The organism is Lascolabacillus massiliensis (assembly GCF_001282625.1).
GTDB lineage: Bacteria > Bacteroidota > Bacteroidia > Bacteroidales > Dysgonomonadaceae > Proteiniphilum > Proteiniphilum massiliensis.
This window is the reverse complement of record NZ_CTEJ01000001.1, coordinates 1-57671: the sequence shown is the minus strand read 5'-3', so window position 1 is coordinate 57671 and position 57671 is coordinate 1. Positions and strand designations below refer to the sequence as shown.

Below are 57671 nucleotides of genomic sequence, written 5' to 3'. Positions count from 1 at the left end.
TATGCTTCCATACATGGTAGTTGCATTAATCTGCTCAGGAATATCCTATCTGGTTACAAATGGTATACAAAGCAGTGTACTTTACATTATCACAAATGCCATAATTACAGGGGGGTTATATATACTTTTATGTAGAATAATAAAGCTCGAAATGTCAGAGGAGGTTGAAAACTGGTTCTCTAACCTAAAAAAGAAAAGAAAATGAAGGACTCATTACTATTCATACGCTTTGCTGCTCAATTTGCGATCGAAAACAGAACATTATCTCATATCAAACAGTACAGGAGATGGCATAGAGATAAGAAATCGGGTGAAAGCACTTTAAGTCTGGGTTTACCATGGATTACCTATGATGCTATAAAGTTCCTTGAAAAGATATGCAATAAAAGTATGAGAGTTTTTGAATGGGGTTCAGGAGGATCAACAATATTTTTTGCTATCAGATGCAAAGAGGTGATATCAGTTGAGCACGATATATACTGGTTGAATTCACTTCAAAAGAAGATTAAGGAGCTCAAGCTTAATAATGCTTCACTAATAGGAATTGAGGGTAAACCGGTTGATTATTTCAATAAGTTAGATCCGGAAAATCCTGATGATTTTGCTTCAAAAGAAAAAAATTCATCAGGACTTTCATATGAGGATTATGTCAGGTCAATAGATAGTTACGAAAAAGGATATTTCGATATAATTGTTGTTGATGGGCGAGCAAGAAATTCATGCATAAAAAGAGCCATTCCCCACATTAAAGCAGGAGGTTATCTGATAGTTGACAACAGCGACCGTAAATATTACCTGTCACCATTTCCCAACCTCAATAACCCTGCTGAGTGGGAAAAGAAAGAGTTCACCGGACCAGTATTTTTCCAACACGCTTTTGGAAAGACCACTATTTTTAAAAAACTGATCAATTCGCAAAGATAAAGTCCAGTTGCCTGCGTTCTAGATTTGCTTTTGCAACTTTGATTGTAACAGGTTGCCCGAGTCTGTATTCTCTTCTGGTACGACGCCCTACCAGCCTGTAATTCTTTTCATCCAGTTCATAGAAATCATCGTCCAGCTCCCTGATCGGAATCATTCCCTCACATTTATTTTCGTTGATCTCAACATATATCCCCCACTCCGTAACTCCTGATACTACTCCATCATAAACCTTACCGAGCTTGTCGGACATAAACTCTACCTGCTTATATTTTATTGAATCACGTTCAGCATTTGCTGCAACCTGTTCCATATCAGAACAATGTTTACTTTGAGCCTCAAGTGTATTCTGATCTGCACTCTTACCACCATTTAGGTATCTCTCAAGTAATCTATGAACAAGCATATCAGGATACCTTCGTATAGGAGAAGTGAAATGTGTGTAATAGTCAAATGCCAGACCATAATGTCCTACATTCTTTGTAGAGTAGATAGCCTTTGACATTGTTCGAATTGCAATAGTTTCCACAAGATTCTCTTCAGGGCGTCCCTGCACTTTATCAAGTACGGAGTTCAGACTTTTTGCAACTTCTGTTTTTGTTCCTGATGTTTTCATCTTATGACCAAAGCGTAGAATAAAAGCATTAAACGTATCCAGCTTCTCAGGGTCAGGAACATCATGTACCCTGTAAACAAATGCCTTGGCTTTTTTATCTTTAGGTACCTTGCCTATAACTTCTGCAACAGTTTTGTTTGCAAGAAGCATCAGCTCCTCAATCAGGTGATTTGCCTCTTTAGACTCCTTGAAGAATACTCCAAGAGGTTTACCCTTTTCATCAAGATTAAATTTAACCTCATATCTCTCGAAATTTATTGCCCCATTGGCAAATCTTCTATCACGCAACTGCTTTGCGAGATCATTAAGCTTGAGTATTTCTGTTGCAAAAGCACCTTTACCTGTTTCAATAACTGTTTGTGCTTCCTCATATGTAAGTCGGCTATCTGATTTTATTACAGTTCTTGCTATTCTTGACTTTTTAACCTCAGCCTTATCGTTCATATTGAATATGACAGAGAAACATAATTTCTCCTCATTTGGTCTGAGAGAACACAAACCGTTGCTTAACCTCTCTGGCAGCATTGGAATTGTACGATCAACAAGATAGACTGAGGTTGCTCTTTTCTCAGCTTCTACATCAACAAGATCGCCCGGTTTTACATAATGAGTTACATCAGCAATATGCACCCCAACCTCCCAGAGATTTGGAGCCAACTGCCTGAAGGAGATAGCATCATCAAAATCCTTTGCATCTTTAGGGTCGATAGTTATAGTAAACACATCCCTGAAGTCTTCTCTTCTGGATATCTCATTCCTATCAATTTTATCCGAAATTGTGTCAGCATATTTTTCAATATTTTCAGGATACTTATATGGAAGATCATATTGAGCTAAAATAGCATGCATCTCTGTATCATTCTGCCCAGGTACACCCAAAATATCTATGACCTTACCAACAGGATTATTAGCTTTCTCCGGCCATTCAACAATTTCTACTACCACCTTATCCCCATTCTTTGCACCTCTGAGCTCTTCTTTAGGGATAAATATATCGTTAGAGAGATACTTGCTATCCATTACAAGAAAAGCAAAATGTCTCTGCACCTCCAGAACACCTACAAATCTGCTCTGAGCACGTTCAAGAATCTCAATCACTGCACCTTCGGTATCGGCACGTTTTCTTTTTGCAAGAAGCTGTATACGAACCCGGTCACCATTCATCGCATGCTTGCTGTTTCGCTCAGGGATATATATAATATTACCATCGTCGTCCGGAACAAAGAAATTCTTTCCGTTGCTTCTCCTTTCAAACCGTCCATCAAGGATCAATCCTCTGTTATTTATTCTATACCTACCTCTTGATGATTCAAGAATAATATCATCATCACGCAGTTTATCAAGCACCTTAATAAGTACTCTCCTACCATCCTCTCCTTTAACATTTAAAGCTGCAGCAATTTGCTTATAGTTAAATTGTTTATCTTTATTCTCTGTCAGGAAGTCAGTAATTAATACGGTTAAATCTTTTTTTCTCGGTTTTGATAAAGGTTCCTGCGAGGCTGCTTTTTTACTCATAATTCTTTTTGATTTAGATTCCAATTGATACTAAAACAATCCAAACACTGTTTTAGTTATGCAAAGTAATAAAAAATTCGCAATAACACTACTTTTAAATCATTAGGTAATTGCTATTTTTGCAATAGTTAAGATGAAACAGATGATCAAAAAAAAGGTACTTATAACCGGAGCCAGCGGTTTTATCGGAAGCACGGCAGTTGACAAAGCAATTGAACTGGGATATGATACCTGGGCAGGCATTAGAAGCAGCAGTAGTCGAAAGTATTTGACAGACAGTCGCATTCAGTTTGCCTTCCTTGATTGCTCAAATAAAAACAGTCTCATGAATCAGTTAACAGATCTGGCTGAAAAGCATGGAAAGTTCGATTATATTATTCACATTGCAGGTTTAACAAAAGCTATCCGTAAATCAGATTTCGATAATGTCAACTACATACAGACACGCAATTTAGCAGAATCCCTGATAGAAATTGATGCTGTTCCGGAGGCCTTTGTATTGATGAGTTCTTTGAGTGTAATGGGTTCAGGAGATGAGTTTGGCTACACCCCTTTAAAAAACGATCATATACCAAACCCTACCACAGCATATGGAAAAAGTAAACTGAAAGCAGAAAACTTTCTAAAGGGACTCAAAGACTTTCCCTATCTGATTATCAGGCCAACAGGTGTATACGGACCTAGAGACAAAGACTATTATATTCTTATGAAGGCTGTTAAAAGCGGTCTGGATATTGGTGCTGGATTTAAAAAACAGATACTAACATTTATCTACAGTGAAGACTTGGTTGATGTGATCTTCAAACTATTGGAAAAAGGTATTGTCAGAAAAGAATATATTGTAGCTGATGGCGATATATATACTGATACAGAGTTTAATAAAATTGTGCAGGATGCTCTGAATAAGAAGTATGTTATACGATTTAAAATCCCTCTTTTTCTTGTAAAACCGGCTGCAGTGATAAGTGAAAAAGCAGCTTCACTTTTAGGAAAGGCATCCACTTTCAACAGTGACAAATATCGTATAATGAAGCAACGCAACTGGGCATGTGACATAACCCCTCTGAAAGAGGATATCAATTTCAAACCCAAATACAGGTTGAAACAGGGTGTTGAAAAAACCGTGCAATGGTATAAAGAGCAAGGTTGGCTCTAATTTTCTTCAATTTTATACATTAATAGTGTAAGTCGGCCAATTTTTGTATTTTTGCTACTCAAAAGTATTGAAACAAATGAAAATAGCACTTATAGGATATGGTAAGATGGGGCGTGAAATTGAGAAAATAGCCCTGCAAAGAGGACATGAGGTAGTTTGTACAATAGATATAAATGAAGAGGATAAATTTCAAACCGATTCATTCAGGAGTGCTGATGTTGCAATTGAATTTACTTCACCAAAAAGTGCACTTAGCAACTATAGAAATGCATTTGCAGCAGATGTTCCGGTAGTTTCAGGAACAACAGGCTGGCTTGAGCATTTAGATGAGATAATAAAAGAGTGTGAGGTAAACGGAAAAACCTTTTTCTACGCTTCAAATTTTAGTCTCGGTGTAAACCTCTTTTTTGCGCTTAACAACTACCTGGCTAAGCTGATGAACAGGTTTACCGACTATGATGTAAGCATGGAAGAGACACATCATATACATAAACTGGATGCTCCCAGTGGGACTGCAATAACTCTTGCTGAAGACATTATTTCAAATATTGACAGGAAAAGCGGTTGGATATTAGATGATAACAACACAACCGACTCCACCGGCCACGACCTGAAAATCAAATCATTCCGTGAAGGTGAGGTACCTGGTATTCACACCGTGATCTATGAATCAGAAGCAGATATCATTAAAATAACACATGATGCTAAAAGTCGCAAGGGATTTGCCCTTGGGGCAGTTCTTGCCGCTGAATTCACAAAAGGTAAGAAAGGATTTCTTGGCATGAAAGACATGCTTGGTAATCTTTAATCATAAGACAAATAATATAGAATATGACTCTAAAAGAACGTTTTGGACAAGCCTCGGGCAGACAATGGCTATGGTTTGTAGTATGGACAATACTCACCATTTTATTCTCATTTTGGTCGCAATCACCATGGGTATTACTGTTTATACTGCTTTTTCTTGATATATATATTTCCAAATTCATTCCCTGGGGATTCTGGAAGAAATCAAAAAATGATCTTTTCCGTAAAACTATGGAATGGGTTGACGCAATTGTTTTTGCATTAATAGCTGTATATTTTATTAATACATTCTTTTTCCAGAATTATCAAATACCGACATCCTCTCTTGAGAAGTCACTCTTGGTTGGGGACTTTCTGGCTGTAAGCAAACTGAGTTACGGTCCCCGTGCCCCAATTACACCTCTTTCATTTCCGCTTGCACAGCACACAATGCCTGTAACCGGCGGTAAGTCATACATCGAGAAGCCACAGTGGAAATACAACAGACTTAAAGGATTTGGTAAAGTTAAAAGAAATGACATAGTTGTATTCAATTTCCCCGTGGGAGATACAGTTGCATTGAATCAGCAGGGAATTGATTTCTACCTGTTATCAAAACTCCATCCAAATGGCAGTGAAGGTGTTCGTGCAGATAAACGTACTTATGGAGATATAGTCTATCGTCCTGTCGACAGAAGAGAAAACTATGTAAAAAGATGTATTGGGCTACCGGGTGAAACAATAGAATTAAAAAATGACTCTGTCTTCATCGATGGCAATTACATTCCAAACCCCAGACTGTCACAGCATAACTATATGATACATACAGATGGAACTATAATATCTTCTGATGTATTTAGTAAACTGGGAATAAATATTGCCGACTACAACACTCAAAACAGTTACGGACAGATTGTATCCCGTTCTCAAGACCTTGCTGATGTTGACAGCCTTAGTATGTCAATATTCAATCTGAAACCTCGAAATGGTAACAATGGCAGAGTCTATTTCGGTATACCACTAACAAACGATATGATAGAGGAGTTAGAGTCGAAGCCTTTTGTATGGGAAATAATAAAAGAGAGGGAACTGCCGGGAACAAGCTACTATTTCCCACTCGACTATAATACACAGTGGACAAGAGATAATTACGGTCCTCTCTGGATACCCAAAAAAGGTGAAACAATCACTTTCGACAGTAATTTGGATTATAAGGTTGCAACATACGAAAGATGTATAAAGAATTATGAGGGCAACGACTTTGCTTATCGTGATGGTAAGGTTTTCATCAATGGTGAGGAGTCAGACTCCTATACTTTTAAATATGACTACTATTTCATGATGGGTGACAACAGACATAATTCTGCCGACTCACGCTCATGGGGATTTGTACCAGAGGATCATATTGTAGGTCAGCCCCAGCTAATCTGGCTGTCTCTTGAAAAAGACAGAGCATGGTTTAAAGGTAAAATACGCTGGAACAGGCTGTTCCGCAGTGCTAAAGTTTCAGCATGACATCTTCGGATTCCTCTTCTGTAACCCTGTTATCGTCTCTTTATCTTGCGCCAATAGAGTATTACTATGCTCTTAACAGGTGCAACAAGGCTATTATTGAGATTAACGACAACTATCAGAAACAGTCATATCGCAACAGATGTATTATTGCAGGGGCAAATGGTCCACTTCCTCTTAGTATTCCAATAGAGAAGCCCAAGAGCACCAAATCATTGATGAAGGATATTCGAATTGCCGAGCATGGCAACTGGCGTCACCTCCATTGGAATGCCATTACTTCGGCTTACAACTCGACTCCTTTTTTTCAATATTATGAGGATGACTTTAGACCGTTTTATGAAAAAAAGATTACTTTTCTTCATGACTTTAACGAACAGCTGCGAACATTGATCTGCAGGCTGACAGGGATAGAGACAGAGATAACCTACACAGAAACCTATATAACTGAAATATCAGAAAGTTTAGTTGATCTGCGTGAGACTATTCACCCTAAACGCCCTTCTGAATTTATAACCAGGCCATATTACCAGGTCTTCTCAGACAAGCTTGGATTTCAGAACAATTTGAGCATATTAGATCTTCTTTTCAACATGGGAAATGAGTCCACATTCTATCTGTGACAATATTTTGATATTGAGAATTTATCTATTTTGCATATCTTTGCACATTCAACGACATCCATAATAATGAATCAAAAAGTAAGAGTAAGGTTTGCACCCAGTCCAACAGGACCGCTGCATATTGGTGGTGTTCGCACTGCATTATATAATTATCTTTATACAAAACAAAAAGGTGGTGATTTTATTCTTCGTATCGAGGATACCGACTCAGCAAGGTTTGTACCCGGTGCAGAAGAGTATATACAGGAGACTTTCGACTGGCTGGGACTGACTTTTGATGAGAGTCCTTCCAAAGGCGGCGAATATGGTCCATACAGACAATCTGAACGCAAAGAGATTTATAAGAAATATGTAAATCAGCTTCTTGACAAAGGTGCAGCGTATATTGCATTTGATACTCCGGAGGAGCTGGACTCAAAAAGATCTGAAATATCTAACTTCCAATATGATGCATCTACCAGAAATTTAATGAGAAATTCTCTGACACTTTCTGAAGAAGAAACAGATGCCCTTATATCAGCCGGAACACAGTATGTTGTAAGAATAAAGATTGAACCGGGAATAGATATAACCGTAAATGATATGATAAGAGGAAAAGTTGTTATAAACTCCTCTGTGCTTGATGATAAGGTGATTTATAAATCTGCAGATGAACTTCCTACCTATCACCTTGCTAATGTGGTTGATGATCACCTTATGAAAATCACTCATGTAATAAGGGGTGAAGAGTGGTTACCATCAGCACCTTTGCATGTTTGGCTCTATCAAAGCTTAGAATGGGAAGATACTATGCCCTCTTTTGCTCATCTGCCTCTGCTTCTAAAACCTGACGGCAAAGGAAAACTAAGCAAGAGAGATGGTGACAGATTAGGGTTCCCTGTATTCCCACTTGAGTGGAAAGATCCGCAGACTTCGGAAATCTCATCAGGTTATCGCGAAAAAGGTTATCTACATGAAGCAATCATAAACTTTCTTGCATTCCTTGGTTGGAACCCCGGTACAGAGCAGGAGATATTCTCACTTGAAGAGCTGGTTGAAGCATTTTCTTTTGAGAGATGCAGTAAGAGTGGTGCAAAATTTGATATTGAGAAGGCAAAGTGGTATAATCACCAATATATAGCAAGAATGCCGGATGAAGAGCTGGCCAAACTCTTTGTACCGTTACTGACTGAGAAAGGTATATCCTCTACAACGGAAAAAATATCAAAAGTGGTTTCACTTGTAAAGGACAGAGCAACCTTTGTTAGTGACCTGTGGGAACAATCCTCTTTCTTCTTCCTTGCTCCCGAAACATACGATGAAAAAACCGTTCGTAAACGCTGGAAAAAGGAAACACCCGAACATATGCAGCAGTTGATAGACCTCAACATGCAGATGGTAGACTTCAGTGCACATAATCAGGAAAAAGTCGTTATGGAGTGGATTAAAACCAATGAACTTCACACAGGTAATATTATGAATGCATACCGACTAGCTATCGTAGGTGAAGGAAAAGGTCCACATATGTTCGACATTACCGAATTAATTGGAAAAGAAGAGACAAACAAGAGACTCCTAACTGCTATAAAAAGAATAGAGATTCAGGAAAATGTATAACCTGGGAATTTACTTCATGTCGCTATTTATACGCCTTGTTTCTCCGTTCAAGAGGAAAGCAAGGCTGATGATAGATGGACATAAGAGTGTATTTAATCTGCTTGAGAAAGAGATTGACAAAAAAGCAAAATATATATGGTTTCATGTTGCTTCACTAGGCGAGTTCGAACAGGCCCGCCCTATTATTGAAGAGATAAAAAACAGCAAACCGGAATATAAAATACTACTTACATTTTTCTCTCCTTCGGGATATGAAGTAAGGTATAACTACCCTCTTGCCGACATAGTAACATATCTCCCATTTGATACAAAAAAGAATGCCAGAAGGTTTCTTGAGCTTACAAATCCTCATATGGTAATCTTCATAAAATATGAGTTCTGGTACAACTATATTAATGAAATTTATCAAAGGAGAATCCCTGTATATCTGGTATCCGCTATTTTTCGAAAAAATCAATCCTTTTTCAAAAAATTGCGATCACCATACAGAAATATGCTCTCTTTATACACGCACTTTTTTGTACAGGATGATGAATCACACAAATTACTCCAAAAACATGGGATAAAAAATGTAACTGTAGCGGGCGATACAAGGATAGACAGGGTAATTGAGATTCAGAAACAGACAGTAAACCTGCCTATAGTAGAGAAATTTATTGATAAAGGCTCAATTATTTTTATAGCAGGAAGCTCATGGCCTGCTGATGAAGATATTTTTATAAATTACTTTAACAGTCACCCAAACCTAAAACTCATCATTGCACCACACGAAATAGATGAGTCACATCTTACTGAAATAGAAAAGAAGCTTAGTCGCCCCTCACAAAGATACTCCGGTTTAACTGACACTGATACAGTGAATGCCGATTGTATGATCATTGACTGCTTTGGCCTGCTTGCTTCAGTATACCGTTACGCAGATATAGGATACATAGGCGGAGGATTTGGTGATGGCATACACAATCTTCCTGAAGCTGCTGTTTATGGTATTCCTGTAATTTTCGGGCCCAATTTTATAAAATTCAGAGAAGCTCACGACCTGATCGCAACCGGAGGTGGATTTACAATAAAAAACAGAGCTGAATTTAACAAATTGATGGAGTCGTTTATCAACGAGCCCGAATTGAGAGAAAAAGCCGGTAAAGAGGCTAAAAATTATATCTTTAGCAATTCAGGTGCAACAAATACTATTTTAAATCATATCTTTTGATATATTTGTTATTTTTATATTCTATACCGATCAATTATAATTAAGTTGTGGAATTGCATAAGATGTATAACTGCTTATAAACAGTTATTATAAGCAAAATAAATAATAAAACAATTTCATTATAAAGTTGTTCTATTAACAAATCAGGAGGTTAACATAGTGAATATGAACTCTACACCCCAGAAGACATCTAAAAAGAAAGTCAGAATAAAAACCAGAGTATTCGTACCATTGGTTTTTGTAATTGCTATACTCATAATAACATATATATTCCCTCGTCAGGGAAGCTTCAACTATACATTTACTGAGGGCAGGCCATGGCAGTATGGCTTACTGACTGCACCTTTCGATTTTCCGATATATAAACCAGCTGATCAGTTAAAGATTGAGCAAGACAGCATACTGCAATTTTACGAACCCTATTTTGTAATCAACGAGAGCGTAAAAGTTAATGCACTTGCCAATTTTGATGCTGACGTGAATTTAGACAAACGCCTTTCAGAGCTTCCTCCCGAATATAAAATATATATTCGCAAAAGACTGAACGAGATCTACGATAATGGAATTATGCGCTCTGAGGATTACGACCGTATTACAGCATCCAGAACTGGAGCCCTGAGATTAAAAAAAGGAAATGTAGCTGAGTCGAGGAGCGCCAGTACTTTTTTCACAATACGCTCTGCCTATGAGAGTGTGCTTAATGAAACACCCGAGGGTATTTATGACAACATACTGAAAGCGGCCAATATAAATGAATATATTCAGGAGAATATAATCTACGATGCAGAAACATCCGAAAAAGCCAGAGAGGAGTTTGTTCAGCAGGTTGACATCAGCAGAGGTATGGTACAGCAGGGACAGAGGATTATTGATCAGGGGGAAATTGTAGACTCACGTACATTTAATATTCTCTCTTCATTAAGGCAGGTTTCAGAAGAAAGAAGCGGAGGTGCCGCCAAGGGCACATGGAGAGTAATAGGTCAGTTTATTCTTGTACTTTTCATGTTTCTATCTTTCTATATGTATCTGCTCTACTTCAGACCATCTGAGTACAGAAACAGGAAACATGTTGTTTTTATGCTATTGCTGATATTTATATTTGTAGCACTAACAGCATTGACTGTACGATTTGATCTTTTCAGTGTATATATTATACCATATACAATATTAACTATACTTATACGCACATTCATTGATTCCCGAACTGCACTTTTTGCAAGTTTAGTTACTATCATACTTAGTGCATTGATGGTACCCTACTCTTTTGAATTTGTTGTTCTTGAGATATCGGCTACAATGGTTTCTATATTTATGCTGAAGGAGCTGTCTGAGCGTTCTCAGCTAATAAGAAGCTCATTCTTCATACTATTTACGTACAGTGCTGTATATGTAGGACTAATCATGTACAACGAGGGTAATGTTACCGATCTGGAATGGGTTATGTTTATCTATTTCCTGATTAATTTCATATTTATAATGTTCTCCTATTCGTTGGTTTACCTGGTAGAAAAATCCTTCGGTTTTATTTCAGGAGTAACTCTCGTGGAGCTCTCAAATATAAACAAACCACTACTCAAAGAGCTTTCAGAAAAAGCACCCGGAACTTTCCAGCACTCGTTGCAGGTTTCAAACCTTGGTATGGCTGCAGCTGCAAAACTGGGTGCCAATGCATCTTTAATCAGAACAGGAGCATTGTATCATGATATTGGAAAGATGGTCAATCCTGCTTTCTTCACAGAAAACCAGACACCAGGTATGAATCCGCATGCAGGATTACCATTTGAAGAAAGTGCACGTATTATCATTAATCATGTAAAAGATGGTGTGAAGATTGCACAGAAATATAATATGCCTCAGCAGATTATTGATTTTATCGAGACGCACCATGGTACCAGCATGCCAAAATATTTTTACATATCCTGGAAAAATGCAAACCCGGGCAAAGAGGTTAATGAAGCATCATTCCGCTATCCCGGTCCAAATCCATTTACAAAAGAAACAGCTATTATGATGATGGCTGATGCAGTTGAAGCCTCATCAAGAAGTCTGCCTGAATATACCGAAAAGACTTTACGCGAGCTGGTAGATAAAATTATAGACTCACAGGTAAATGAGGGATATCTCAAGTTAGCTCCTATCACTTTCAGAGATATTCAGACAGTTAAGAATGTGTTTGTTGACAAGTTAATGACTATCTATCACTCAAGGATTGCATACCCTGAGCTTAAAGTTCCTGAGAACTAATCAACTTACTCCCATTCTATTGTTGCAGGTGGTTTTGAAGAGATATCAAAAACTACTCTGTTAACCCCTTGCACCTTATTAATTATTTCATTGGATACTTTTGCAAGAAACTCGTAAGGCAGTCGTGACCAGTCGGCAGTCATAGCATCAGTAGAAGTAACCGAACGCAGAGCAATAGTATTCTCATAAGTGCGCTCGTCACCCATAACACCTACTGACTGCACCGGCAGTAAAATAGCACCTGCCTGCCACACTTTATCGTATAACCCATATTCACGAAGTCCGGAGATAAAGATATCATCAGCCTCCTGAGCAATTCTAACCTTTTCTGGTGTAATTGCACCAAGTATTCTGATACCCAATCCAGGTCCCGGGAACGGGTGACGATGAATAAGTCCTGGTCGCATACCCAACTCCAAACCAATCTTACGTACCTCATCCTTAAACAGCAACTTAAGTGGTTCACAAAGTTTCAGATTCATCTTTTCCGGGAGACCACCAACGTTGTGGTGACTTTTAATTGTAACCCCTGTTATTGAAAGAGATTCGATAATATCAGGATAAATTGTTCCCTGTGCAAGCCATTTTATATCTTTAAGCTTATGCGCTTCCCTTTCGAAAACATCAATAAACCCTTTCCCTATGATCTTCCTCTTCTCTTCCGGATCAGTAACACCTTCCAGCTTTTTATAGAAATGCTGTTTAGCATCAACACCAATAACGTTTAATCCAAGATGCTCATAATCATCAAGAACAGTCTCAAATTCATTTTTGCGTAAAAGGCCATGGTCAACAAAAACGCAGGTAAGGTTTTTACCAATAGCTCTGTTCAATAATACTGCAGTGACAGAAGAGTCAACACCACCAGAAAGTGCAAGTATTACCTTATCGTCACCAAGCTCCTCTTTCAGCTCCCTTACAGTTGATTCAATAAAAGAAGCCGGAGTCCAGTCCCTATTCATACCGCAAATATCAAGGAAATTACTTAGTAAAGCAGTTCCCTGTTCAGTATGATACACTTCAGGATGAAACTGCACACCCCATGTTTTTTCTCCGTTAATCTTGTAAGCTGCCCACTTTACATCTTCAGTTGATGCAGTAAGAGTGAAGTTTTCAGGAGCATTTACGATTGTATCACCGTGAGACATCCATACTTCACTGTTTTGTGATAGGTTCGCGAATAGAGGATCATTACTTTCGAAAATATTCAGGTGTGCACGACCATATTCACGACTATCGGGCTGAGAAACCTCACCTCCTGATTCACTAACCATTAACTGCGCTCCGTAGCAGATTCCCAGTACTGGATATTTACCTCTGATATCTTTAAGATCTATCTTAAAAGCATCGTGATCATTAACTGAGAATGGACTGCCGGAAAGGATTACACCCTTTACGGTTTCATCTTCAAAAGGGAATTTATTATATGGTACAATCTCGCAATATGTACTTAAATCTCTCACTCTTCTTCCAATAAGCTGTGTAGTCTGTGATCCGAAATCAAGGATTATTATTTTCTCGTGCATAATTATAGTTTGGAGGTTTGAAAGTGCAAAGATACGAAAAGTATGAAACTGATTGATTTGAAATAAAAAGAATCTGCTTTATAAGATAATTAATTGCCCTTAAAGCAGTCTCACATTGCATTATAATTCTTCATATCATTATATTACAAGTTCCTTTTGTAAAAGAAGATCATAAGAGGTAGGTAAGAGCAATATAAGAGCAATAAAAGAATTAACCCACTCTGTGATACTCTAACATATGAAATGCAGAATCATTATAAACAGTAATTTTATTATTGCTTAGAGTTTTTTCTTATCTTTGAATTCATATAATGAGCAACATGAAATTGAAATATACAGTTTTTACAATCTTATTGGTCATTTTGTTCCAATCACTGCATTCTCAAACAATTGATGATGCCAAAAGCTGGTATCTCGATGGCCGTTATGCAGATGCACTGCCTCTGTTAAGATCCGAGTATAATGAAAATCCAAAGGACGCTCCACTAAATCAGTGGCTGGGTGTCAGTCTGTATAAAACCGGTCGCCTTGTTGAAGCTGAACAATACCTTAAATATGCATCAGAAAAAAAGATACCCGAAGCATATCTGGCACTTGGTGAATTGTATTCAAAATTGTATCGCTTTGATGAAGCAGAAAAGGAGTTCGACAAATATCAGCGTGCAAACCGCAGAAATAACGAAGCGCTTAAAAAACTTGAGCAGGCTCGTGAAGATGCCGACAGGCTTAAGAGGTATGTAAGCCGCACTGAAGATGTACAGATAATTGACAGTATAGTTGTTCCCAAGGCTGAGTTTTTATCTGCTTACAATCTAAGCAGCTCATCGGGATCTTTGCTGATGGCCGACGATTTCTTCGAAGGACAGCAAAATGGAGGAAAGACACTCTATATGAATGAGAGAAAGGAAAAGATTTACTACTCAAAAGGAGGAAATGGATCTAATTCCAATCTTTATACAATGGAGAAACTACTCGACTCATTTGGCAATGAAAAGTCGTTGCCGGAATCGATTAATGATTCAGGCAATCAGGATTATCCTTTTGTGATGAGTGATGGACTTACGATTTATTTTGCTTCTACAGGTCATAACTCTTATGGTGGTTATGATATCTATGCTACAAGATATAATCTCAATACAGACACATACCTGACGCCTAATCAGCTCAATATGCCTTTTAACTCTCCTTTCAATGATTACCTGCTTGTAATTGATGAAGAGAAGGGTGTGGGATGGTTTGCTTCGGACAGATATCAGTCAGAAGACTCTGTATGTATATATACCTATATTCCAAATGAGAGGGTTACTCTTTTGGAAAACGATGATATCTCTTATATGGCAAAACGTGCAATAATATCATCAATAGCCGACAGCTGGAGAGAAGGAATAGATTACAGTTCTGTAATTGCACTGGCAAAAGAGGTTTCTGTATCAGATGAGGGAGTGAAGGGGGACTTTGAATTTGTAATTAATGACAGGATTACATATTATACTCTCTCTGATTTTAAAAGCAGTAATGCCCGATCTATATTTTCTCAGGCACTTGGATTAAGTAAACAGCTTGAAGAATTAAAAGCTGATTTGAGCAGTAAACGCGATCAGTTTGCCAACAGCAGCTCTACAGATAGTAACCTGAGAGCAGCAATATTAAATCTTGAAAAGCAGGCTGATGATCTCTATAAAGAGATAGAGAGACTAAAAATTCAGGCAAGGAACGATGAAATACGTAATAATTTTAACTAAATAAACCTGACATGACACTTCACATCATTGTTGTTATCTCTGTGATTGTACTGGGGATACTTTTCATGCTAATTGAAATATTCCTTCTGCCTGGCATAAGTATTGCCGGAATTGCAGGTGTTATTTTTATTATAGGAGGCATATTTTACTCTTATATGTTTATAGGAAGTACTGCCGGTAATATTACGCTTGCCAGTTCGGCTATTGCTCTTGGAGCTTCTTTTGCATGGCTGTTAAAATCCAAATCACTGCGTAGGATATCTCTGGAAACCAATATTGAAGATACTGTTGACAACAGTAACCTGCTTAAAATTTCGGTAGGAGACACCGGTGCTGCAATTTCCAGATTAAATCCAATCGGAAAGGTTTTGGTTAACGATGTTGAGATTGAAGGAAAATCTTTCGACGGTGAGTATATCGAAGAAGATACAGAAATAGAGGTTGTAAAAGTAGAGACTTACAACGTTCTGGTAAAAAGGAAACAATAATATTCACTCCAAAATTTATATCATTATGGAATTTTCTATACCAATAATCATTACCATAGCGGTAATTATCATCTTTTTGATGATATTCTTTCACTATGTGCCTTTCTTCCTATGGATAAACGCACTTTCTGCAGGAGTACGCATATCTCTTGTACAATTGTTCCTGATGCGTCTTCGCCGGGTTCCGCCTCATACGATAGTATATGCGATGATTGAGGCTCATAAGGCAGGATTAAAAAGTGTCACTCGTGACAATTTAGAAGCTCACTACCTTGCCGGGGGGCATGTCGAGAAAGTTGTGCATGCATTAGTTTCAGCATCCAAGGCAAATATCGATCTTACATTTCAGATGGCCACAGCCATAGACCTTGCAGGGCGTGATGTACTAGAAGCGGTAAGGATGTCTGTAAATCCAAAAGTTATTGATACACCTCCAGTATCGGCTGTTGCTATTGACGGTATTCAGCTGATAGCCAAAGCACGTGTTACTGTTCGCGCCAATATTAAACAGCTTGTTGGTGGTGCTGGTGAGGAGACTATTCTTGCCCGTGTTGGTGAAGGTATCGTTTCATCAATCGGTTCAGCAGTTTCACATAAATCGGTATTAGAGAACCCCGACTCAATATCCAAGCTGGTTCTGAAGAAAGGTCTCGATGCCGGTACAGCTTTTGAAATTCTTTCAATTGATATTGCTGATATTGATATAGGCAAAAATATAGGTGCTGTTCTGCAAATGGATCAGGCCCAGGCTGACAAAAATATTGCACAGGCACGTGCTGAAGAACGTCGTGCAATGGCAATAGCTCTTGAACAGGAGATGAAAGCAAAAGCACAGGAGGCACGTGCAAAAGTTATTGAAGCAGAAGCAGAGGTTCCTATTGCAATGGCTGAGGCATTCCGAAATGGTAATCTTGGCATTATGGATTATTACCGGATGGAAAACATTCAGGCAGATACAGAGATGAGGGATTCTATTGCGAAGCCTCAAAGTGGAAGTGGGAATAAAAAATAATAGAGATATGAGAATAATACCTGAATCGGAGTTAATTATAAACTCCGATGGAAGTGCTTTTCACCTGCACATTACACCAGATCAGCTATCTGACAAGATCGTAATGATGGGAGACCCTGATCGTGTTACTATGACAGCATCATTTTTTGACACGATTGAATGCGACGTGCAGAGTCGCGAATTTCACACTGTTACCGGTACTTATAAAGGAAAGCGTATTACTGCTCTTTCACATGGTATTGGAACAGATAACATTGATATAGTGGTTACCGAACTGGATGCTCTTGCAAATATTGATTTCAAGACAAGAACAGTTAAGGATGAGTTCAAACAACTTACCATGGTTCGTATTGGAACTTCCGGAGGCATGCAGCCACATTGCCCGGTAGGCTCTTACGTTGTTTCAGAAAAATCAATCGGGTTTGATGGGTTAATTCACTTCTATGATAACTCTAAAAATATAAGGGAACAGGAGTTTGAAGAGGCTTTCCAGAAACATGTAAAATGGTCGCCTTTCCATTGCCTCCCCTATGTTGTGAGTGCTGATGAAGAGCTCGTTGACAGAATAGGATTTGATATGATCCGCGGTGTTACAATCTCTGCCACAGGGTTTTATGGCCCTCAGGGAAGATATGTAAGGCTGCCATTAGCAGATCCTGATTTAAATTCAAAAATTGAATCATTCCGTTTTAATGATTACTCAATAACCAACTATGAGATGGAAAGTTCGGCAATAGCAGGACTCTCCAAACTAATGGGTCATAAAGCTATGACTGTTTGCACAATTATCGCTAATCGTGTAGCCCTGGACTCTAATACTGACTATAAAGGTTCAATGGAGGATCTTATACGTACGGTCTTGGATAGGATTTAAATTACAATAAAAAATAGTACCGATAAAAATTTATAAAATCGAAGTATGAAAAAATTTTTAACACTGTTGCTTTTAGTTACCTCAATGGTCACTTTAGCACAACAAAACCCCACTCTGCCTGTAGATCCAAACGTACGTACAGGTAAGCTGGAAAACGGATTGACCTATTATGTCCGTCACAACGGACAGCCTGAGAACAGAGCAGACTTCTATATTGCTCAGAAAGTAGGATCTATGCAGGAGGAAGATAATCAGGCAGGATTAGCTCATTTTCTTGAGCATATGGCATTTAACGGAACTGAAAACTTTCCCGGCAAATCGATGCTTAACTACCTGCAGGACAATGGAATCAAATTTGGCACCAATATCAATGCATACACCTCATTTGATGAGACGGTCTACTTTTTAACTGACATACCAACCACAAACAGGAATCTTATGGATTCTGCATTACTGGTATTGCATGACTGGGCAAATGCCATCGCACTTGAGGAGGAAGAGCTGGAAAGTGAGCGTGGTGTAATTCGTGAAGAGTGGCGTACACGTGGCGGTGCGCAGCAGCGTTTATGGGATCAGCTGCTTCCTGAAATGTTCCCGGGCAGTAAGTATGCTAAAAGAATGCCTATAGGCAGTATTGATGTTATTAATAATTTCAAGCCTGAAGAGATCAGAGCTTACTATCACAAATGGTACAGACCAGACCTTCAGGGTATAATTGTTGTAGGTGACTTCGATGTTGATGAGATGGAAAAGAAGATAATTGATCTGTTCTCACCTATAAAACTTGATGAAGAGGTTGCTGAAAGAGAATATTATCCTGTTCCTGATAATAAGGAACCTATTTTTGCACTGGCTACAGACAATGAGGCTCGCAATACAAGTATCATGATGTTCTATAAGCATGATCCGATGCCGGATGAACTAAAAAATACCCAGGCAGGATATCTTACTCAGTACATTATGAATGCTGCTGCATCTATGATGAATCAGCGTTTCTCTGAGATCTTACAAAAACCGGATGCACCATTTACTTCTGCTTATGCATATGATGGAGATTTCTTTGTAGCAAAAACAAAAGATGCATGGACTGTTGTTGCTGGCAGCTCGGAAGACAAGATAAAAGAGGCATTAGCTGCAATGATTCGTGAAACAGAAAGAGCAAGGCAGCATGGATTTACAGCTGCTGAGTATGACATTGCAAGAACTAACATACTTAAAAGCGTTGAGGATTCTTACAATAACAGGGACAAACAAAGAAATTCAAGATACTCGGAAGAGTATGTAATGGCTTTTGTTGACGGAGAACCAATACCTGGTATTGAGTTTGAATACCAGTTTTTACAGGCTGTAGCTCCAAATATTCCTGTTGAAGCTATCAACATGACAATAAAGCAGCTTATTAGTGATGATAATATTGTAGTTGCAATTACAGGACCAAAGAAAGAGGGACTAGTATATCCAACCAAGGAGGAACTTAACAGTGTATTGACTTCAGTTAAGGCTGAGACAATAGAAGCATATGTTGGAGATGTTATTGATGAACCTCTTGTATCAAATATTCCTGAGCCAGGCAAAATAGTCTCAACTGAAAAAGATGAAGAGCTGGGTGCAACTGTTTGGACACTGGAAAATGGTATAAAGGTTATCCTGAAAAATACAGATTTCAAGAATGACGAAATACTGCTAACTGGAACCAGTGCTGGTGGATATTCTCACTTTGCCGAAAAAGATCCTGTAAACAGTAAAGTACTGAGTGCTGTTTCAACACTTGGAGGCGTGGGCAATTTTAGTGCTACCGACTTGCCAAAAGTTCTTGCCGGTAAAACAGCTTCTGCACGTCCATCTGTTAGTCTAACCACTCAGGATTTCAACGGATCTTCTTCTATTAAGGATTTTGAGACGATGATCCAGTTGGTATATCTATATTTTACCAGTCCACGCAAAGATCAGGATGCATATCAGTCATACATCCAGCGCATGGAAACACAGTTGAGAAATCAGGAAGCGGAACCAATGGTTGCATTCAGTGACTCAATTAACGCTGCTATATATGGTAATAACCCACTTGTACAAAGAATTAAGACAGAGGATCTTCAGAAACTGGACTATGATCGTATGATGGAAATGTACAAACAGTTGTTCAGTAATCCGGGTAGTTTTACATTTACACTTGTTGGAAATATTAATGAGGATGAGGTAAGACCTGTTATTGAACGTTATCTGGCCTCATTACCTGCCAAATCAGAAAAAGCTGATTTTGTTAAAGTACCTATGAATTTCGTAGAGGGTAATTCTGAGAATATTTTCCGTCGTGAAATGCTTAACCCGAAAGCTTCTGTTTTTAATAGTATTACAGGTAACTTAAAAAGAGACATGCAGAATCAGATCCTGATGAGTATGTTTGATCAGATCCTGGATATTGTATATACTGAGAAAATCAGAGAAGAAGAGGGTGGCACATATGGTGTTTATTCTGGAGGCTCTATATCAAGATATCCTGAAGGCCAATCAATGCTCCAAATCACATTTGACACAGACCCTGATACTGATAGAATGAGACATCTGAATAAGATAGTTCTGGATGAACTGGAGAATATTGCAACAAACGGTCCACGTGAATCAGATTTCTCAAAGGTTAAAGAGTATATGAACAAGAGTTACAACGAAAACCTGAAGGAAAACAGATACTGGCTGAATATTCTAGACAACAAATATTTCTACGGAGAAGATATGCATACCAAGTATCTGGATACACTTAACAGTATTACCAGAACTGATATTCAGAACTTTGTAGCTAATTTCCTTAAACAGGGGAATGTAAAGACAATAGTAATGCTGCCTAACTCAGATCTGTAATTCTGAGTATAGTAACATAAAACAAAAAACCGGGGTGTAATCAATTGATTGCACTCCGGTTTTTTATTCTAACAATAATAAAGAATAGATATCTTTAATCTTCTGTGGAAGCAGGTTTATGTTTATATTTAAATAGAATACCAAATAGTATTGTTACAACAAGAGCATATAATGCAAAGATTAACCATACACTTTGCCAGTTGCCTATCATCAATGATTTTGTTTGTCCGTTTACCACTACATCCTGCCATGAAGTAAACTGATTTACCACCCACTGAGCACCCAATGTTCCTATTGTGGCACCTATACCATTTGTCATAAGCATAAACATACCTTGAGCACTTGCACGAATATTGTGAGGTGTCTCCTTATCTACAAATAGTGAACCTGATACATTAAAGAAGTCAAATGCCACACCATATACCAGCATAGATAGAATCAGCAGCCACAATCCACTACCAGGGTTTCCTAAGCCAAACAGACCAAAGCGAAGCACCCAGGCAAACATAGCAATAAGGATAACTTTCTTTATTCCGAATCTGCTTAGAAAGAAGGGTATCAGCAGAATGCATATTGCTTCAGATATTTGTGACAGTGAAATAAGAATATTTGAGTGCTGAACACCAAATGTATCGGAATAGATCGGGTTAGCCTCAAAACTGGCTATAAAAGGATTTGCAAACCCATTTGTAATCTGAAGTGAGACTCCAAGCAGCATCGAGAAAATAAAGAAGAGTGCCATTCTTCTCTGTTTAAACAGCTTGAAAGCATCCAGTCCCAGTCGCTGAGCCAATGTTTTATCCTGAGTATCGGTAGTAACAGGACAGTTAGGAAGAGTGAAGGCGTAGAGACCTAAAACGATTCCTAGTACTGCACTTACAATAAATTGCATCGAAGATGTCTGATACCCTAATATATCCACTAACCACATACTGCAGATAAAACCTACAGTCCCGAATACTCTTATTGGTGGAAATGCTTTTACAGTATCAAAACCGGCTCTTTCCAGGATAGTATAGGCAACTGAATTGGATAAAGCTAAGGTTGGCATATAAAATGCCACACTAAGTGTGTAGAGAGTAAAGAAGTAGCCAAATTCCACACCGGTTCCGCTGTTTAAACCATAAAGACCTGCAGAAATCATGAAGATAGCAGCCAGGATATGACAAATACCCAGTAATTTCTGAGCAGGAACCCACCTGTCGGCAATTATACCAATAAGTGCAGGCATAAATATAGATACTATCCCCTGAACCGAATAAAATATTCCAATGTGAGACCCCATTCCCGCCGGGCCCAGATAACGAGACATAGAAGTCAGATACGCTCCCCAGACAGCAAACTGGAGAAAATTCATTACAATTAGTCGTGTTTTCAGTGACATACAATAAATTTAATGATTAAAGAAATTGCTAACCCCTGTTTAGCCAGGGTGCAGGGTTTATTTTAGTTGTTTTTTGCCATAATTGGAAATGCATTCTTGATACACCGGTATCAGGATCTGTAAAAATTCGTCCTAATGATTGTCCGGCTTTCACTTTATCACCTTGTTTCACATAAAGATCATATATGTTAGCATAAAAAGTATAATAATCACCATGACGCACAATCACACATGTGTTTGAACCTGGGAAAGAGAACACCTTTGATACCTCTCCATCAAAAACAGCTCTAATATCAGCACCTCTCTCAGCCTGAATATCAACACCATTACTATTTGTTGTGACATTCCATTCACTATGACGTTTTGTGCCAAAATTACCTACAATTGTAGATGCTCCGGTAACCGGCATAGGTAGTTTACCCTTATTTGCAGCGAAATCTTTTGAAAGGTTGAAAGTCTCAGCTGACACTCTGCTTGCATTGGGATCGATTCGAGGAGAGGTGCCTGTTCCGGGAGATGCAGTTTCAGTTTTGGCAGATGACTCAGAACTTTTAGGAGTTTTTGTATCTGCTGCAGGCTTGGCTGCCTGTTTTTTTGCTTCTGCTAATCGCCTTGCCTCCTCTTCACGCTCCTGACGGGCTACTTCTTCAGCTATCAATTTCTCAATTTGAGAGTTCAACTGATCAGCTTGTCGCTGTTTTTGCTGAAGTGCTTGTCTCAACTCTCTCTCCTTTCCTCTGGCTTGAGTAATTTCTGACTGTCTAATTTTCTCCTCACTCTCCAGTTTTTTACTCTCCTCCTGCAATGCAAGCAGCGATTTCTCCTTTTCTGCTTTTGCTTTTATCAATGCATCCTTTTTTTGTGCAATCTGAGCATTTTGTTTCTTAATCTCTTCTGCTTGTGATCTTTGCCATTTGGAGTATTCTCTTAGATATTGTAATCTTCTTAATGATTCCCCAATTGACTTACCTGAAAGTACAAAAAGTAGTTTATTTTGTTTGTGCTTATGATTAAGCATTCCTTTTATAGCAGTGGTATAATCCTCCTGTTTCTTTTTCAGTTCTCTGTTTAGTCTCTCTATTTCAGATTCGAGACGTTGTTCTTCCTTTTGTAAAGCCTCTATCTCACTTCTTTGTACATTTATCAGCTCTCTGCGAGATGCAATCTGTTTATTTATAAGATTAATACGATCCAGTATGGTTGTAGTTTGCTTCTTAACATCCAGATATAGTTTATTGGTGTTTTTAATTTCCTCCTGGATAGCCTTCTGCTGTCTTTGAAGGTTTTCTATCTGTTGTGTCTGAGAAAACAGTAATAGTGTAAACGAATAAAATAGTGAAATTAGTAGTAACTTTTTCATTATTCCGACGCTATGATTTTAAGAATTTCATCCAAAGAGGTTTTGCTGTAACTTTCAGGTACCTGAGATGTAATTTGAACCGGTACATTTGTCACAATCTCAGAAAAAAGAAATTCAGCATCAATCTTCCTTGATTTAGAGGTAATAACTGCATTCATCTTGTGTGGAAATGAATTATTCCCCAATATAGCAAAATTATCGTATGCCCACTGCAGAGATTGCTGTTTTTTATATTGCATTAGATGTGTAAATGTTATTCTGTCATTCCCATTTACTGTAAAGGAATATTCAATATCAGATTCAGGATCTTTAGAGGTTAAATAATAGTTTAGATCTGAAGTTTGAGTTATGTTAAACTTACGATAATCTGAATCCTCAACACTGCTTTTACCTGAAACAAATGGTGAGTTGGTAAGTATTGACTGCAAAGTATAGAAATCAAAGCCTACTGGATATTTTTCTTTTAATGAGATGAGAGACTCTTTAACATAACGTTTGTTCATCCTGTCAAGGATAAGAATATTATTGGGATCGATATACAAACGCACTACCTCAACACCGAATAATGGTTGAACTGATATCAGTATTGCACTATCTTTAATCATCCTGAGATTAGCCCTGGAGCTTACAGATCTTGTGCCACTGGTTAAGCTCATATTCAATCTTGAAGAAAAGGTATTGAAGTCGAATGTATTAGTATTTATATCACTAAATAACTGGTTATTCTCTTTATCCTCAACCGGCTTAGTTGAATATATAATTCTCTGTTTTGGCTTACAGGCTGTTACAGCAATCATTACCAGAAAAGAGAAAATAATTATATTTTTATAATTGACCCATTTCATTGTTCTACAAATTAAAAAAGAAATTTACAATTTTCCTCTTCTTATTTTTCTTTTTAGTGTTTTTGAATCCCCTCCAAGTTCTCTTGCTTTTTTCCATTGAACTACAGCCTTTTCTTGTTCACCGTTCATAAACAAGACATCGCCGTAATGCTCATAAACTTCGGCAGATGGCTCATCGCTATATTCAATAGCTTTTTCGATATATATCTTCGCCATTATGTATGAGCCCTGTTCAAATAATATCCAGCCATATGTATCAAGATAAGTTGGATTGAGTGGCTCTAACTTGACAGTAATACCGCTCATCTGCTCTGCCTTATCGAGATCTCTCTTTTCCAGAGACAAATAATAACTGTAATTGTTTAATACCGGAAGATTCTGAGGGTTCAGTTTTAAGGCTTTTTCATAACTGTCAAAAGCAACCTGTTTATTTTTCAGGAAGTAGTTAAGATCTCCTATCTGTCCATAAAAGTCGGACTCAAGCACAGGGTTATTAAAGTTGGCACTATCTAAACCTGTCTCAAATACTCTTAATGCTTCTTTGTAATTTCCTTGTTGAAAGTTTACAGCACCCAGATAGTAATAGAACTGAGGTTCACCCGGCAGATATTTTAAAGCTTTTATTGTCACCTCTTTTACTTTATCGAAATCCTCCTCTGGTAGTGCTGCACGTATAACCTGCTCATATCCTGCAGGGTTTTCAGGGTTTTGATTTATAAAGATCTCGAATTGCTCAATTGCACTTTTTTTATCACCCTGCAGATATAAAACATTCCCATAAATCAAGTTTATCTGAGTATTATTGGGATGTTGTTCAAAAAGGGATTCAAATAGAGGATTTGCCTCTTTTATATCCTGTTTGTTCTGTTGTAGTATGCTTAAATATCTTGTTAGAAGCTGGATTTTTGTATCCGCCTCCATAGATGAACTTGTTATAGCCTTTTGTATCTCAGATTGTGCAGCATCTCTGTCGTTTGTCTTTTCATAATAATTTACGAAGGATAATATCAAAGCCGGGTAATCAGGATCTATTAATTTTGCCTGATCATAATAATTCAAAGCATTGTCTACCTGGTTATCATCCATGTACAGATCTCCCATCAATATAAGATATCTTATATCATCAGGATTTTTGTTTATTATCTGCTCTATCTCCTGAAAAGCCTTTTCCTTGTTATCCAGCATTGAATAAAGGCGAAATTTGTTTAGTGCCAGAGACTCTGAAACACCTACACTTTTCTCCAGTTCATCCAACTGACTTATTGCTTTTTCGAGTTCTCCATTATCTGCATATGCATTGGCCATTTCGAAAAGAAGTTCAGGTTTATCAGGATACAGTTTAATAAGACCTTCATAGATATCTACAACCTCCTGTTTAAGTCCAAGTTCCTTGCTCAGACCGGCAAGCATCATGTTATAATAGTAGTTTGTCTTATCATAACTTACTGCTTTTTTATAGAATTCGAGGGCTTTATCTTTCTCTTGAAGTACATTGTAAAATGTGCCTAACTCAATTAAAACATTTGCGTTGGTAGAATCTAGAGAATAACAGTGATGAAAAAGGTCTATTGCCTCATCATACTTACCCTGAGCTTTTGAATTCAATGCTTCGTAGAAATAATAATCAAACTTTCTCTTATCATCATTGAATGGTAAATCATCATTACTTTGCTGAGCAAGGGAATCAAGAGAAAATAGCAGTGCCCCTATGAAGTTTATTGAGAAGAAGAGATATAATTTAATTTGAGAATTTATATAAGTCATACTTAGTTATTTATTTTTTCCCCGTATGTCCAAAACCTCCGTCACCTCTCTCGGTCTCATCAAGCTCATCAACTTCAACCCACTCAACTCGTTCATGTTTGGCAACTATCATTTGGCATATCCTCTCGCCATCGTTTATTGTAAAATCCTCATTTGAAAGATTAGCCAAAATGACTTTAATCTCTCCTCGGTAATCTGCATCTATTGTGCCCGGGGCATTTACAATGCTTATACCATGCTTAATTGCAAGTCCACTTCGTGGCCGTATCTGTGCTTCATATCCATTTGGCAGCTGAATATAAATACCTGTTGGTATAAGTGATCTTTCTAAAGGTTTCAATACAACAGGATTTTCCAGGTTTGCTCTCAAATCCATACCGGCAGAGTGAATTGTTGCATAATCGGGTAAAGAGTGTCGAGACCTGTTTACTATTTTAATTTCCATTTTGTTATTTCTATTGTTCATGTATTATTGCGTGACTACTGTTATGCACGTTTTAAAAGTGAAGTCGATATATTATTAACCTGCGAATTTATAAAATTCTGAGGAATTAGCTTGCAAATTGATAAACTTTAAGCCATTGCTATTCAAAAGAAATGATAAATAATATATCTTTGTACCTATGAGTAGACATGATGATCTTTTGGCTAGATTACGCCAAACGCTGGACGAACAGGGAATTGATTCGTTTCATATATTAGAGGATCTTGTGCCTATTGAGGAACAGATGGAGTATTTCCGCTACTTTGATAAGCTGCGGAGAGAAAATAATACATTTAACAGAGATGAAGAGGTCTCTATTCTTTTCTCTCCAGACGAGAGTTTAGAACGTAAAAAAAAGAGTCTTACACTTCTTGCATCGATTCCTGATGTTGGTGCATACCGTTCAATTGAAACATATCACAGCAGTCCGTTAGACCCTGACTTATCTCACTGGTCATCCATGGCTTTAGTCAGCAGCAGAATTATTTTAAGTTCGGATCTATCCGGACAACAGCAAGTTTACATCTCATCGGGACTTGGAGGACAGGATAAGCGACTACGTTTCTTCTCTCTTTTCACCACCCACAACAGAGAAAATTTAACTGACTTGCAGAAAGAGATCGTTGAAAGAGAGTTCACTTTTCAATTAAAAAAGGCAGAAGTTGAGATCGAAAAATTAGAGATTAAGGAAAATTACTTTACCATTCTTATACTTTTTCCATTTGACAAAGATGTGAAATCAATTCTTAATTCTGCAGTAGAAGAATGTAATCAATATGGAGATTTTCTTGATACAAAGTTTCTTTTCACTAATGTTAAAATATTGAGTGAGACAGAAATAGACGGTTTGTTGAAGAAAAAATAATGTATTAATATAATTATAATGATAGTTGCTTATAAAAAATTTATTTCAACTATTCAGTTTGTTCTTTTATTGTCATTTTCTCCCCTGTATACTCAGAATATACCATTTACTCCACCAGTATATAACTATACAACTAACAACTACAGGGCAGGGAACCAGAATTGGTCAGTAGCGCAAGACAAACAAGGTGTTGTTTATTTTGGGAACAATAATGGTTTGTTAAGTTTTGATGGTACAAACTGGTTTCTCCATTCACTACCTAATAACCTTTCTGTTAAATCAATATTTATAGATAGCGTCAAATCACCTGAAAGAATTTATGTAGGCTCATTTGAAGAATTTGGGTATTTCGAAAAAGATGAAACAGAAACTCTGATTTATCACTCATTAAAAGAGAAAGTAAAAGACTATAACTTTCATAATGATGAGATTTGGTCTATCCACCTTTTAGATAACTCTGTATATTTCCAGTCTTTCTCTAAAATATTTGTATACAATGGTAATGATATTGAAGTATTAGATCCATATCCCGCTGTATTATATTTCTTTCCAATCGATAATATTACATATGCTCAGTTAATTAATTCAGGACTTGCTGTATTTAATGGAAACAATATTTCACCAAAAACAGAGATACTGTTTATTGAGTAATTTCTATTATTTTATAGAGTAAAGAACATTCAGCTCATTATTTCGTTTTACCGATGTTATAACTATTTTTGCAGCTATAATTCAACTCGGTATGAGCGAAACTAATAATTTGATGGAGACACTGGGAATTACATTCACACATCTGTCCAGTGGAAAAGTAGAGGCTGTTATGCCCGTCACTAAAAGTGTATGTCAGCCATTTGGTATATTGCATGGAGGTGCAACTATTGCACTGGCAGAATCTGTTGCAGGCCAGGGTTCACTTTTTTTATGCACTCAGGATGAAAAGCCTGCAGGTACACAGGTGAGCTGTAATCATTTATCTGCAGTAAAAGAGGGAGATACTGTTCATGCCACCGGAACAATATTACATTTAGGCAAAACTACCCATTTATGGAATATAGATATTACCACTTCGGGTGGTAGATTAGTTTCATCTGTAAGGGTTTTAAACACCATACTAAAATAAAATGACCTTAAAGAACAGTTACCAAAAATTAGATTCACTTATAGAAAACGATGCCTGTTTTGCAATTTACAGGCTGCCTAACGAGTCATCGCCAAAGTTTGTAATGCAGAATAATGGTGAGATAAAACATTTCTATGATATAGAAGAGTTAGAAGAAAACAGAGGGTTTGTTATAGCTCCTTACAAGATAAAAAAAGAAACACCTGTTCTTATTATAAGACCTGATTGTACTAACTTAAATGATGCGGTAATTCCCGACAGACAAAATCCTGGAGTCGGATCAGAAAGATTCAAGCTTGACAACATTAACAGAAACGATTATAACAGACTGTTCGACCTGTTTTATATGCCATTGAAAGATGGGACTTTAAAAAAGGTGGTACTATCTCGTAGTAAGTCATTTGCCAGAAACAGAAACTTTTCTCCCGGAGCAAGTTTTTACAAGGCAATGGAAAAATATAAAAATTCCTACGTGTTTCTTTTCCACACTCCGATAAGCGGAACATGGCTGGGAAGTACACCGGAGATTCTGCTCTCAGGCAGGGGTAACTCATGGCATACTGTAGCACTTGCAGGAACTCAGTATCAGGTAAAAGAAAAAATATCGTGGGATGATAAAAACCTGAGAGAGCAGCATCTGGTAACATCATATCTTCTGAATCAGCTTTCATCCTTTAATATAAAACCCGAGATAAATGGTCCATATACCACAAAAGCTGCTAATCTTGCGCATTTGAAGACCGACCTTGATTTTACTTTACCTGAGAATGTTGGTCTGGGGAAGCTTATAAAATCACTTCATCCAACACCTGCAGTTTCAGGGTTGCCCAAAGAGGAGGCATTCGGATATATTGACATGTATGAAGGATATGATCGCCGATATTACACCGGATTTATAGGGATGATGAACAAAAGCTCTGATACAAACTTATATGTAAACCTAAGATGCATGGAAATAGGGAAAAGTTTGCTTACTTTGTTTGCCGGAAGTGGATTAGTTACCTCCTCAAACAGCAGAGATGAGTGGAAGGAGACGGAGCAAAAACTTAAAACAATGGCTAGTATTTGTTAATTAAGGCTTACAGATGTATTCAGATAAAAAAAGTGTTTTGGAACTTGTTGCTTTATTAAAAGCACACGATATAACTCAGGTAGTGCTGTCTCCCGGTTCAAGAAACTCTCCACTAATTCATTCATTTGCAAATGATGCTGACTTTACTTGCTATAGCATTGTAGATGAACGTAGTGCCGGTTTTTTTGCACTGGGAATTATACAAGCTACAGGCAAACCAGCAGCTGTTTGCTGCACTTCTGGCACTGCTACTCTTAACCTGGCTCCTGCTGTAGCTGAAGCATATTATCAGGAGCTGCCTCTGCTTGTATTGAGTGCTGACAGGCCTCAGGAGTGGATAGGTCAGATGGATGGGCAGACAATACCTCAGATCGCTGTTTTTGGAAAATTGGTAAATTGTTCTGTGCAGCTGCCTGTTGTAAGAAACAGTAGTGACTTATGGTATTGCAACAGGTTGATTAATGAAGCTATTTTAAATCTGGATAACAGAAGAAAGGGTCCTTCACACATCAATATTCAGTTAGAAGAGCCACTATTTAATTTTAATGTAGAATCACTTCCGGATACAAGGGTGATTCGCAAGTCTTCTCAGGAGTTCAAAATATCAGATCAGGATAATTACAGAGAACGATTTTTGAGCTTTGACAAAAAGATGATAATTGTTGGACAGCTTCCTCCTGACAACAATATTTCGGGCATTCTTAATGAATTAAGCTCTGAGTATAATGTGGTTGTACTGTCAGATCATCTCTCAAATATTTCTGACAGGGAAAACAGAGCTTATGAAGTGTTGTTAAGGACATCTACTGAGCAGGAAATGCTTGATTTATCACCTGAACTTCTGATTACAATTGGAGGACATACGGTTTCCAAGAGATTGAAAAATTTTATTCGCAAAGCTAAGGTTATTGAGCATTGGCACATATCACCATCTGGAGAGGTTATAGACACATATATGAGTGTCACAGATGTTATTACAAGTGATAATGAAACATTCTTAAGACATATTTCAGGGGGAACAGATGCCTCATCAATATCCCCGGTATATAAGAATTTATGGAAAGATAGATGTTCTGTTTTTTCAGAACCGGATGCTGAATATTCAGATCTGTATGCAACAGGATTACTTCTGAACTCGCTGCCTGAAAATGTATCACTGCAGCTTGCAAACAGTCACTCCGTCTATCTGGCTCAACTATTTAATCTGCCTGCAGGTACTAAATGTTTCAGCAATCGTGGCACAAATGGAATTGAAGGTTCACTGTCAACAGCTGTTGGATATTCTGCAGCAGTTAACAGTATGACAGTATTGCTTACGGGTGACTTAAGCTTCTTTTATGATATTAATGGGATATGGAATCGTTATATATCTCCCAATTTAAGAATTATGATAAATAATAATGGTGGGGGTGGAATATTTGACACTCTGCCCGGATTAAATAATTCAGAAGCTTTAAATGATTATATTACTGCGGCCCACAACACATCTGTGAAAAGCTGGGCAGAGCAGCAAGGTTTTATATATTTATCAGCAAATAACTCAGATGAGTTACAAAAACAGATTTTAAAACTACTTGCTCCTGAGAGTAAATCTCCTGTAATTCTGGAGGTTTTTACTACTATTGAGAAGAACAGTTTAGAGATAAAATCATATTATCAACAACAGGAAAACAGTAAATTATGACAACAAGGAATTGGACAAAAATAAAGGAATATGAAGATATTCTGTTTGACTTTTACAACGGTATTGCCCGTATAACTATTAACCGTCCCAGATACCGTAATGCTTTTACTCCAACAACTACAGGGGAAATGAGTGATGCACTTCGCATTTGCCGCGAAATGGAAGAGGTTAGTGTTGTTGTTCTAACAGGTGCGGGCGACAAAGCATTTTGCTCCGGTGGGGATCAGAATGTGAAAGGCAAGGGAGGATATATTGGTAAAGATGGCGTTCCTCGCTTAAATGTTCTGGATGTTCAGAAACAGATAAGATCCATACCTAAACCGGTAATTGCAATGGTAAATGGATATGCAATTGGAGGAGGACATGTCTTGCATGTTGTATGTGATCTTACAATCGCTTCAGAAAATGCAATATTTGGTCAGACCGGCCCCAGAGTTGGAAGTTTCGATGCAGGTTTCGGATCATCCTATCTGGCACGTATTGTAGGTCAGAAGAAAGCCAGGGAAATTTGGTTCCTCTGTCGCCAGTACTCTGCACAGGAAGCCCTTGACATGGGTCTGGTAAACAAAGTTGTTCCTTTTGACAAACTTGAAGATGAGGTTGTTGAGTGGGCTGAAGCAATGATGAAGCACAGTCCCCTTGCACTACGTATGATAAAAGCAGGATTGAATGCAGAATTGGACGGACAAGCAGGAATTCAGGAACTAGCAGGTGATGCAACTATGCTCTATTACCTTACCGAAGAGGCTCAGGAAGGGAAACAGGCCTTTTTGGAGAAACGTGATCCTGATTTTAAGAAATTCCCTAAACTACCCTGATCAATAGTTATAATACTGTATGTAAATCAGTAATGTTTAAAATAGAAATTGTACCATATACATTAAAGTTTAAAAACCCTGCCGGCACTTCGCGTGGGGTTTATATTGATCATAAGGTATGGTACATTATTTTTAAAAACTGTAACAACCCATCACACATTGGTATAGGTGAATGTGCTCCACTACCCGATTTAAGCTGCGATTACAGTGATGAGTATGAACAGCAGCTGAAATCGTTTTGCAAGACAGTTGAAGAAAAACAGTTAGTCGACTCAGCCAGCCTTAAAAACTACCCCTCCATTCTTTTTGGTCTGGAAACAGCTATGCGTCATTATCAGCAGCAATCATGGCAGCTCTGGGATACACGTTTCAGCAGAGGAGAAGAGGGAATAAAAATAAATGGTCTAATCTGGATGGGTGACTTCTCTGAGATGAAGAGCAGAATAGAAGCTGCTTTAGAAAAAGGATTCAGATGTATAAAACTGAAAATAGGAGCTATTGATTTCAATAAGGAGATTGAGTTGTTAAAGTATATACGTCAACAATTCACCCCTGAAGAACTGGAACTTAGAGTTGATGCAAACGGAGGATTCAGTTATCATGATGTATTAGTCAAGTTAAATCAACTCGCCGAATTGAATATTCATTCAATTGAACAGCCTATAAAGGCAGGACTTCAGAAAGATATGTCTTACCTGTGCCGGAATTCTTTAATCCCTATTGCATTGGACGAAGAGCTAATTGGAATAAACAGCTATGTGGAGAAAAAGAGTTTACTTACCACTATCAATCCGCAATATATTATCCTTAAACCCTCTCTGCATGGAGGCATAAGCGGTTGTGAAGAGTGGATTTCCATTGCTGAAGAGCTTGGAATAGGTTATTGGATAACTTCAGCATTGGAATCAAATATCGGACTTAATTCAATATCTCAATGGTGCTCAACACTCAACATCAGCATACCACAAGGATTGGGGACAGGATCTTTATACTTGAACAATACACCTTTGCCATTAGAAATTAAGGGAGAATATTTATGGTTTGATCCGGAAGGAAGTTTCCCCGGAATAAATAAAATTATAAATGGATAAGATTAAGATCTCAGGGAAGATTTTTTACAGGGAAGATTTCATGGGAGCAGAGATGCCACTCTACTTTAAAAGCTCAGGTTTCCTTGAGCAGATATACACTTTCCTGAATGAGTGGTTTTCTTTGGATAATAGAATAAAGCTTTTTACTTCAGGATCAACAGGAAAACCCAAAGAGATCATAGTAGACAAACAAAAAATGATTGAAAGTGCTGCTATGACCTGTGAATACTTTAAGCTGAAAGAGAATGACAGGGCTCTGCTCTGTCTTTCTACTGAATATATTGCAGGTAAGATGATGCTTGTGCGTGCAATCTACTGCGGTATGCATATATATCCTGTAACACCAAACGGTAACCCTTTGAGAGAGGTATCATCATCATTTGATTTTGCAGCAATGGTTCCTTTACAGGTATATAACTCACTTAATTCTGAGAAAGAGAGAATACGACTAAGTCAGATTAGCAATATAATAATTGGTGGCGGTGCTATTGATAAAGAACTGGAAGAGGATTTAAAGTTACTTCCCAACTCTCTCTTTTCTACTTATGGCATGACAGAAACATTATCACACATTGCTATTAGAAAGATAAATGGAGAGGGTGTATCAGATTTCTACACCCCACTTTCGGGAGTGAATCTGAAGTTGTCCGACAACAGTACACTTATTATTGATGCACCAAAAATATCTGATGCTCCTATTGTAACTAATGACATTGTTGAACTTCGGGATGACGCCACCTTCAGGGTTATAGGCAGAGTTGACAATATAATCAACACTGGCGGGATAAAGGTTCAGGCTGAAGAGGTTGAAGATACCCTTCAACCGTATCTAAAAGGTAACTATGCAATCAGTTCTGTACCTCACACTAAATTAGGTGAAGCAGTTGTACTGATTGTTGATAATATTGATGATAAATATCAGGCAGAAGAGTATGTAAATAAAATACTGCCTCGATATCAGCAGCCTCTGTATATAATCAATGTGGAGTCAATACCTATGACTGGCAATGGCAAGATTGACCGTAAATCGTTGAAAAAACTTGCTGAATTAAATATAGAGCTATAAAATGAACTATTTTCCTTTAATCTTTTTTCTTAGGTTTAAAGGATCGGGGACTCTTGCCTGAATCAGATCTGGAGCTTCTGCCAGAAAAGGAGCCTCTTTTTTCTCCATTACTCTTTCCGGGTTTGTCTTTACTCCTGGCATCAAATGAACGGCCTCCCTCTCCGGGTCTGCCTGTTTTGTTTTCCCTTTTTGGTCTATCCTCTCTCCAGGGCCTATTTTCTCTTACGGATTTATCCTCTCTTCCGTGACTGCCTTCTCTTCTCTGACTGCTGAAGTCGGTTCTGCCTTGCTCATCCTCCCCCTTTTCAGAGCGTCTTGAACGACGATATCCCTCTCTTGAGTTTCGCTCATTATGATAGTTGTCTTTTCTACCTTGTCTGGAATGATCTCTTTTTTCCTTTGGGAGCTCTTTTCGCTTTCCTGAGAATATTTCATACTCCCGCATTTCACATTCCAGTGGTCCGTTGTATAGAAAAAAGCGCCTGGAATGCTTTAATCCGACTGCATCGAACGACTCTTTACGATAACTGAGAATATATGCCCTGTAGCCTGCAAAAACATGTTTGAATCGTTCACCTATCATTGAGTAAAGTTCATCCAGCTCATCCACTTTTATACGCTCGCCATATGGAGGGTTCGTTATTATAATTCCTGTTTCTGCAGGAGCTTCGGTATATTGCTGTAAAGGCCTAACACTTAATTCGATATAATTCTTGAGACCAGCATTCCTTATATTCTTCTCTGCAATTGAAATCGCTTTAGATGAGATATCAGATCCAATAATAGGATATTTCATCTCTCTGTTGCCGGAATCATCATTATATATCTCACTAAAAAGATCTTTATCAAAGTCGCTCCATTTCTCAAATGCAAAACTTGGACGGTGAATTCCGGGAGGAATACCCAAAGCAATCATTGCCGCCTCAATTAAAATTGTACCAGATCCACACATTGGGTCAATGAATGCACTTTCACCTCTCCAGCCGGATTTAAGAATCATTCCGGCTGCAAGCACCTCGCTTAGGGGCGCCTCAGTCTGTGCGATTCGATAACCACGTTTATGCAGAGATTCTCCGGAGCTATCCAGTGAAAGTGTACATTTGTTATGTGATACATGTATATTCAGCATAACATCCGGGTTTGTCAAACTCACTGAAGGCCGCTTTTCATATCTCTCCATGAACCAGTCGGCTATAGCATCCTTTACCCTGTATGCTACAAACTTTGAATGATTAAAGATATGAGAAAAGACCACTGCATCAATTGAGAAAGTAGAGTTGAGTGAGAGGTAATTTTCCCAGTTAAGCTGTTTAATTGCTTCATACACCTCATCAGCTGTTTCTGCCTTAAACTCATATATAGGTTTCAATATACGCAGTGCTGTACGGCAATGCAGATTAGCCTTGTACATCAAGGCATTATCACCTGTAAATGACACCATGCGAGTACCTATCACTACGTTATCTGCACCTAACCCGATCAACTCTTCAGCCAATACATCTTCAAGCTCTGCCAAAGTTTTGGCTATCATGGGAAATTGTTCGTTCTCTACCATCTGATTTATTTCATTCTATAATAATACTCTGCTATTTGTCATCTAACAGATTTCTGCGATGCAAAGATATAATTAATAATTATAGCTTTACTTTAATTTTTCTGACTTTTGACTCATTTCCAAAAGCATCTAAGGCAGTTACCACATAGGTGCATCTGCTTTCTCCTCCCTCATATGGCAGTAGTAAGAAATTATCCGGTGTTATATCTACAATATTTTCTGCTCTGTTTATATCTATTTTCTCTTTATCACGGAAGCGATATATCACAAATTTCTGTGCTGTTTCCGGATTTGAACTGTCCCTGTTATGCTCCCAGGTAAGAAAATGCATATCCTCGGTATAAACATTAGAGATTTTACTAACCTTTTTGGGTTTGCCATCATGCATATGAGTATATGCAGGGATTAATGACTTTGAACTATGGATATCATTCTTAAGTATTTCTGCAACACCGGCAAAATTATCAAGAATCTGATAACCATACCAGTAGCAGTTGCCATGAACCATTGGCAATCTCCTTGTTTGATCTATTTTTGTGTTAAGCTCATTTCTGTCGATACTCCTTTTAAGATCCTGACCAATATAGAGATGCTGCCCAAAGTTGTTTATACTCCACCAATTAAGCAAGGTTGTGTAGTCAGCTGCAGAGTGACCAATTTCCCAATATAACTGAGGCAAATTGTAATCTATCCATCCCTTCTCAACCCATAGTTTTATATCAGCATAAAGATCATCATAGTTTTGCAACCCATTTGTATCACTACCGTTTGGATCATTTCTCTTATTTCGGTAAATTCCAAAAGGACTGATTCCAAAACGGACCCAAGGCTTAGTGCCGGCAATTGTTAGTTTAATCTGCTGAATAAGAAGGTTTACGTTGTTGCGGCGCCAATCGCTCCTCTGGGATGGGGAGAAACCTTGAGAGGCAGCAAACTGCATAAAACTTTTATCATCAGGGAAAGGTTCACCTGCAATAGGATATGGGTAAAAATAGTCATCCATATGAATTGCATCTACATCATAACGTGTAACTATATCTCTAACCACTTCACAAATAAAAGTTCTGTTTTCGGGAAGACCCGGATCAAAAAACAACTGGTTACCATATTGTACAAATCTCTCAGGATATCTGTAAAAAATATGATTATTGGCAAGAGAATTGGTGATGTTTGTCTTTACCCTGTATGGATTAAGCCATGCATGAAGTTCCATACCTCGCTTATGACACTCTTCTATTATAAAGGCAAGTGGATCAAATTCAGGGTCATCAGGAGCTTTACCCTGCTGCCCTGTAAGAAATCTGCTCCACGGTTCAAGATCAGACTTGTAAAAGGCATCTGCTTCGGGACGTATTTGAAATATTACTGCATTAACCCCTGCTTCATCAAGTTTTCTTACCATTTCTGATAAATAATGCTTCATAGCAGCACTGTTCATCTGACTATAACGTGATTGCCCCACGGTTTGTATCCATGCTCCCCTAAACTCTCTTTTAGGTGCTGAGTCGGACTGATAAGCAAGTGTACTCTTAGAAGTACCACAGGAAGAAAGAAGGATTGTGATTGCACACAAGCAGACAAATAATAATTTTCTATTCATTACTATTAAGAAAAGATATTAAAAGGTAGTTATTATTTATTATTTCACATTTATCATGGAGTAAAAATAAAATCATCAGATTCCAGCAGTTCCTCAACTATATTACGTTTTGGATACACAACGATTTTATTGTGATTAGGGAAGCGATTCTCTAGTCGTGTTGGCAGACTCTCCAGGACCGGGATATGAGAAATATAACCCTGATGTGCTGAGATAAGAACTATTAAATCATTCTCTTTAATTTCATTTCCGCAAGACATCGGGTTATCCCAATCTGTGAATTGTTTAAAAACAATGTTTCCTGGTTTTTTATGTGATGAGATAACCTTATATGTTTGTGGATCTCCCAAAAGCAATATTGGAATAGAAAGTTCTGTTGAGAGCTTGGTGATCTTTTTAACCCACAATGAAAAGCCATCCTCTTTCTCGGCTAATGGAGGAGACAGGACAACGATCCTTTTATGAGTAATTAAATTTTGTTCCAGATGACAAACAAATAAGTTTTTATCTAAATTCTTAACTATCTGCTCTATTCTCTCCCCAAGCAGTTTGTCCCAGATACCTGCCTTTCCCGGCCATCCAAGAATTACCAGATCGGTCATTGTTTCTTTTGCAATTCTTGCAATTCCATCAGCTGGATTATGATCTATGGTAGTAATAATATCCACGTCCACTTCTGCTGCGGTTGCTGTGGAGATATATACCTGAAGCTGTTTTCTGAAATTGACAATATTTTTTTCAACCTCCTCATTATTCACCATCACCCCAAGGAGGGAGATAGAGTTGACCGATTTTTTATCCTTCAGCAACATAGCTAACTCAACATGGTGACCAATATTTAATGGGTTTGCAATTGGAACAAGTATCTTCTCCTGCGCAAACTCTCCCATTGCAGCAGGTGTTAAAGGTGCATCCTCCTCACTTCTGGCAATTTTCTTTGCTGCTTTTTGAGTAACCAGTGTTGCAATCAGACATGTTATAAGTATTAGTATAATTGTTCCGTTAAGAATATATTCATCCAATATCTCTGCTCTGTAACCAACAAGTATAATTGCAAGGGTTGCGGCTGCGTGTGAACTGCTCAGACCGAATATAATATTTCTCTGAACAGAACTATATTGAAAAGATTTTTGTGTAGCATATGCTGCGACCCATTTGCCGGCTAAAGCTACAATTGTTAGTGTAACAGCAACAATCATGGTCCAAAGTCCATCAAAAACTATAGACATATCCACTAACATACCGACCGAAATAAGGAAAATTGGGATGAAAAGTGCATTCCCAAAGAATTCAATCCTATTCATCAATGCAGATGAGTGTGGAATTAACCTGTTTAATGCCAGTCCGGCTGCAAAAGCACCTATAATAGGTTCAATGCCACCAAGCTCAACAAGAAAACCGGAAGCAAATACAATAAACAGAACGAATATAAAGTTGGAGTATTTCTCTGAATCAGCTCTTTTAAAGAACCACTTCGCTATTTTTGGTACCACCATAAAAATAATAACGGAGAATACTGCAAGTGAAATCAGAAGTCTTATTAGGAATCCAATCTCCAGACCGCCATCACTGTTGGATAAAATGAGGGCCAATATTATTAGTACTGCTGTATCTGTAAGTATAGTACCACCTACTGTTATTGCTACTGCCTGATTACGGGCTACCCCCATTCGGCTTACAATAGGATATGCAACTAATGTATGTGTTGCAAACATACTTGCAGTGAGTAAACTTGCATTTACATCATAGCCAAGAAGGTAGTGACATATTGGGAATCCGATTATTATTGGAAGAATAAATGTGAAAAATCCAAAAGTGAGACTTTTATTCCTGTTCTGGATAAACTCATTAAAATCAAGTTCCAGACCTACAATAAACATGATGTAGAGTAAACCTATAGTAGAAAACAACTCTACACCGGCATTATTATTATCTATCCAGTTTAATCCATAAGGACCAATTATTACTCCTGCAATAATCCAACCTATTATACTGGGAACATTAAAACGTTTAAGTAGTATAGGAGATAAAAGTATTATCAACAAAAGAATAGCAAATATCAAAACCGGATTATCAATCGGGAATTTAAGCTCGTTATGAACAAGAGAAAGTAATTCTACCATTGAAATTGATTTTGGGTTTCTTAGTATAATACTAATACTTTAATTCATCGTAATAGGACAAATTTAGGTAAAATATTTTGATTTATTTGACAGTAGCATCTTTTTTGGAGACTTTAAAGTGATTACCTTTGCAGGTTACGTTTTCGTTTTAAGTCACTATTTTCTAGGTATGAGTAATCACAAACAGATCGAAATAAAAGGGGCACGTGTCAATAATCTCAAGAATATTGATGTGAATATCCCACGCAATAGCTTCACTGTAATAACAGGACTATCAGGTTCTGGTAAATCATCACTAGCATTTGACACTTTATATGCAGAGGGTCAGAGGCGATATGTTGAAAGTCTCTCGGCTTACGCTCGTCAGTTTCTTGGCAGGATGAACAAGCCTGAGGTTGATTATATAAAAGGTATTCCACCGGCAATTGCAATTGAACAGAAGACCACTTCACGAAATCCCCGATCTACCGTAGGAACCTCAACCGAAATATATGAATACCTTAAATTACTTTATGCCAGAATTGGTAAAACAATATCACCTGTAACAGGTACAGAGGTAAAAAGACATTATGTACAGGATGTTATAGATAAGATGTATCAGTTCAGGGAGGGCACCCGAATGGCTGTTTTAACCCATATCCAGCTGCGAAACAACCGTGATTTGCGTGAGCAGCTGGAGATATTAATGAAAGAGGGGTTCACTCGCCTGGAAGTTGGTGAACAGTTTTATCGAATTGATGAATTACTGGAACAGAAGCAACTACCACCTAAGGAGGAGATACTTCTTGTGATTGACCGACTCTCATGCTCTTCTGACAAGTCAACCGTTAATCGCCTGTCTGATTCTGTTGAGACTGCATTTCTTGAGGGTAACGGTGAGTGTCTGGTACGTTACTGGGGAGAAAACGGAATTGAATCTTTTCAGTTTTCAAATAGATTCGAGGCTGATGGTATTACTTTTGAGGAACCAACAGAGATGATGTTCAATTTTAACAGTCCTGCCGGTGCATGTCCAAAATGTGAAGGGTTTGGAAAAATTGTAGGTATTGACGAAAATCTGGTAATTCCTGATAAAAGCTTATCAGTACAGGAAGAGTGTGTAAAATGCTGGAAAGGTGATAAAATGAGTGAATGGAAGAACTATTTTGTAAACAATGCTTACAAGGTTGATTTCCCTATTCACAGGGCATACTATGATCTGAATGATGAAGAAAAAGATATACTTTGGAATGGTCGTCATGAGCATGATATCTATGGTATAAATGATTTCTTTGATATGCTGGAAAAGAATCTGTATAAAATACAGAATCGTGTTATGATGGCTCGATACAGAGGAAAGACAGAATGTAATGTATGTAAGGGCACTCGACTAAAACCGGAGGCACTGTTTGTAAAGGTTGGAGGTAAATCAATTACCGAGCTTGTGTTGATGCCGATAACCGAGCTCAGAGAGTTTTTCTCATCCCTGTCACTTGATGAAACAGATGCTGCTATATCTGAAAGATTACTTACAGAAATAAATAATCGCATTCAGTTTTTATTGAATGTTGGGTTAGGATATCTGACATTAAACAGGTTATCAAACACACTTTCGGGAGGTGAAAGTCAGCGTATCAACCTGGTGTCATCATTAGGAAGTAGTCTTGTTGGCTCATTATATATTTTGGATGAGCCAAGTATCGGACTCCATTCCCGCGATACATATCTTCTTATAAACGTTTTGAAGGATCTGCAAAGACTGGGAAATACAGTTGTTGTAGTTGAACATGATGAGGAAATAATTCGTGCAGCTGACTACATAATAGATATTGGTCCTAAAGCCGGCCGTTTAGGTGGTGAAGTAATATACCAGGGTGAAGTATCTGAGCTTAAAGCGAAAAGCGATAGCTATACAGTTAAATACCTGACAGGGGAAGAACATATAGATATTCCGGATGCAAGACGTAAATGGAATAATTATATTGAGGTTAAGGGAGTGCGTCATAATAATCTCAAGAACATCAATGTGAAGTTCCCATTAAATGCAATGACTGTAGTAACAGGTGTTAGCGGTTCAGGTAAATCCTCACTTGTTAATGATGTGTTTTACAACGCACTGCAGCATCACTATAAGGGTACTGCGCTTGAAAGGGCTGAGTTTAGTGGAATTGGTGGCGACCTGAAATTGGTGAAGTCTGTTGAGTATGTTGATCAGAATCCTCTTGGTAAATCATCTCGTTCCAATCCTGTTACCTACCTCAAAGCTTTTGATGAGATTAGAAAGCTTTATGCATCTATGCCACTGTCTAAACAGATGAATTTTACACCTGCATATTTTTCATTCAATGTTGAGGGTGGCAGATGCGAAGAGTGCAAAGGAGACGGCACCATTACAGTTGAGATGCAATTCATGGCTGATATAAAACTGGAATGTGAAACATGTCATGGAAAGCGTTTTTCGGCCGAGGTACTAGAAGTAGAATATAAAGGTAAATCAATTTATGATATACTCGAGATGACTGTTGATGAGGCAATTGATTTCTTTGGGAATCAAAAAGGTGCTACTGAAAAGAAAATCACTAAAAAAATCCAGCCGCTTCAGGATGTGGGATTAGGATATATTAAATTAGGTCAGTCCTCATCAACCTTATCAGGTGGTGAAAACCAAAGGGTAAAACTTGCGTACTTCCTGGGTGAAGAGAAAGACTACCCTACAGTTTTCATATTTGATGAACCTACAACAGGATTGCATTTTCATGATATCAAGACTCTGCTTAAAGCTTTTAACTCACTATTAGAGAGGGGACATACCGTAATTATAATTGAACATAATATGGATGTTATAAAATGTGCTGATCATATTATTGATATAGGTCCTGAAGGAGGCAACGGCGGTGGATATATTGTGTGTACAGGGACACCTGAACAGATATCTGATTGCAAAGAATCGTATACTGGCAGGTTCCTTAAGGAAAAATTGAAAAATGACAGTTCCTTAATATCCAAAAAAGGATAATTATAACCAATATCACTACAGCAGAATATCTGCCAAACAAGATTCTGAATAGTCGTTTGTTACGCTTCTTCCCACCTAAGTGCTCCATATATATGCCCATAAAAACATAGGGTAATGCAAATACCATAAATGCATTATATTTTAATGCAGAAGCTATATTTAAATGCAATAGCTGGTGAATTGCCCTTTGTGTGCCACAACCGGGACACTCATATCCGGTGAGAAAAAGAAAAGGACATTTGGGAAATATCGGCTCTGTTTCCGGATTAAGGTTATAAAACAGATAAAGTGCTGCCATTAGTAATAAAACCATGACAGCACCTAAAATTATTTTATATCTTTTACTCACTTATGTAGTAAAGTATATTAAAAATTATATCCACTAGCATTGTTTTCAATGATATCTTCAAGATATGAAGGCATATTTCCTGTTGACATCATTACTATCCACATAATTATTGAAATCAATCCTAATACAAAGGCAATCAGAGTCCATGTTTTAGCGCTCTTTGCACATTTCTCTGCCTCAGTATATTTTTTGTTATAGTAAAGAACATCAACTTTTGCCGCGTACACGATTCCTACAATTCCTAAAACATTACAACAAAAAAGTGTTGCTACAATTGACTGCCACAACCAGTTACTTGGCTTTAATGGGGGTATTTCATCATCCTGATTTAAAGCGTTGGATGTGAAAGGAGGCGGAGGAGGTAATTGAGAATCCTGAACCGGAGGTACACTATTATTATCTTCCATTAGATATATAATTAAATTATTATAAATCAATTAAATCTCCCATACCTGCAAGATTGAAACCCAGAATTCCAAAAAGCAGCAACATTGAAACTGCTAACAAAATCACCCATGCAATAAAAATCCAGAAAGTGATTTTAGTCCATTTTCCGGCTGTGCGTGATGACTCCATAGCTGCAGTATAATCCCCTCTGTTATAGAACGACTCAACCTGAGCAGAATACACTATTGCAATAATTCCTAAAAGACTTAAGAAACTACCACAGAACATAAATGGAAGGATTGTTACAAGTATTGATTCAATCAGCCATGTTTTTGGCATAATATTTCTGTTCTCTTTATCAAATGGTGCATTTCCCCGGGTAACTGGAGCTGCAGGTTGATCGATACTACTTTGCACATCCTCACTATGCTCAAAAATAAATTGCAGTTCACTGACCTCATCTGCTCGTTTCCAGTTTTCCATACCTTGTGTCCAGACAAGCGTCTCTCTCTTGATGTTTTCACTCCTAAGCTCTACGGGAGAGAAGGTACCTCTCTGCTTACCGGTTTCATCTATAAAAAAATAGTGATTCATAATATATAATTTTACTGGTAATCTTCGGGATTTATTTTTAACAAACGGATAATATTACTATCCTCATCCTTATAAACATACTCGATTACAACATTGTTTTTTCTAAAAAACTGCAATTGAGGATTTGTTGATAACTCTTTTCTTATAGCATCTTTCAAACTATTTGATACTTCCTGAATTAAAGAATCAGGATTTGAAATATTCAGAACTGTATAATTGTAGCTGAAAACATTGTCATCACTAACTGCAGCTCTATCGAAACGAGTATACTGATCTAACATAACAGGTGCAGAAATATTAAGATCTGCAGCCATTTGTGTAAGCTCCCTATTTATTGATTTTTCATCTGATCTGCACTGTATAAGCATAAAAAATATTAAAACCGGGAGTAATATATTGACTGTTTTTTTCATTAGAATATATTAATACACAAAAATAAGAAAGTTTTGACAATATTAAAAGAATGTTTATAAAGAATGGAAAAGATTCAAATATGTTTAATTTGGTTATCTTAATACCTTATTTCATGTAATTTGGCAGAATGTCTCACGACATCCTGCCAAAAATGTTAACCTTAAATCTAATACTATTATGAAAAAACCACGAAGCAAATATAAAAAAGAATTTAAAACAAACCAAATTTTTTCAATAAAAAATCATAAAATATTTTATAATTTGAAATTATATTAATTTTATACTATTGGTAGTCCAATTCCTGTTAATTTATGATACAAATCCAAGGCATAAACATCTGTCATTCCAGAAATATAATCGATAACGGACTGAATTTTGCTATAAAGTGAAGGCGAATCTGTTTCATATTGTTCAGGAATTCTGTCTAAAAGTAATTTAGAGTAGGTGTGATCCGGAGTTAAAATAGCATTAGTAAAAGTTTCCAATAAAAAGCCAATAATTCTGTAACCTGCTAACTCAACATCAAGAACATCTTTTGAACGGTATATTTTTTCAAATGCAAATTCGGAACAGGTTTTATATGCATTCTTGACTCTTTCAGGGAGTTTCTTTATCAGTGATCCCTCAAACTTTCCACTGAGAATTAAATCCTCATTTTCCATAAACACTTTTGTGCACTCTGCAACCAGAAGACCTATTACACTTGCCCGTAAATAGGCTATCTGCTCGTTCAAATCACTAACAAGTGATAAATTACTAAGTCTTTTTTCTCGTCTCTCAGAATCAAAGAAACTAAGCAGCAACTCCTTTGCTTTCTCTGTTGAAACCAGGTTGAGTTTGTGTGCATCCTCAATATCCATAATCTGATAACAGATATCATCAGCAGCTTCAACAAGATATACCAATGGGTATCTTGCAAATTTCAGAGGGTTTGAATTTAGTTTAATTATACCAAGACTATCTGCTATTTGTGCATAATCATGCTCTTCAGATGCAAAAAATCCAAATTTATTTTTTCCTCCGCTCAGTTCAGAAGAATATGGATATTTTACTATGGATGCCAAAGTGGAATATGTCATAACAAATCCACCCTCTCTCCTGCCTCTGAACTTATGCATTAGCAGCCTTATGGAGTTTGCATTTCCTTCAAAACAGGTGAAATCGCTCCATCGGCCTTTTTCATCTTCAACAAGGGATCGAAGTGAGCTACCCTTCCCCTCCAGGAAAAATGTTGAAATGGCTTCTTCTCCCGAATGACCGAATGGGGGATTACCCAGATCGTGAGCAAGACAGGCGGCAGAGACTATTGAGCCAATCTCTTCGAAATGCGCTTTTGAGTCTTGATGTCTCTTACGTAACTCGCGACCCACATTTTCTCCTAAAGATCGCCCTACACTTGAGACTTCCAGACTATGAGTAAGCCTGTTATGAACAAATACACTTCCGGGTAAAGGAAAGACCTGCGTCTTATTCTGCAACCTGCGGAACGGAGAGGAAAATATCAATCTGTCATAGTCACGCTGATACTCCGTGCGCTCATGCTCTTTTAGATTTTTATAGTTTTCCAGCCCGAATCTTTTCACTGATAATAACTGCTCCCAATTCATAGTTGATCAAATTCTTACTCTGACAAAGATAAAATAAAAACGACTCCATAACAATCTATACTCAAATGTAGTTTTGACATTATTTCTCAATAATATCATTCAAAAAAGATTATTTTATCCCTGATAAAGATTAAATTTGTATCTTCTTTAAGGAAAGATTGACAATTACAAACTAATGACAGACATCATCAAACATGAATGTGGTATTGCAGTAATCCGATTACTCAAACCACTGAATTATTACTACAAGAAATATGGCACATGGCAGTATGGACTGGATAAGCTCTATCTGCTTATGGAAAAACAACATAACAGAGGACAGGAAGGAGCCGGTCTGGGTGCTGTAAAACTGGAGTCTACACCAGGAAATGAGTTTATTTACAGAGAAAGGGCTGTTGGCTCCAGTGCAATATCAGAAATATTTTCTAAAGTACATTCTTCTTTCACCGCTTTTAGTCCCGAACAATTAAACGATATTGAGTTCGTTAAAAAATCGGTCCCTTATGCTGCTGAACTTTTTATAGGACATCTGCGCTACAGCACTACAGGGAAAAGTGGTCTGACCTATGTACATCCTCTGTTACGACGCAACAACTGGGCATCAAGAAACCTTGCACTGGCAGGAAACTTCAATATGACAAACGTTGATGAGATGTTTCAGCAACTGCTTGAAGAGGGACAACATCCGCGTGACTACGCAGATACTTTTGTTATGCTGGAGTCAATAGGGCATTATCTGGATAGAGAGGTTCAGTATCAATATGACCATGTTGATAAAAGCAACTTGAATGGTCAGGAAGTGAGTCACATAATAGAAGAAAAACTTGATATCCCTTTCCTGCTAAAAAGAGCTTCTAAAAACTGGGACGGAGGGTATGCTCTTTGTGGACTGATTGGCTGTGGGGATGCCTTTGCATTAAGAGACCCATGGGGTATAAGAAGTGCTTTTTACTATCATGACGATGAAGTGGTGGTTATAGCATCGGAACGCCCCGTTATACAAACCGCATTCAATCTAAAAAAAGATGATGTTAAAGAGTTGCAGCCTGGAGAGGCTATTGTGATTAAACGCAATGGCAATATCAGTCTCAATCAGATCCTGAATAAAAAAGAAAAAATAACTCCTTGTTCTTTCGAGCGAATTTACTTTTCACGTGGTTCAGATTATGATATCTACAGAGAACGAAAGAAGTTGGGAGAACTGCTCGTTCCTGAAATCATTAATGCTATTAATGATGATTTTGACAATACAGTTTTTTCATTTATACCAAACACTGCTGAGGTAGCTTATTATGGTATGCTTGAAGGACTCGAAGATCATTTCAACCATAAAAAAGCAAAATATATTCTTGAAAAAGGAAGCTCCCTGAGTAAAGAGGAGATTGATAGAATTCTCTCAAAAAGAGTAAGATCTGAGAAAGTGGCTATTAAAGATATAAAATTGCGTACTTTTATAGCTCAGGGAACGTCAAGAAATGATCTTGCTGCTCACGTTTATGATATAACTTACGGATCACTCAGACGAGGTGTTGATAATTTGGTAATAATTGATGATAGTATTGTCAGGGGAACAACTCTTAAACAGAGTATTATCAAAATACTTGACAGGCTGGATCCTAAAAAGATAATTATTGTATCTTCATCTCCACAGATCAGATATCCCGACTGCTATGGTATTGATATGTCGCGAATGAGTGAGTTTATTGCTTTTAAAGCAGCAATAGAACTTCTGAAAGAGCGTGGAATGCAAAATATAATTGACGAAACTTACGAGAAATCTGTAAAGCAGTTACATAGAAAAAAAGAGGAGATAGTTAATTATGTAAAGGATATTTACGCTCCTTTCACCGATGAGGAGATATCGGCAAAAATTGCTCAGATGCTTACATCAAAAGATATAAAAGCAGAGGTGCAAATAGTTTTCCAAAAGATTGAGGATCTTCACAAAGCTTGCCCAAATAATAAGGGTGACTGGTACTTCTCGGGCGATTACCCTACTCCTGGTGGTAATAGATTAGTAAACAGTGCTTTTATTAACTATATTAATGGACAGGAGAATAGAACTCACCAGTTTACACTGAATTTCTCAAATAAAGAATAATGATTGAGCGAATTATCATATTAGATAATGTGGATCCAATTGTATTTTTTGGGATTAACAACAGTAATTTGCAATTATTGAAAACATTATACCCAAAACTACGAATGGTAGCCCGAGGGAATGTGATCAAAGTTATTGGCGATGAGGATGAACTTATTGCTTTTGAGGAGAAAATTCATGAGCTGGAGAAGTTCAGTGTGGAAATGAATGTTCTTAAGGAAGAGAATATTATTGATATAGTAAAGGGTAAAGCTCCTTCTGTAATTAATGTTGATAATCTCATAATTCATGGGCTAAACGGAAAACCGATACTTGCTCGTACTGCAAATCAGAAAAAATTGGCAGAAGAGTTTGATGTAAATGATATGGTTTTTGCAATTGGTCCTGCCGGTTCCGGAAAGACATATACTGCAATTGCTCTTGCTGTACGTGCTTTAAAAACCAAACAGGTTAGAAAGATAATTCTTAGCCGACCTGCCGTGGAAGCTGGCGAGAAACTGGGCTTTCTGCCTGGCGATATGAAGGAGAAAATAGATCCATATCTGCAGCCGCTCTATGATGCTCTTGAGGATATGATCCCACCTTTGAAGCTAAAAGAGTATCTGGAAAACAAGATAATACAAATTGCACCACTTGCATTTATGCGTGGACGCACTCTTAACGATGCTGTGATTATTCTGGATGAGGCCCAAAATACAACAAAACCTCAGATAAAAATGTTCTTAACCAGACTGGGACTTAATGGCAAAATGATCATAACGGGTGATATTACTCAGATTGACTTGCCACGTACACAACAGTCAGGGTTAATTCATGCTATGAATATTTTGCGTCATATAAAAGGTATTGCAACTGTTGAGTTCAATAAAAAAGATATAGTCAGGCATAAGCTTGTCCAGAGAATTGTAGAAGCTTATGAAAAAGAGACTGAGTCTGTTAAATCATTTAAGTCACAAGAATCAGAAACCGCTGACGGTGAATAAAAATTAGAAATTGATTAAAAAAAGAAATAATATGAACAGCCTTACAAATACAAATTATAATTTTCCTGGTCAAACTAACCTTTATCACGGAAAAGTACGCGATGTATATAGTATTGGAGATGATATCCTGGTAATGATTGCAACTGATCGTATCTCTGCCTTTGATGTTGTGTTACCTAAAGGAATCCCATATAAGGGGCAGGTTCTCAATCAAATTGCGTCAAAGTTTCTGGATGCCACTTCAGATATTGTACCGAACTGGAAAATTGCATCGCCAGATCCTATGGTAACTATTGGCACTCGTTGTGAGCCATTTAAGGTGGAGATGGTGATTCGTGGATATATCACCGGAAGTGCATGGCGTGATTATAAGAAAGGAGCTCGTTCAATTTGTGGCATACAGCTGCCTGAAGGTCTTCGTGAAAATCAGAGGTTCGAAACACCTATTATTACTCCTACAACAAAGGCTGATGAGGGACATGATGAAAATATCTCCAAAGAAGAAATAATTGCTCAGGGATTGGTTAGTAAGGAGGATTATGAACAGCTCGAGAAATATACTTACGAACTGTTTAAACGTGGAACAGAGATGGCCAAAGAGAAAGGACTTATCTTGGTGGACACAAAATATGAATTCGGGAAAAAAGATGGTAAGATTTATCTGATTGATGAAATTCATACACCTGATTCATCTCGTTACTTTTACAGTGATGGTTATGAAGAAAGATTCCAGAAAGGTGAAGAGCAAAAACAGCTATCCAAGGAGTTTGTTCGCAAATGGCTAATGGAGAATGGGTTTCAGGGTCAAGAGGGACAGAAGGTACCCGAGATGAGTGAAGAGTATTGCTTAAGTGTATCAGAGAGATATATTGAGTTATATGAAAAAATAGTTGGTGAGAAATTTATAAAAGCTGATACAAAAGATCTTGAAGCTCGTATTGAAAACCATGTAATCAAATTCTTGGAAAAATGAATTACAAAGTAGAATCAGTAACTCCATATGATTCTGATAAACCAAAAAAGGAGCAGGTGACTCAGATGTTTGATCTTGTGGCACCTAATTATGACAAACTAAACAGAATACTCTCATTAGGAATAGATGATTACTGGAGACGTGAAGCTCTGGGAGTATTAAAAAAATATCCTCACTCTCATATACTGGATATAGCCACCGGAACAGGAGATTTTGCCATTCTAGCAAATAAAATTCTTAAACCTGAAAAGATAACAGCTGTAGATATATCTGTTGGTATGATGGCTGTAGGTGTGGAAAAGGTTAAGGCTAAAGGGTATGAAAATGTAATCTCTTTTGAGAATCAGGATTGTGCAGAAATGACTTTTTCTGATAATACATTTGATGCTGCAATTGCAGCTTTTGGTGTTCGCAACTTTGAAGATATCGATAAAAGTTTCTCGGAGGTGTTGCGGGTATTAAAACCAGGAGGCGTTTTTGTTTTTATTGAACTTACAACACCTGAAAAATCGCCAATGAAGGATCTGCATAAATTTTATACAAACAATGTGGTGCCTCTGTTTTCGGGTCTGTTCACCACTGAGCAAAAGGCTTATGAGTATCTGCCGGCTTCAATCGGTGCTTTTCCTCAGGGCAGAAACATGATGCTTATTCTGAAAAAAAATGGTTTTACAAATATTCGTCTTAGAAGGTTAACACTGGGTATTACAACAATTTATATTGCAGAAAAGTAGGAGTAAATGGATACGTATGGACTGATTGGATTTCCGCTGAAACACTCTTTTTCAGCTGGTTTTTTTACAGAAAAGTTCAGAAAAGAGGGTATTGAAGCGGAATATTTGAATTTTGAGATAGAGGATATTCTTGAAATACGTCGTGTAATTCTGTTTAATCAACATCTGAAGGGTTTGAATGTAACTATCCCTTATAAAGAGAAAGTTATACCATTTCTTAATAATATTTCAGATGAAGCAGAAAAGATTGGTGCTGTAAATGTGATTAAAGTGTTGCGTAAACCGGGAGATATGTATTTCTATGAACTCACTGGCTATAATACAGATTATATTGGCTTCAGAGATTCTCTACTGCCTTTATTAAAACCCGGCATTGATCATAAGGCTCTTATTCTTGGCACTGGTGGTGCATCTAAAGCTGTTTCGCAAGTTCTCACTGATATTGATATTGAATGGTCTTATGTGTCCCGTAGTAGTAAGAACAAAGCCATAAAAGGGAGAGTGATGAGCTATAACGATCTTTCGCAAGAAGTAATGAGTACATACAATATTATTGTTAACGCATCACCTGTTGGCACTTTTCCTGATATCAACTCATGCCCTGACATCCCTTATAAATATCTGACTCCGGGCCATATACTTTATGATCTTGTATATAATCCTGAGGAAACATTGTTCCTGAAGAAAGGAAAAGAGATTGGCGCCTCAATAAAGAATGGACAGGAGATGCTGGAGCTGCAAGCTCTGGCTGCCTGGGAAATTTGGAATTCCTAGAAATCTTATATTCTTTTTATACTCGGTATATATTATCCTTTTAGTTTTATACCTAAATAATAATCAGATTATATTCTGATGATATACAAATAAAAAGAGAAATAGCCCTCCTAAATATCTCATTTAAGAAGGCTATTGTTTATCCTTGGTCTTAAAAAGTAGAGTAAACAGACCAGGTAAAATAAAGAGGTGCGATAGTGTAGTTTGTTCCCTTAATTACCTTTTAGGTTGTGTGTGTATTTCAGCTTTTTAAAATAACAAAACTGTTATATATTTATTGTCTGTTATCTAAGCTGTTGGAAGTTCTTGTTCCATTCGTTCAAGCTGTTCAGTTTCTTTCTGTTCTTTTTCTTTCTTTTTTCCAGAATCATCAAAATATACAACTTTAGTTGTTTGGTCATCCTTCTTTACAAGTGATACCTTCGTAACTTTCTTTTCTGAATTATATTTCAATGCCTGAACATCATATTCCTCAAGCAATGCATTTATTGAAGCTTGAACCTGTTCATTTAAATCCTCTAATTTTACATCTACAAAACCATCATCTTCTAAAGAAATGGTAATGGCTGGTTTTTCTGTTGCATTTGCACTGTTTAAATTTGTCACTGTGAAAACAGCTGCGATTAATGCGAATAATAAAAATACCTTTTTCATAATAATAATACATTAATGAACACTAAATTATTTCTAAACTTATAGACGTCTCTTCGTCTGCTATATTATTATCAATTTCCGTACAAAAGTTTTAGTCGACATTGAAATCAATCGCTAATAAACTGTATAACTGATCATTAAACTTAATCTGCCTAATAAATGGATTAGTGGAAGAGTGTGGAATTTTTGTGGAATATGTGGAATTTGTCCACAATTGTTGTGTGTAAATACACACTTTATTGTTTTTCTTAGTTTCTGTCACTTTAAAATATATGATGTATATTTGAGAAATTATTAAGGCTTGAAATATTGTAGTCGATGAAATCAGAAAAGACTCCTGAACAACGGATTACATTTAAGATTGGACTGATTTTCCTTGTAGTACTCCTTTTTTTTAGTGGTTTATTTGTCTATTCAAGAATGCTAAAGAAGAATATCGATGCTCAAAAGGTGGAGATGGACAATTCTTACAGGATACTGCTTTATAGTAACCATTTAATTGTATCTATACAAAATGCACAAGATATTTTAAACAGGTATCTTGTTTCGCCGCGTAGGGTTTACCAGCAACAGTATGATTCAATTACTCATGATATTACTGAACAAATTGAGATAATTAAAGGAATTTCTCCTGAGAGTGACCAAAGTGCTTTGCTTGAAGATATAGATTCGCTATTGAATGAGAAAAACTTAATTGTAAAAAGACTGATTGGACAATTCAGATCTCAGAGTCCGCTGATTGAACTTGACAGGAAAATAGAGACAATAGAGCCTGTAATAAAAGATACTGTTATTGTTACAACCAGTAGCGATACTACAATTGTACACCGTGAGCGGAGGGACTTCTGGAGTAGATTGTCTCATCTTTTTAATCCAAAATTCGAACCTGACACAACTATAAATATAACTCATACAGAAAAGGAAGCCAGAGCAGAAACAAGGGTTGATACTTTGATGTATGCCGATTTGAAAGGTATAACAGAGGAGGCTTCAAGAACATATTTGAATCAGATGGAGAGAATTGAAAGGCAGGTTCGTGAGCTGGTACTGGCTGAACAAAGTATTTCACTTAATATTTCTAAACTGATTGCACAGTTCTATAATGAGGCTATACAAACGGCTCAGCGGGGAACTGACAGTAGTGAGATGCTGACTCAAAAGATATTCATGTTTGCTATTACGGTTGGGGCAATTTCTATCTTATTAATCCTGATTATTATATTCTTTATTACGGATGATTTAAGAAAAGGTAAGAGAGCGAGAATAGAACTTTCTAAAGAAAAGAAGCTTACTGAAGAGTTGATAGAGAGTCGTCACAAACTACTTTTATCAGTATCACATGATATTAAAACACCTTTAAGCTCTATCATGGGATACATGGAGATTTGGGACTCTGAGGAAAAACAGGAGGCAAGAAAAAGGCAATTAAAATCAGCACTGAATTCGGGTAGGCATATCTTAAGTATGCTTACAAATCTACTGGAGTTTTCTCGTCTTGAACAGAAAACTGCTTCTCTGCAAAAAAGTACTTTTAATTTAATCGAGCTTGTTCAGGATATTTTGAATATGTTTCGTCCACTTACTGATGACAAAAACATCCAGTTGAATTTTGACAACTGGTTAAATTCTCCATATTATGTTGAAACTGACTATACTATCCTGAAGCAGATTTTGACAAATGTTATCTCCAACGCTGTTAAATATACGTTGAAAGGACGTGTTGATATCGAACTCGTTCAAGAGAAAGAGGGTATGCTTGTCTTCACAATTTCTGATACTGGTGTAGGAATTGATAAAAATGATCTTCAGAAGATCTTCAAACCTTTCTCCAGAACAAATAATCCCTTAAAAGCAGAAGGAAGTGGCTTTGGTTTGTATGTTACCAAGGGATTGACAAATTCATTGAACGGGGATGTAAATATTTCTTCAGAAAAAGGTAAGGGAACTGTTGTATCAATTAAATTGCCATTAAAACATATAACTGATTTTATACCAGAAGATTCCAACAGTGAAATCAACACTTATGTAAATAACAATATTTACAGCAAAATTTTAATTTTCGAGGATGATATATCATTGGGAAATATGATTCGAGAATTTCTTACACAGAAGGGATTTAAGGTAAAACTTTGCAGTAATACTCGTGATATAAAAGGTTTTATTCGATTAGTTTCTTCATTTGATATTGTATTTACTGATATGCAGATGGTAAATGTTACTGGTTCAGAGATACTTAAAGAGATTAGGGAAAGGGATGAAAAAATACCTGTTTGGCTGATGACTGCGAATGATGAATATTCTAAACAGAAGGCAAAAGATGAAGGATTCACAGGTTTTGTTGGTAAACCTATTCAGATGAGCCGACTTCTTAAGGTTCTTTCCGGAGAACCTGGTAAAGAGGAGTCTATTGATAACATTAATGGTAAGGAGAAAATATCATCTGACAATAATTTTAACGGAGAGTCTATAGAAGAGCAGTTTCCGGGACTTGTATCAATGTTTGGCAATGATACTGAATATATTAAAAATGTGCTGTCTGTATTTGTGCAATCGTCATCAGCTGAGACCGAAAACCTTACTCAACTTATAGAGAAAGGTGATTTTAAGGAAGCTCAGAAGATTTGTCATAAAATACATCCTTTTCTGAGTCAGCTTGATGCTGAATATCTATGTACTAATCTCCGTAAAATGGATAAACTTAAAAATGGGGATGAGTCTGAATATCCGAATTGGAAAAAAGAATTGACAGAAACAGTAAAAATGATAGAAGATTTTACTGAAAATGTGAGAAAATACTATTTATAAGTCGATATTATAAAGGTGGATTTTATTATATAATGTTTTCCGGTCAATATTAAGCAATATTGCAGCTTTTGATTTATTCCCATTAGTCTTCTTAAGAGCGGTAATTATTTTTTCTTTTTCATTTTCCGGTTTGGGAAAAAGTGCGATATCGATGTTATTATCTATTTCTTGTACTGATTGTGTGAGAATGGGCAGGTTTTCTAATGTTATTTCATCATTTGAACTAAAAAGCACTGAGCGTCTGATTACATTACGAAGTTCTCTTAAATTGCCGGGCCAGTCATAACGCTCAAGCATTTCCATTGCATCATCAGAGATATACCTGACATTTTTATCAAGCTCTATATTTGCTTCTTCCCTGAAATGCTCGGCATAAAGCTTAATGTCTTCTACACATTCTCGAAGTGAAGGAACCCTAATCATGAATTCATTTAAACGATGATATAGATCTTCTCTGAACTTTCCTTCTGATATTGCTAACTCCAAATTCTCATTTGTAGCTGTTATTATTCTTACATCAACATCAATATCTAAAGAAGTTCCTATGGAACGAATCCTTTTCTCCTGAAGTGATCTTAACATCTGCATTTGTACTCCATTTGGCAAATTGCCCACTTCATCCAAAAACAGAGTTCCGCCATTGGCATCTCGGAAAAAACCTGTTTTGTCCTCAATAGCAGAAGTAAATGATCCTTTCTTATGCCCAAATAATTCACTGGGTGCAAGTTCGGTTGACAGACTACCGCAATCAACAGCAACAAAAGGGGCATTTGCTCTTGTACTTCTTTCATGTATCATTCTGGCAACATGCTCTTTGCCTGTACCGCTTTCACCTACAATCATTACTGACATCTGAGTGGGAGCAACCAGATCAATATATGAGTACATCTGTTTTGATAAAGTACTTCTCCCAACTACAATTTTTACTCCAGTTTCGCTAAACCTCTTTCTGGCTTGTGTATCTGTCGACTTTGTATCGGCTGTACTTTTTGTAGCTGTATTCTTGCTATCTCTTACTGATTCAAATGCAGATTTAATTTTTTGTGTTAATAGAGAGGGATTAATAGGTTTTTCTAAAAAATCAAATGCTCCTAGTTTTATTGCAGATACAGCTGTTTGAATTTCACCATATCCGGTCATTATTATAACAGGAATCGATATCTTTTCCTTTTTAAGCCACGACAACAACATAATCCCGTCACCATCAGGCAAACGAAGATCAGACAACACAATATCAAATGTTTCTGATTCTGACAGTTTTTCCTGTGCAGATAACATCCCATTACACAATGTTGCTGTAATACCATTTCTTTCGAACCATTTTAATAACATGGTCCCAAAGGAGCGATCATCTTCTACTATTAATATCTTTCCGTACACTTTGTTGTAAATCTACACCCCAATTATCTTTTCGTAAAGATATAGCAATTTATTTTGAATGGGAAACCTTGGTATATGTGATTAATATTTTTTAGATAAAAACGGAGGATGTAAAACTGTATTGATTGAGTTGTTATTGTTTTATGTTGTATATTTGAAATAAAAGTCAATAGATATATGAACAAACTCGCGAAAGAAGAGTCACAACTTAAGTTTGAGAAAATTCAAAACATATTAGGGAAAGAAAATGCAGATGCTGCCATCATTACATCTTCAGTTAATCAATATTGGTTATGTGGATTTATTTTTGACGGATATCTGTATATTACAAAAGAAAGAGAACCTATTCTCTTCGTTAGACGTCCTTCAGACCTAATTGATGATAGAATAATAACTATCCGTAAACCTGAGCAAATTCCTGACCTGCTGAAGGAAATAGGTTTACTATCTCCAAAAAGGGTTTTTATTGAAGCCGATCAGTTAACTTTTAATGCAGCTAACAGACTACAGGCAGCACTGGAAATGCCTGAACTACTTAATATATCAAATATTATCAGGAAAATCAGATCTATTAAAAGTGTATCAGAACTAAATCAAATGCGTGAATGTGCTGATATTCACAGTGAAGTTTATAAACTTATTCCATCTCTGTACCGCAAAGGGATGAGCGACTTGCAATTGCAAATTGAAATAGAAAGAGAAATGAGACTTCATGGGTCTATTGGAATATTCCGTTCATATGGTGAAAATATGGATATTTTTATGGGCAGTATGCTTGCCGGAAACAATGCACAGTCGGCTTCACCTTATGATTATGCATTAGGGGGGAAAGGTATCTCTCCTTTGCTTCCTTTAGGTGCAAATGGAACTATACTTAAACCTGGTACAACATTAATGGTAGACATGGCTGGTAATTATAAACCCTATATGGATGATATGAGTCGAACCTTTGTCATTGAACATGCTCCTGACATAGCATATAAAGCTCATTCGATTTCAATTGAAATTCATAATGAGGTCAAAAAACAAGCTAAAGCAGGATTACTTTGTTCGGATATCTACTCTATTGCAGAGGATATAGTCAATTCAAACGGTTTACAAAAATATTTTATGGGGACAGTTCAACAAGCTAAGTTTATTGGTCATGGTGTAGGTCTTGAAATAAATGAACCCCCTGTAATTACTCCTCGTTCAAATGAAACTCTCGAATCTGGAATGGCTTTTGCCCTGGAGCCTAAGTTCGTTCTTCCGAACATAGGTGCAGTTGGAATAGAAAACACCTATATTGTTCACCATGATAGTATTGAAAATATTACAAAGTTTGAAGAAGAATTAATAGTATTAAATTGATCCTAGATACTCTACTTTAAGCTTATTTGTAAATAGGTTGCTGTCTGGCAACCTTTTTTA

At 37.2% G+C, this 57671-nt stretch carries 47 protein-coding genes (1 of these 47 running past the window's edge); 30 read left to right on the top strand and 17 right to left on the bottom strand.

Annotated features, from left to right (window positions below):
* Together BN1354_RS00235 and BN1354_RS00230 are read left to right on the top strand one after the other, a co-directional pair.
* Positions 1-205, top strand: partial view of a lipopolysaccharide biosynthesis protein gene (locus BN1354_RS00235; protein ID WP_045090281.1) — the 3' end only. 1247 nt of this gene lie to the left of the window's left edge; only the last 205 of its 1452 coding nucleotides appear in the window; its start codon lies beyond the left edge, outside the window; its stop codon occupies positions 203-205.
* Positions 202-924 carry an O-methyltransferase gene (locus tag BN1354_RS00230; RefSeq protein WP_052673209.1) on the top strand — a complete coding sequence of 241 codons (723 nt, stop codon included), beginning with the start codon at positions 202-204 and terminating at the stop codon, positions 922-924. Before BN1354_RS00235 ends, BN1354_RS00230 begins: the two co-directional genes overlap by 4 nt.
* On the opposite strand, the gene rnr is transcribed toward BN1354_RS00230, so the two are convergent.
* A complete protein-coding gene (gene rnr / locus BN1354_RS00225) occupies positions 908-3055 on the bottom strand; it encodes a ribonuclease R (protein WP_045090282.1) in 2148 nt (715 codons plus the stop codon). The two genes, BN1354_RS00230 and rnr, sit on opposite strands and share 17 nt — an antisense overlap.
* 142 nt (positions 3056-3197) lie before the next feature.
* Between rnr and BN1354_RS00220 the strand changes: the two genes are divergently transcribed.
* The 7 genes from BN1354_RS00220 to BN1354_RS00190 all read left to right on the top strand — a co-directional run bounded on the left by BN1354_RS00220 (position 3198) and on the right by BN1354_RS00190 (position 12182).
* Entirely contained in the window at positions 3198-4211 is a 1014-nt protein-coding gene (locus tag BN1354_RS00220; RefSeq protein ID WP_053826372.1) for an NAD-dependent epimerase/dehydratase family protein, read from the top strand.
* Between the two features lie 76 nt (positions 4212-4287).
* Entirely contained in the window at positions 4288-5019 is a 732-nt protein-coding gene (dapB, locus tag BN1354_RS00215; RefSeq protein WP_053825890.1) for a 4-hydroxy-tetrahydrodipicolinate reductase, read from the top strand.
* A 23-nt stretch (positions 5020-5042) separates the two neighbouring features.
* On the top strand, positions 5043-6512 hold the full coding sequence (gene lepB / locus BN1354_RS00210; RefSeq protein WP_053825889.1) for a signal peptidase I: 1470 nt from the start codon (positions 5043-5045) through the stop codon (positions 6510-6512).
* Positions 6509-7132 (top strand): WbqC family protein, encoded by a 624-nt coding sequence (locus BN1354_RS00205; RefSeq protein WP_045090285.1) that lies wholly within the window; start codon positions 6509-6511, stop codon positions 7130-7132. Before lepB ends, BN1354_RS00205 begins: the two co-directional genes overlap by 4 nt.
* A 66-nt stretch (positions 7133-7198) precedes the next feature.
* Positions 7199-8728 (top strand): glutamate--tRNA ligase, encoded by a 1530-nt coding sequence (gene gltX, locus BN1354_RS00200; RefSeq protein WP_045090286.1) that lies wholly within the window; start codon positions 7199-7201, stop codon positions 8726-8728.
* Positions 8721-9938, top strand: a complete 1218-nt coding sequence (locus tag BN1354_RS00195; protein ID WP_053825888.1) for a 3-deoxy-D-manno-octulosonic acid transferase — start codon at positions 8721-8723, stop codon at positions 9936-9938. Before gltX ends, BN1354_RS00195 begins: the two co-directional genes overlap by 8 nt.
* A gap of 165 nt (positions 9939-10103) precedes the next feature.
* Positions 10104-12182, top strand: a complete 2079-nt coding sequence (locus BN1354_RS00190) for an HD family phosphohydrolase (protein ID WP_045090288.1) — start codon at positions 10104-10106, stop codon at positions 12180-12182.
* Positions 12183-12187: 5 nt separating this feature from the next.
* Here BN1354_RS00190 and guaA read toward each other — a convergent pair whose 3' ends face one another.
* Complete coding sequence (guaA, locus tag BN1354_RS00185; RefSeq protein WP_053825887.1) at positions 12188-13708, bottom strand: glutamine-hydrolyzing GMP synthase; 1521 nt, start codon at positions 13706-13708, stop codon at positions 12188-12190.
* 320 nt (positions 13709-14028) lie between these two features.
* Between guaA and BN1354_RS00180 the strand changes: the two genes are divergently transcribed.
* From BN1354_RS00180 to BN1354_RS00160, 5 genes are read left to right on the top strand one after another with little or no spacing between them, the layout of a single operon-like run.
* Positions 14029-15450: a tetratricopeptide repeat protein gene (locus tag BN1354_RS00180; protein WP_053825886.1), complete on the top strand. Its 1422-nt coding sequence runs from the start codon at positions 14029-14031 to the stop codon at positions 15448-15450.
* Between the two features lie 11 nt (positions 15451-15461).
* Complete coding sequence (locus BN1354_RS00175) at positions 15462-15938, top strand: NfeD family protein (protein WP_045090291.1); 477 nt, start codon at positions 15462-15464, stop codon at positions 15936-15938.
* Positions 15939-15963: 25 nt separating this feature from the next.
* On the top strand, positions 15964-16950 hold the full coding sequence (gene floA, locus BN1354_RS00170; RefSeq protein WP_045090292.1) for a flotillin-like protein FloA: 987 nt from the start codon (positions 15964-15966) through the stop codon (positions 16948-16950).
* 7 nt (positions 16951-16957) lie between these two features.
* Complete coding sequence (locus tag BN1354_RS00165; RefSeq protein ID WP_045090293.1) at positions 16958-17824, top strand: nucleoside phosphorylase; 867 nt, start codon at positions 16958-16960, stop codon at positions 17822-17824.
* A 45-nt stretch (positions 17825-17869) separates the two neighbouring features.
* The gene (locus tag BN1354_RS00160; RefSeq protein ID WP_045090294.1) at positions 17870-20680 is read left to right on the top strand and encodes a M16 family metallopeptidase; all 2811 of its coding nucleotides are present in this window, start codon (positions 17870-17872) and stop codon (positions 20678-20680) included.
* 94 nt (positions 20681-20774) lie between these two features.
* On the opposite strand, the gene BN1354_RS00155 is transcribed toward BN1354_RS00160, so the two are convergent.
* From BN1354_RS00155 to dut, 5 genes are read right to left on the bottom strand one after another with little or no spacing between them, the layout of a single operon-like run.
* On the bottom strand, positions 20775-22064 hold the full coding sequence (locus BN1354_RS00155; RefSeq protein ID WP_053825885.1) for a nucleoside permease: 1290 nt from the start codon (positions 22062-22064) through the stop codon (positions 20775-20777).
* Between the two features lie 28 nt (positions 22065-22092).
* Entirely contained in the window at positions 22093-23424 is a 1332-nt protein-coding gene (locus BN1354_RS00150) for a murein hydrolase activator EnvC family protein (RefSeq protein WP_053825884.1), read from the bottom strand.
* Positions 23424-24269 (bottom strand): lipoprotein insertase outer membrane protein LolB1, encoded by an 846-nt coding sequence (locus BN1354_RS00145; RefSeq protein ID WP_053825883.1) that lies wholly within the window; start codon positions 24267-24269, stop codon positions 23424-23426. Before BN1354_RS00145 ends, BN1354_RS00150 begins: the two co-directional genes overlap by 1 nt.
* 24 nt (positions 24270-24293) lie before the next feature.
* Positions 24294-26033 (bottom strand): tetratricopeptide repeat protein, encoded by a 1740-nt coding sequence (locus BN1354_RS00140; protein WP_053825882.1) that lies wholly within the window; start codon positions 26031-26033, stop codon positions 24294-24296.
* 10 nt (positions 26034-26043) lie between these two features.
* Positions 26044-26478, bottom strand: coding sequence for a dUTP diphosphatase (dut, locus tag BN1354_RS00135; protein WP_045090982.1), 435 nt, complete (start codon positions 26476-26478; stop codon positions 26044-26046).
* Between the two features lie 178 nt (positions 26479-26656).
* Here dut and BN1354_RS00130 point away from each other — a divergent pair, with 178 nt between their 5' ends.
* The 8 genes from BN1354_RS00130 to BN1354_RS00095 all read left to right on the top strand — a co-directional run bounded on the left by BN1354_RS00130 (position 26657) and on the right by BN1354_RS00095 (position 34233).
* Entirely contained in the window at positions 26657-27382 is a 726-nt protein-coding gene (locus BN1354_RS00130) for a hypothetical protein (RefSeq protein WP_053825881.1), read from the top strand.
* A gap of 18 nt (positions 27383-27400) precedes the next feature.
* The gene (locus BN1354_RS00125; protein ID WP_053825880.1) at positions 27401-28033 is read left to right on the top strand and encodes a hypothetical protein; all 633 of its coding nucleotides are present in this window, start codon (positions 27401-27403) and stop codon (positions 28031-28033) included.
* Between the two features lie 91 nt (positions 28034-28124).
* The gene (locus BN1354_RS00120; RefSeq protein WP_074010688.1) at positions 28125-28502 is read left to right on the top strand and encodes a PaaI family thioesterase; all 378 of its coding nucleotides are present in this window, start codon (positions 28125-28127) and stop codon (positions 28500-28502) included.
* 1 nt (position 28503) lies between these two features.
* The gene (locus tag BN1354_RS00115) at positions 28504-29574 is read left to right on the top strand and encodes an isochorismate synthase (RefSeq protein ID WP_045090306.1); all 1071 of its coding nucleotides are present in this window, start codon (positions 28504-28506) and stop codon (positions 29572-29574) included.
* Between the two features lie 13 nt (positions 29575-29587).
* Positions 29588-31258 (top strand): 2-succinyl-5-enolpyruvyl-6-hydroxy-3-cyclohexene-1-carboxylic-acid synthase, encoded by a 1671-nt coding sequence (gene menD, locus BN1354_RS00110; protein WP_053825879.1) that lies wholly within the window; start codon positions 29588-29590, stop codon positions 31256-31258.
* Positions 31255-32076, top strand: a complete 822-nt coding sequence (menB, locus tag BN1354_RS00105) for a 1,4-dihydroxy-2-naphthoyl-CoA synthase (RefSeq protein ID WP_045090308.1) — start codon at positions 31255-31257, stop codon at positions 32074-32076. Before menD ends, menB begins: the two co-directional genes overlap by 4 nt.
* A 32-nt stretch (positions 32077-32108) precedes the next feature.
* Positions 32109-33167, top strand: a complete 1059-nt coding sequence (locus BN1354_RS00100; protein ID WP_053825878.1) for an o-succinylbenzoate synthase — start codon at positions 32109-32111, stop codon at positions 33165-33167.
* Entirely contained in the window at positions 33160-34233 is a 1074-nt protein-coding gene (locus tag BN1354_RS00095) for an AMP-binding protein (protein WP_053825877.1), read from the top strand. Before BN1354_RS00100 ends, BN1354_RS00095 begins: the two co-directional genes overlap by 8 nt.
* Positions 34234-34249: 16 nt before the next feature.
* Here the strand turns inward: BN1354_RS00095 and BN1354_RS00090 are convergent, their stop codons facing one another.
* From BN1354_RS00090 to BN1354_RS00080, 3 genes are all read right to left on the bottom strand, one after another.
* The gene (locus BN1354_RS00090) at positions 34250-35788 is read right to left on the bottom strand and encodes a THUMP domain-containing class I SAM-dependent RNA methyltransferase (protein ID WP_231623054.1); all 1539 of its coding nucleotides are present in this window, start codon (positions 35786-35788) and stop codon (positions 34250-34252) included.
* A gap of 79 nt (positions 35789-35867) precedes the next feature.
* The gene (locus BN1354_RS00085) at positions 35868-37388 is read right to left on the bottom strand and encodes a glycoside hydrolase family 10-like protein (protein ID WP_053825876.1); all 1521 of its coding nucleotides are present in this window, start codon (positions 37386-37388) and stop codon (positions 35868-35870) included.
* Between the two features lie 53 nt (positions 37389-37441).
* On the bottom strand, positions 37442-39511 hold the full coding sequence (locus BN1354_RS00080; RefSeq protein ID WP_053825875.1) for a cation:proton antiporter: 2070 nt from the start codon (positions 39509-39511) through the stop codon (positions 37442-37444).
* 169 nt (positions 39512-39680) lie between these two features.
* Between BN1354_RS00080 and uvrA the strand changes: the two genes are divergently transcribed.
* A complete protein-coding gene (uvrA, locus tag BN1354_RS00075) occupies positions 39681-42506 on the top strand; it encodes an excinuclease ABC subunit UvrA (RefSeq protein WP_045090312.1) in 2826 nt (941 codons plus the stop codon).
* On the opposite strand, the gene BN1354_RS00070 is transcribed toward uvrA, so the two are convergent.
* From BN1354_RS00070 to dgt, 5 genes are all read right to left on the bottom strand, one after another.
* Positions 42457-42819 (bottom strand): DUF2752 domain-containing protein, encoded by a 363-nt coding sequence (locus tag BN1354_RS00070; protein WP_074010710.1) that lies wholly within the window; start codon positions 42817-42819, stop codon positions 42457-42459. The two genes, uvrA and BN1354_RS00070, sit on opposite strands and share 50 nt — an antisense overlap.
* A gap of 53 nt (positions 42820-42872) precedes the next feature.
* The gene (locus BN1354_RS00065) at positions 42873-43262 is read right to left on the bottom strand and encodes a CD225/dispanin family protein (protein WP_052673215.1); all 390 of its coding nucleotides are present in this window, start codon (positions 43260-43262) and stop codon (positions 42873-42875) included.
* Positions 43263-43281: 19 nt separating this feature from the next.
* Complete coding sequence (locus BN1354_RS11900) at positions 43282-43836, bottom strand: CD225/dispanin family protein (RefSeq protein ID WP_052673216.1); 555 nt, start codon at positions 43834-43836, stop codon at positions 43282-43284.
* Between the two features lie 11 nt (positions 43837-43847).
* A complete protein-coding gene (locus BN1354_RS00055) occupies positions 43848-44249 on the bottom strand; it encodes a hypothetical protein (RefSeq protein ID WP_053825873.1) in 402 nt (133 codons plus the stop codon).
* A 279-nt stretch (positions 44250-44528) separates the two neighbouring features.
* On the bottom strand, positions 44529-45857 hold the full coding sequence (gene dgt / locus BN1354_RS00050) for a dGTP triphosphohydrolase (RefSeq protein WP_045090314.1): 1329 nt from the start codon (positions 45855-45857) through the stop codon (positions 44529-44531).
* Positions 45858-46032: 175 nt separating this feature from the next.
* Between dgt and BN1354_RS00045 the strand changes: the two genes are divergently transcribed.
* From BN1354_RS00045 to BN1354_RS00025, 5 genes are read left to right on the top strand one after another with little or no spacing between them, the layout of a single operon-like run.
* Entirely contained in the window at positions 46033-47958 is a 1926-nt protein-coding gene (locus BN1354_RS00045; protein WP_053825872.1) for an amidophosphoribosyltransferase, read from the top strand.
* On the top strand, positions 47958-48941 hold the full coding sequence (locus tag BN1354_RS00040) for a PhoH family protein (protein WP_045090316.1): 984 nt from the start codon (positions 47958-47960) through the stop codon (positions 48939-48941). Before BN1354_RS00045 ends, BN1354_RS00040 begins: the two co-directional genes overlap by 1 nt.
* Positions 48942-48972: 31 nt before the next feature.
* Positions 48973-49914 (top strand): phosphoribosylaminoimidazolesuccinocarboxamide synthase, encoded by a 942-nt coding sequence (locus BN1354_RS00035; RefSeq protein WP_045090317.1) that lies wholly within the window; start codon positions 48973-48975, stop codon positions 49912-49914.
* On the top strand, positions 49911-50648 hold the full coding sequence (gene ubiE, locus BN1354_RS00030) for a bifunctional demethylmenaquinone methyltransferase/2-methoxy-6-polyprenyl-1,4-benzoquinol methylase UbiE (RefSeq protein WP_045090318.1): 738 nt from the start codon (positions 49911-49913) through the stop codon (positions 50646-50648). Before BN1354_RS00035 ends, ubiE begins: the two co-directional genes overlap by 4 nt.
* A gap of 6 nt (positions 50649-50654) precedes the next feature.
* Positions 50655-51422: a shikimate dehydrogenase family protein gene (locus tag BN1354_RS00025; protein ID WP_053825871.1), complete on the top strand. Its 768-nt coding sequence runs from the start codon at positions 50655-50657 to the stop codon at positions 51420-51422.
* A 288-nt stretch (positions 51423-51710) separates the two neighbouring features.
* Here BN1354_RS00025 and BN1354_RS00020 read toward each other — a convergent pair whose 3' ends face one another.
* Complete coding sequence (locus tag BN1354_RS00020; RefSeq protein ID WP_053825870.1) at positions 51711-52076, bottom strand: hypothetical protein; 366 nt, start codon at positions 52074-52076, stop codon at positions 51711-51713.
* 318 nt (positions 52077-52394) lie between these two features.
* Between BN1354_RS00020 and BN1354_RS00015 the strand changes: the two genes are divergently transcribed.
* Positions 52395-54881: a hybrid sensor histidine kinase/response regulator gene (locus tag BN1354_RS00015; RefSeq protein WP_053825869.1), complete on the top strand. Its 2487-nt coding sequence runs from the start codon at positions 52395-52397 to the stop codon at positions 54879-54881.
* Here BN1354_RS00015 and BN1354_RS00010 read toward each other — a convergent pair.
* Entirely contained in the window at positions 54876-56261 is a 1386-nt protein-coding gene (locus tag BN1354_RS00010) for a sigma-54-dependent transcriptional regulator (RefSeq protein WP_154904799.1), read from the bottom strand. The genes BN1354_RS00015 and BN1354_RS00010 overlap by 6 nt on opposite strands.
* A 177-nt stretch (positions 56262-56438) precedes the next feature.
* On the opposite strand from BN1354_RS00010, the gene BN1354_RS00005 reads away from it, so the two are divergent.
* Complete coding sequence (locus BN1354_RS00005) at positions 56439-57611, top strand: M24 family metallopeptidase (RefSeq protein WP_053825867.1); 1173 nt, start codon at positions 56439-56441, stop codon at positions 57609-57611.
* The last annotated feature ends 60 nt before the right edge of the window (positions 57612-57671 follow it).

Excerpts from the sequence above, each read along its gene's own strand:
- BN1354_RS00155 (WP_053825885.1), bottom strand. The coding sequence starts at position 22,064 with ATGTCACTGAAAACACGACTAATTGTAATGAATTTTCTCCAGTTTGCT.
- BN1354_RS00045 (WP_053825872.1), top strand. The coding sequence starts at position 46,033 with ATGACAGACATCATCAAACATGAATGTGGTATTGCAGTAATCCGATTA.
- BN1354_RS00175 (WP_045090291.1), top strand. The coding sequence starts at position 15,462 with ATGACACTTCACATCATTGTTGTTATCTCTGTGATTGTACTGGGGATA.
- BN1354_RS00020 (WP_053825870.1), bottom strand. The coding sequence starts at position 52,076 with ATGAAAAAGGTATTTTTATTATTCGCATTAATCGCAGCTGTTTTCACA.
- BN1354_RS00125 (WP_053825880.1), top strand. The coding sequence starts at position 27,401 with ATGATAGTTGCTTATAAAAAATTTATTTCAACTATTCAGTTTGTTCTT.
- ubiE (WP_045090318.1), top strand. The coding sequence starts at position 49,911 with ATGAATTACAAAGTAGAATCAGTAACTCCATATGATTCTGATAAACCA.
- BN1354_RS00165 (WP_045090293.1), top strand. The coding sequence starts at position 16,958 with ATGAGAATAATACCTGAATCGGAGTTAATTATAAACTCCGATGGAAGT.
- lepB (WP_053825889.1), top strand. The coding sequence starts at position 5,043 with ATGACTCTAAAAGAACGTTTTGGACAAGCCTCGGGCAGACAATGGCTA.
- BN1354_RS00150 (WP_053825884.1), bottom strand. The coding sequence starts at position 23,424 with ATGAAAAAGTTACTACTAATTTCACTATTTTATTCGTTTACACTATTA.
- BN1354_RS00035 (WP_045090317.1), top strand. The coding sequence starts at position 48,973 with ATGAACAGCCTTACAAATACAAATTATAATTTTCCTGGTCAAACTAAC.
- rnr (WP_045090282.1), bottom strand. The coding sequence starts at position 3,055 with ATGAGTAAAAAAGCAGCCTCGCAGGAACCTTTATCAAAACCGAGAAAA.
- BN1354_RS00070 (WP_074010710.1), bottom strand. The coding sequence starts at position 42,819 with ATGGTTTTATTACTAATGGCAGCACTTTATCTGTTTTATAACCTTAAT.
- BN1354_RS00065 (WP_052673215.1), bottom strand. The coding sequence starts at position 43,262 with ATGGAAGATAATAATAGTGTACCTCCGGTTCAGGATTCTCAATTACCT.
- BN1354_RS00085 (WP_053825876.1), bottom strand. The coding sequence starts at position 37,388 with ATGAATAGAAAATTATTATTTGTCTGCTTGTGTGCAATCACAATCCTT.
- BN1354_RS00025 (WP_053825871.1), top strand. The coding sequence starts at position 50,655 with ATGGATACGTATGGACTGATTGGATTTCCGCTGAAACACTCTTTTTCA.
- BN1354_RS00100 (WP_053825878.1), top strand. The coding sequence starts at position 32,109 with ATGTTTAAAATAGAAATTGTACCATATACATTAAAGTTTAAAAACCCT.
- BN1354_RS00230 (WP_052673209.1), top strand. The coding sequence starts at position 202 with ATGAAGGACTCATTACTATTCATACGCTTTGCTGCTCAATTTGCGATC.
- menB (WP_045090308.1), top strand. The coding sequence starts at position 31,255 with ATGACAACAAGGAATTGGACAAAAATAAAGGAATATGAAGATATTCTG.
- BN1354_RS00095 (WP_053825877.1), top strand. The coding sequence starts at position 33,160 with ATGGATAAGATTAAGATCTCAGGGAAGATTTTTTACAGGGAAGATTTC.
- uvrA (WP_045090312.1), top strand. The coding sequence starts at position 39,681 with ATGAGTAATCACAAACAGATCGAAATAAAAGGGGCACGTGTCAATAAT.
- BN1354_RS00180 (WP_053825886.1), top strand. The coding sequence starts at position 14,029 with ATGAAATTGAAATATACAGTTTTTACAATCTTATTGGTCATTTTGTTC.
- dapB (WP_053825890.1), top strand. The coding sequence starts at position 4,288 with ATGAAAATAGCACTTATAGGATATGGTAAGATGGGGCGTGAAATTGAG.
- floA (WP_045090292.1), top strand. The coding sequence starts at position 15,964 with ATGGAATTTTCTATACCAATAATCATTACCATAGCGGTAATTATCATC.
- BN1354_RS00205 (WP_045090285.1), top strand. The coding sequence starts at position 6,509 with ATGACATCTTCGGATTCCTCTTCTGTAACCCTGTTATCGTCTCTTTAT.
- BN1354_RS00080 (WP_053825875.1), bottom strand. The coding sequence starts at position 39,511 with ATGGTAGAATTACTTTCTCTTGTTCATAACGAGCTTAAATTCCCGATT.
- dut (WP_045090982.1), bottom strand. The coding sequence starts at position 26,478 with ATGGAAATTAAAATAGTAAACAGGTCTCGACACTCTTTACCCGATTAT.
- BN1354_RS00160 (WP_045090294.1), top strand. The coding sequence starts at position 17,870 with ATGAAAAAATTTTTAACACTGTTGCTTTTAGTTACCTCAATGGTCACT.
- BN1354_RS00005 (WP_053825867.1), top strand. The coding sequence starts at position 56,439 with ATGAACAAACTCGCGAAAGAAGAGTCACAACTTAAGTTTGAGAAAATT.
- BN1354_RS00140 (WP_053825882.1), bottom strand. The coding sequence starts at position 26,033 with ATGACTTATATAAATTCTCAAATTAAATTATATCTCTTCTTCTCAATA.
- BN1354_RS00090 (WP_231623054.1), bottom strand. The coding sequence starts at position 35,788 with ATGGTAGAGAACGAACAATTTCCCATGATAGCCAAAACTTTGGCAGAG.
- BN1354_RS00195 (WP_053825888.1), top strand. The coding sequence starts at position 8,721 with ATGTATAACCTGGGAATTTACTTCATGTCGCTATTTATACGCCTTGTT.
- guaA (WP_053825887.1), bottom strand. The coding sequence starts at position 13,708 with ATGCACGAGAAAATAATAATCCTTGATTTCGGATCACAGACTACACAG.
- BN1354_RS00145 (WP_053825883.1), bottom strand. The coding sequence starts at position 24,269 with ATGAAATGGGTCAATTATAAAAATATAATTATTTTCTCTTTTCTGGTA.
- menD (WP_053825879.1), top strand. The coding sequence starts at position 29,588 with ATGTATTCAGATAAAAAAAGTGTTTTGGAACTTGTTGCTTTATTAAAA.
- BN1354_RS00055 (WP_053825873.1), bottom strand. The coding sequence starts at position 44,249 with ATGAAAAAAACAGTCAATATATTACTCCCGGTTTTAATATTTTTTATG.
- BN1354_RS00190 (WP_045090288.1), top strand. The coding sequence starts at position 10,104 with ATGAACTCTACACCCCAGAAGACATCTAAAAAGAAAGTCAGAATAAAA.
- BN1354_RS11900 (WP_052673216.1), bottom strand. The coding sequence starts at position 43,836 with ATGAATCACTATTTTTTTATAGATGAAACCGGTAAGCAGAGAGGTACC.
- BN1354_RS00220 (WP_053826372.1), top strand. The coding sequence starts at position 3,198 with ATGATCAAAAAAAAGGTACTTATAACCGGAGCCAGCGGTTTTATCGGA.
- BN1354_RS00040 (WP_045090316.1), top strand. The coding sequence starts at position 47,958 with ATGATTGAGCGAATTATCATATTAGATAATGTGGATCCAATTGTATTT.
- BN1354_RS00120 (WP_074010688.1), top strand. The coding sequence starts at position 28,125 with ATGAGCGAAACTAATAATTTGATGGAGACACTGGGAATTACATTCACA.
- BN1354_RS00015 (WP_053825869.1), top strand. The coding sequence starts at position 52,395 with ATGAAATCAGAAAAGACTCCTGAACAACGGATTACATTTAAGATTGGA.
- dgt (WP_045090314.1), bottom strand. The coding sequence starts at position 45,857 with ATGAATTGGGAGCAGTTATTATCAGTGAAAAGATTCGGGCTGGAAAAC.
- BN1354_RS00115 (WP_045090306.1), top strand. The coding sequence starts at position 28,504 with ATGACCTTAAAGAACAGTTACCAAAAATTAGATTCACTTATAGAAAAC.
- BN1354_RS00130 (WP_053825881.1), top strand. The coding sequence starts at position 26,657 with ATGAGTAGACATGATGATCTTTTGGCTAGATTACGCCAAACGCTGGAC.
- gltX (WP_045090286.1), top strand. The coding sequence starts at position 7,199 with ATGAATCAAAAAGTAAGAGTAAGGTTTGCACCCAGTCCAACAGGACCG.